This window comes from Streptomyces sp. NPDC056231 (genome assembly GCF_048270745.1).
GTDB lineage: Bacteria > Actinomycetota > Actinomycetes > Streptomycetales > Streptomycetaceae > Streptomyces.
In genome coordinates this window covers 57672-102680 of record NZ_JBLVKW010000025.1, presented here as the reverse complement: position 1 = coordinate 102680, position 45009 = coordinate 57672, and the positions used below count along the sequence as shown (strand labels likewise).

The 45009-nt window shown below is 68.7% G+C and carries 45 protein-coding genes (1 of these 45 cut by a window edge); 27 read left to right on the top strand and 18 right to left on the bottom strand.

Annotated elements, in window-relative coordinates; genetic code table 11:
• Nucleotides 1-162: 162 nt before the first annotated feature.
• The 3 genes from ACNPQM_RS20705 to trhA form a co-directional block, all read right to left on the bottom strand.
• Entirely contained in the window at nt 163-804 is a 642-nt protein-coding gene (locus ACNPQM_RS20705; RefSeq protein WP_418085191.1) for a TetR/AcrR family transcriptional regulator, read from the bottom strand.
• Nucleotides 805-806: 2 nt separating this feature from the next.
• On the bottom strand, nt 807-2324 hold the full coding sequence (locus tag ACNPQM_RS20700) for an MFS transporter (RefSeq protein WP_358857858.1): 1518 nt from the start codon (nt 2322-2324) through the stop codon (nt 807-809).
• A 145-nt stretch (nt 2325-2469) separates the two neighbouring features.
• On the bottom strand, nt 2470-3198 hold the full coding sequence (trhA, locus tag ACNPQM_RS20695; RefSeq protein ID WP_418085184.1) for a PAQR family membrane homeostasis protein TrhA: 729 nt from the start codon (nt 3196-3198) through the stop codon (nt 2470-2472).
• A gap of 196 nt (nt 3199-3394) precedes the next feature.
• On the opposite strand from trhA, the gene ACNPQM_RS20690 reads away from it, so the two are divergent.
• Nucleotides 3395-5230: a phosphoenolpyruvate carboxykinase (GTP) gene (locus ACNPQM_RS20690; RefSeq protein ID WP_358857860.1), complete on the top strand. Its 1836-nt coding sequence runs from the start codon at nt 3395-3397 to the stop codon at nt 5228-5230.
• Nucleotides 5231-5685: 455 nt separating this feature from the next.
• Here ACNPQM_RS20690 and ACNPQM_RS20685 read toward each other — a convergent pair whose 3' ends face one another.
• The 6 genes from ACNPQM_RS20685 to ACNPQM_RS20660 all read right to left on the bottom strand — a co-directional run bounded on the left by ACNPQM_RS20685 (nt 5686) and on the right by ACNPQM_RS20660 (nt 12432).
• Nucleotides 5686-6306 carry a hypothetical protein gene (locus tag ACNPQM_RS20685; protein WP_358857861.1) on the bottom strand — a complete coding sequence of 207 codons (621 nt, stop codon included), beginning with the start codon at nt 6304-6306 and terminating at the stop codon, nt 5686-5688.
• Entirely contained in the window at nt 6293-7909 is a 1617-nt protein-coding gene (locus ACNPQM_RS20680) for a substrate-binding and vWA domain-containing protein (RefSeq protein ID WP_418085183.1), read from the bottom strand. The genes ACNPQM_RS20685 and ACNPQM_RS20680 overlap by 14 nt, the downstream gene beginning before the upstream one ends.
• Nucleotides 7906-9123, bottom strand: coding sequence for a toxic anion resistance protein (locus ACNPQM_RS20675; RefSeq protein WP_418085182.1), 1218 nt, complete (start codon nt 9121-9123; stop codon nt 7906-7908). The genes ACNPQM_RS20680 and ACNPQM_RS20675 overlap by 4 nt, the downstream gene beginning before the upstream one ends.
• Nucleotides 9123-10232 (bottom strand): hypothetical protein, encoded by a 1110-nt coding sequence (locus ACNPQM_RS20670; RefSeq protein ID WP_418085181.1) that lies wholly within the window; start codon nt 10230-10232, stop codon nt 9123-9125. The genes ACNPQM_RS20675 and ACNPQM_RS20670 overlap by 1 nt, the downstream gene beginning before the upstream one ends.
• A gap of 194 nt (nt 10233-10426) precedes the next feature.
• Nucleotides 10427-11833, bottom strand: coding sequence for a hypothetical protein (locus tag ACNPQM_RS20665; RefSeq protein ID WP_418085180.1), 1407 nt, complete (start codon nt 11831-11833; stop codon nt 10427-10429).
• A 299-nt stretch (nt 11834-12132) separates the two neighbouring features.
• Complete coding sequence (locus ACNPQM_RS20660) at nt 12133-12432, bottom strand: hypothetical protein (protein WP_418085179.1); 300 nt, start codon at nt 12430-12432, stop codon at nt 12133-12135.
• Here ACNPQM_RS20660 and ACNPQM_RS20655 point away from each other — a divergent pair.
• From ACNPQM_RS20655 to ACNPQM_RS20645, 3 genes are all read left to right on the top strand, one after another.
• Nucleotides 12407-12865, top strand: a complete 459-nt coding sequence (locus tag ACNPQM_RS20655; RefSeq protein WP_418085178.1) for a peptidylprolyl isomerase — start codon at nt 12407-12409, stop codon at nt 12863-12865. The two genes, ACNPQM_RS20660 and ACNPQM_RS20655, sit on opposite strands and share 26 nt — an antisense overlap.
• Before the next feature lie 308 nt (nt 12866-13173).
• Entirely contained in the window at nt 13174-14466 is a 1293-nt protein-coding gene (locus ACNPQM_RS20650; protein WP_418085177.1) for a DUF2079 domain-containing protein, read from the top strand.
• A gap of 68 nt (nt 14467-14534) precedes the next feature.
• On the top strand, nt 14535-15626 hold the full coding sequence (locus tag ACNPQM_RS20645; RefSeq protein ID WP_358857869.1) for a tetratricopeptide repeat-containing glycosyltransferase: 1092 nt from the start codon (nt 14535-14537) through the stop codon (nt 15624-15626).
• Between the two features lie 152 nt (nt 15627-15778).
• On the opposite strand, the gene ACNPQM_RS20640 is transcribed toward ACNPQM_RS20645, so the two are convergent.
• The 4 genes from ACNPQM_RS20640 to ACNPQM_RS20625 all read right to left on the bottom strand — a co-directional run bounded on the left by ACNPQM_RS20640 (nt 15779) and on the right by ACNPQM_RS20625 (nt 19550).
• Nucleotides 15779-16165 (bottom strand): hypothetical protein, encoded by a 387-nt coding sequence (locus ACNPQM_RS20640; RefSeq protein ID WP_418085176.1) that lies wholly within the window; start codon nt 16163-16165, stop codon nt 15779-15781.
• Nucleotides 16166-16248: 83 nt separating this feature from the next.
• Nucleotides 16249-17460 (bottom strand): pyridoxal phosphate-dependent aminotransferase, encoded by a 1212-nt coding sequence (locus tag ACNPQM_RS20635; RefSeq protein ID WP_358857871.1) that lies wholly within the window; start codon nt 17458-17460, stop codon nt 16249-16251.
• A 214-nt stretch (nt 17461-17674) separates the two neighbouring features.
• On the bottom strand, nt 17675-18508 hold the full coding sequence (locus ACNPQM_RS20630) for an arylamine N-acetyltransferase family protein (RefSeq protein ID WP_418085175.1): 834 nt from the start codon (nt 18506-18508) through the stop codon (nt 17675-17677).
• A gap of 154 nt (nt 18509-18662) precedes the next feature.
• Nucleotides 18663-19550, bottom strand: a complete 888-nt coding sequence (locus tag ACNPQM_RS20625) for an NAD(P)-dependent oxidoreductase (RefSeq protein WP_358857873.1) — start codon at nt 19548-19550, stop codon at nt 18663-18665.
• A 96-nt stretch (nt 19551-19646) separates the two neighbouring features.
• Between ACNPQM_RS20625 and ACNPQM_RS20620 the strand changes: the two genes are divergently transcribed.
• A complete protein-coding gene (locus tag ACNPQM_RS20620) occupies nt 19647-20099 on the top strand; it encodes a winged helix-turn-helix transcriptional regulator (protein ID WP_418085174.1) in 453 nt (150 codons plus the stop codon).
• Nucleotides 20089-20970, top strand: coding sequence for a DUF3626 domain-containing protein (locus ACNPQM_RS20615; protein ID WP_418085173.1), 882 nt, complete (start codon nt 20089-20091; stop codon nt 20968-20970). Before ACNPQM_RS20620 ends, ACNPQM_RS20615 begins: the two co-directional genes overlap by 11 nt.
• Before the next feature lie 131 nt (nt 20971-21101).
• Here ACNPQM_RS20615 and ACNPQM_RS20610 read toward each other — a convergent pair whose 3' ends face one another.
• A complete protein-coding gene (locus ACNPQM_RS20610) occupies nt 21102-21467 on the bottom strand; it encodes an iron chaperone (protein ID WP_418085172.1) in 366 nt (121 codons plus the stop codon).
• A gap of 125 nt (nt 21468-21592) precedes the next feature.
• Between ACNPQM_RS20610 and ACNPQM_RS20605 the strand changes: the two genes are divergently transcribed.
• Entirely contained in the window at nt 21593-22459 is an 867-nt protein-coding gene (locus ACNPQM_RS20605) for a S1 family peptidase (RefSeq protein ID WP_418085171.1), read from the top strand.
• Between the two features lie 166 nt (nt 22460-22625).
• On the opposite strand, the gene ACNPQM_RS20600 is transcribed toward ACNPQM_RS20605, so the two are convergent.
• Entirely contained in the window at nt 22626-23444 is an 819-nt protein-coding gene (locus tag ACNPQM_RS20600) for a TetR/AcrR family transcriptional regulator C-terminal domain-containing protein (protein WP_418085170.1), read from the bottom strand.
• 83 nt (nt 23445-23527) lie between these two features.
• Between ACNPQM_RS20600 and ACNPQM_RS20595 the strand changes: the two genes are divergently transcribed.
• Complete coding sequence (locus ACNPQM_RS20595; RefSeq protein WP_418085169.1) at nt 23528-24361, top strand: siderophore-interacting protein; 834 nt, start codon at nt 23528-23530, stop codon at nt 24359-24361.
• 6 nt (nt 24362-24367) lie between these two features.
• Here the strand turns inward: ACNPQM_RS20595 and ACNPQM_RS20590 are convergent, their stop codons facing one another.
• Nucleotides 24368-26089 carry an N-acyl-D-amino-acid deacylase family protein gene (locus ACNPQM_RS20590; RefSeq protein WP_418085190.1) on the bottom strand — a complete coding sequence of 574 codons (1722 nt, stop codon included), beginning with the start codon at nt 26087-26089 and terminating at the stop codon, nt 24368-24370.
• Nucleotides 26090-26192: 103 nt separating this feature from the next.
• Nucleotides 26193-27503 (bottom strand): amino acid deaminase, encoded by a 1311-nt coding sequence (locus ACNPQM_RS20585; RefSeq protein WP_418085168.1) that lies wholly within the window; start codon nt 27501-27503, stop codon nt 26193-26195.
• Nucleotides 27504-27639: 136 nt separating this feature from the next.
• Here ACNPQM_RS20585 and ACNPQM_RS20580 point away from each other — a divergent pair, with 136 nt between their 5' ends.
• The 18 genes from ACNPQM_RS20580 (at nt 27640) to ACNPQM_RS20495 (ending at nt 43521) form a co-directional block, all read left to right on the top strand.
• On the top strand, nt 27640-28749 hold the full coding sequence (locus ACNPQM_RS20580; RefSeq protein WP_418085167.1) for a sugar kinase: 1110 nt from the start codon (nt 27640-27642) through the stop codon (nt 28747-28749).
• On the top strand, nt 28746-29504 hold the full coding sequence (locus ACNPQM_RS20575; protein WP_418085166.1) for an IclR family transcriptional regulator: 759 nt from the start codon (nt 28746-28748) through the stop codon (nt 29502-29504). The genes ACNPQM_RS20580 and ACNPQM_RS20575 overlap by 4 nt, the downstream gene beginning before the upstream one ends.
• A gap of 5 nt (nt 29505-29509) precedes the next feature.
• Entirely contained in the window at nt 29510-29920 is a 411-nt protein-coding gene (locus ACNPQM_RS20570) for a RidA family protein (protein WP_037688571.1), read from the top strand.
• Between the two features lie 645 nt (nt 29921-30565).
• Complete coding sequence (locus tag ACNPQM_RS20565; protein WP_418085165.1) at nt 30566-31450, top strand: hypothetical protein; 885 nt, start codon at nt 30566-30568, stop codon at nt 31448-31450.
• 223 nt (nt 31451-31673) lie between these two features.
• Complete coding sequence (gene cpaB / locus ACNPQM_RS20560) at nt 31674-32381, top strand: Flp pilus assembly protein CpaB (RefSeq protein ID WP_418085164.1); 708 nt, start codon at nt 31674-31676, stop codon at nt 32379-32381.
• Between the two features lie 7 nt (nt 32382-32388).
• On the top strand, nt 32389-33675 hold the full coding sequence (locus ACNPQM_RS20555) for an AAA family ATPase (protein ID WP_418085163.1): 1287 nt from the start codon (nt 32389-32391) through the stop codon (nt 33673-33675).
• Nucleotides 33676-33678: 3 nt separating this feature from the next.
• On the top strand, nt 33679-34146 hold the full coding sequence (locus ACNPQM_RS20550) for a TadE family protein (RefSeq protein WP_418085162.1): 468 nt from the start codon (nt 33679-33681) through the stop codon (nt 34144-34146).
• Between the two features lie 3 nt (nt 34147-34149).
• Nucleotides 34150-34545 carry a TadE/TadG family type IV pilus assembly protein gene (locus ACNPQM_RS20545; protein ID WP_418085161.1) on the top strand — a complete coding sequence of 132 codons (396 nt, stop codon included), beginning with the start codon at nt 34150-34152 and terminating at the stop codon, nt 34543-34545.
• A 69-nt stretch (nt 34546-34614) separates the two neighbouring features.
• Nucleotides 34615-35952 (top strand): CpaF family protein, encoded by a 1338-nt coding sequence (locus tag ACNPQM_RS20540; RefSeq protein WP_418085160.1) that lies wholly within the window; start codon nt 34615-34617, stop codon nt 35950-35952.
• A gap of 11 nt (nt 35953-35963) precedes the next feature.
• Nucleotides 35964-36902 carry a type II secretion system F family protein gene (locus ACNPQM_RS20535; RefSeq protein WP_358857888.1) on the top strand — a complete coding sequence of 313 codons (939 nt, stop codon included), beginning with the start codon at nt 35964-35966 and terminating at the stop codon, nt 36900-36902.
• Between the two features lie 14 nt (nt 36903-36916).
• Nucleotides 36917-37804 carry a DUF5936 domain-containing protein gene (locus tag ACNPQM_RS20530; protein ID WP_418085189.1) on the top strand — a complete coding sequence of 296 codons (888 nt, stop codon included), beginning with the start codon at nt 36917-36919 and terminating at the stop codon, nt 37802-37804.
• A gap of 50 nt (nt 37805-37854) precedes the next feature.
• Nucleotides 37855-39171, top strand: coding sequence for a sensor histidine kinase (locus tag ACNPQM_RS20525; protein WP_358857889.1), 1317 nt, complete (start codon nt 37855-37857; stop codon nt 39169-39171).
• A gap of 56 nt (nt 39172-39227) precedes the next feature.
• Entirely contained in the window at nt 39228-40319 is a 1092-nt protein-coding gene (locus tag ACNPQM_RS20520; protein WP_418085159.1) for a response regulator, read from the top strand.
• Nucleotides 40320-40540: 221 nt separating this feature from the next.
• Nucleotides 40541-40771, top strand: coding sequence for a hypothetical protein (locus tag ACNPQM_RS20515; protein WP_358857891.1), 231 nt, complete (start codon nt 40541-40543; stop codon nt 40769-40771).
• Nucleotides 40771-41376, top strand: a complete 606-nt coding sequence (locus ACNPQM_RS20510; protein WP_418085158.1) for a pilus assembly protein TadG-related protein — start codon at nt 40771-40773, stop codon at nt 41374-41376. The genes ACNPQM_RS20515 and ACNPQM_RS20510 overlap by 1 nt, the downstream gene beginning before the upstream one ends.
• A 31-nt stretch (nt 41377-41407) precedes the next feature.
• The gene (locus ACNPQM_RS20505) at nt 41408-42025 is read left to right on the top strand and encodes a hypothetical protein (protein ID WP_418085188.1); all 618 of its coding nucleotides are present in this window, start codon (nt 41408-41410) and stop codon (nt 42023-42025) included.
• A gap of 77 nt (nt 42026-42102) precedes the next feature.
• Complete coding sequence (locus ACNPQM_RS20500) at nt 42103-42681, top strand: OmpA family protein (protein WP_418085187.1); 579 nt, start codon at nt 42103-42105, stop codon at nt 42679-42681.
• A 264-nt stretch (nt 42682-42945) separates the two neighbouring features.
• A complete protein-coding gene (locus ACNPQM_RS20495) occupies nt 42946-43521 on the top strand; it encodes a hypothetical protein (protein WP_418085157.1) in 576 nt (191 codons plus the stop codon).
• A gap of 196 nt (nt 43522-43717) precedes the next feature.
• Here the strand turns inward: ACNPQM_RS20495 and ACNPQM_RS20490 are convergent, their stop codons facing one another.
• Nucleotides 43718-44176 (bottom strand): carboxymuconolactone decarboxylase family protein, encoded by a 459-nt coding sequence (locus ACNPQM_RS20490; RefSeq protein ID WP_418085156.1) that lies wholly within the window; start codon nt 44174-44176, stop codon nt 43718-43720.
• 86 nt (nt 44177-44262) lie between these two features.
• Between ACNPQM_RS20490 and ACNPQM_RS20485 the strand changes: the two genes are divergently transcribed.
• A protein-coding gene (locus ACNPQM_RS20485; RefSeq protein ID WP_418085155.1) for a sigma-70 family RNA polymerase sigma factor crosses the window boundary here: on the top strand, nt 44263-45009 show its 5' portion. It continues 129 nt past the right edge of the window; the window shows 747 of its 876 coding nt (coding positions 1-747); its start codon is at nt 44263-44265; the stop codon falls past the right edge of the window.

The window sequence follows — 45009 nt, the reverse complement described above, 5'->3', positions numbered from 1 at the left end:
GTCCGGCACGGCACCTCGCGGCGTTGCCGAAACGCCCGGATAGCTCCGCTATCAGGACGCTCCGGCGCCTTGCGATGCACCGCACCGGACGCCGCGACCTCTCCGACCCTGATCCGCCGGACACCCCCTAGCCTGGGGCGCACCCCTGGTGTCCCCGGGGCGTCAGAGCGTCAGGCCGCCCTCGAGCGTGTCCATGGCCCGGTTGATCATCGCGATCAGGTCGCCCTTCTGGTCGTGCTCGCCCCAGTACAACGTCACCTCGCGCAGCGCCCCCAGCACTGCGGCGATGAACACCCGGACCTCCAGGTCGGCGGCGCCGCGGCCGCTCCGGTCGGCGAGCACCTGGGCCAGGACCTTCGCCGTGTCCGACATGGTCTCCGACATCCGCGCCCGGATCGCGGGGACCTCCACCATCAGCCGGGTGCGCTGGCACAGTTCCTCCTCCTCGGTGGCGAGGAATGCCGTCAGCGCCTCCGTCACGACGAACCGCAGCGACTCCAGGGGCGGCTCGTCCGCGGGACGGTTCCGCAACTCCGCTTCCATGAGGAGGTCGTACTCGTCGGTGAGGACGATGTCCTCTTTGGCGGCGAAGTAACGGAACACCGTGCTCGGCGACACCTCCGCCGCCTCCGCGATCTGCTCGACCGTCGTCGCGTCGTACCCCTGCTCGGCGATCAGCCGGTAGGTGGCGCGGCGGATCGCCACCCGGGTCTTGAGCTTCTTGCGCTCGCGCAGCCCCAGCCGGGGCTGCGCCTCGACGGAGGTGGCGGAGGAGGTACGGGAGGTGGCGGCCATGGTCGTCATTCTCATGCATCGACGGGCTCCGCGACCACGTCGGCGTCCTCGGTCCGCGACGGGCCGGCGTCCGTCAGAAGCGCCCCCACCAGCAGCGCGGTCACCAGCGACGCGACGCCGATGACCAGCAGGACCACGCTCATGCCGTGCACGTACGCCACGTTCGCGGAGTCCGCGAGCCGTTGCACACCGAGTCGGTCGGCGACGACATGTGCGGCGACGACGGAGTCCCCGGCACGGTCCGCGGCGGCCGCCGGTACGTCCGTCGTGTCGAGCCTGCCGGCGTACACGCCGGCGAGCAGCGAGCCCAGCAGGGCGACACCGAGGGCGCTGCCCGTCTGCCGTACGGTCATCATGAGTCCGGATCCGCTGCCCGCACGGTCGGCGGGCAGCGTGCCGAGCGCCGTGTCCATGGCGGGGACGACCGAGAATCCGAAGCCGATGCCGGCCAGGGACAGCCACAGTGCGGTGAAGCCGTAGCCGCTGTCGATCGTCGTACGGCTGCCGAGGAACGAGGCGAAGGCCAGCACGACCAGGCCGGCGGCGATCGTGGCCCGCGCGCCGAACCGCGCGGTGACAGCGCCGCCGGTCTTCGCGGCGACGGTCAGGCCGCCCATCATCGGCAGCATCCGCACACCGGTGCCGAGCGCGTCGTGGCCGAGGACCGACTGCAGGTAAGCGGGCATGAGGAACATCAGTCCCGACATCACGAAGATGATCAGCGTCGCGGTCAGCGTGCTCAGCAGGAACGGGCGATGCCGCAGCAGGGTCATGTCGAGCATCGGGCGGGTCATCGTGCGTTCCCGCCCGACCAGCAGAGCCATCAGCGCAACACTGCCGGCCAGCATCGCCAGGATCAGCGGATCGCCCCAGCCGCGCCCGGGTGCCTCGATGATCGCGTAGATCAGGGCGCCGAGACCGGTCACGGTCAGGGCGGTGGAGAGCGCGTCGACCTTCGGGGCGGCCGGGTCGCGGGTCTCCGGGAGCAGGAACACGCAGGCAGCGATCCCGATCGCCACCATCGGGATATTGATCAGGAAGATCGAGCCCCACCAGAAGTGGTCCAGCAGCCAGCCGCCGATGATCGGGCCGAGCGGCAGCCCGAGTGCCGAGGCGGCCGAGACGATGCCGACCGCCTTGACCCGGTCCCTGGGTTCGCCGAAGAGCGAGGGCACCACGGCGAGGGCGAGGGGCATCACGAGCGCGCCGCCGATGCCCATGACGCAGCGGGCGGCCACGACGGCGGGCACGGTGCCGGCCAGCGCCCCGACGAGTGAGCCGATCAGGAAGACGCCGAGGCCGGTGATGAGGACCCGGCGGCGGCCGAACCGGTCGCCGAGCAGTCCCGCCGGGAGCATCAGTGCGGCGAAGACAACGATGTAGGCATCGGCCATCCACTGCTGTTCGCCGAGACTGGCGCCGAGCTGTTCGGCCATGGTCGGCAGCGCCACGTTGAGGATCGTCATGTCGAATCCGAGCACGAGCAGGCTCGCGACCAGCGCGCCCAGGGCCCACCAGCGTCGATTCATGGCCCACTCCTTCGAGGGTCGAAGTCAAGTGACAGTAACTCTCAAAAGGGTTTGGGTGTCAATGCGGCGGGCGGGTGACGATGCCTCGGCATGCGAAAGGGCCGCAGCTCGGAAGCTGCGGCCCTGGAAGGTGGGGAGGGGGTGCTCAGGCGTGGTTGTACGCCACGAGCGAGATGCCGACGTAATGCACGATGAAGGCGGCCAGGGTCAGTGAGTGGAAGACCTCGTGGAAGCCGAACCATCGCGGTGACGGGTTGGGTCGCTTGATCCCGTAGATGACGCCGCCCGCGCTGTAGAGCAGGCCGCCGACGACGACCAGGACCAGGACCGCGATCCCGCCGGTGCGCATGAAATCGGGCAGGAAGAAGACCGCCGCCCATCCCATCGCCAGGTAGCAGGGGGTGTACAGCCAGCGGGGGGCGCCGACCCAGAGCACCCGGAAGGCGATGCCGGCCGCCGCTGCCGCCCAGACCGCCCACAGCAGTGGACGCCCGGTCGACTCCGGGAGCAGCAGCAGGGTCAGCGGCGTGTACGTGCCCGCGATGATCAGGAAGATGTTGGCGTGGTCCAGTCGGCGCAGCACCGCCTCGCCGCGCGGACCCCACGTGCCGCGGTGGTAGACCGCACTCACGCCGAAGAGCAGGCATGCGGTCGCGATGTAGATGCCGCAGGCGATCCGGCCGCGGATACTGTCTGTGAGTGCAATCAGAACAATCCCCGCGATCAGCACCGCGGGGAACATTCCGGCATGCAGCCAGCCGCGCATGCGTGGTTTCACCGGGTCCGGCGCCACCTCGGCCGGGCCCGGCTCGGCTGGTTCGACCTCGGCTGGTTCGACCTCGGCTGGTTCGGGCGCGGCGGCGGCAGCAGTCATGACCGCATGCTACCTACGCCACCGTAGGTTGCGGACGCGAGTGGCGATGCTCACGTGGGCGCCCCCCTGGACATATGGGCGATTCGGTCGGATGATCAAATGAGTATGGTCGGCACCGGATGAGCGGCTACGAAGCATCCGGGTCGCAGCCCCCACGGGGCAACAGCCCAAAAGACACCCTCAACAAGGAGCGATCGTGGCGCGCGACATCGCGGCTCCCCTCACTGTTCCCACCCGTCACCAGGAGCTCGTCTCCTGGGTGAACGAGATCGCAGCCATCACCGAGCCGGACCGCGTGGTCTGGTGCGACGGTTCCGAAGCCGAGTACGAGCGCCTGTGCGGGGAGCTCGTGGCCAAGGGCACGTTCACCAAGCTCGACGAGATCAAGCGCCCGAACTCGTACTACGCCGCCTCCGACCCGAGCGATGTCGCCCGCGTCGAGGACCGCACCTTCATCTGCTCCGAGAAGGAGGAGGACGCGGGCCCGACGAACCACTGGAAGGCCCCCGCCGAGATGCGGGAGATCTTCACCGGTGAGAAGGGTGTCTTCCGCGGCTCCATGCGTGGTCGCACGATGTACGTCGTTCCGTTCTGCATGGGCCCCGTCGGCTCTCCGCTCTCCGCGATCGGCGTCGAGATCACCGACTCCGCGTACGTCGCCGTCTCGATGCGCACCATGACGCGCATGGGTCAGGCCGTCCTCGACGAGCTCGGCACCGACGGCTTCTTCGTCAAGGCGGTCCACACGCTGGGTGCGCCCCTGGAGGAGGGCCAGGAGGACGTTCCGTGGCCGTGCAACTCCACCAAGTACATCTCGCACTTCCCCGAGGACCGCGAGATCTGGTCGTACGGCTCCGGCTACGGCGGCAACGCCCTGCTCGGCAAGAAGTGCTACGCGCTCCGCATCGCCTCGGTCATGGCCCGCGACGAGGGCTGGCTCGCCGAGCACATGCTGATCCTCAAGCTCACGCCGCCGCAGGGTGAGGCGAAGTACGTCGCCGCTGCGTTCCCGAGCGCCTGCGGCAAGACCAACCTCGCCATGCTGGAGCCCACGATCTCCGGCTGGACCGTCGAGACCATCGGCGACGACATCGCCTGGATGCGGTTCGGCGAGGACGGCCGTCTCTACGCGATCAACCCCGAGGCCGGATTCTTCGGAGTCGCGCCCGGCACCGGCGAGCACACCAACGCCAACGCCATGAAGACCATGTGGGGCAACTCCGTCTTCACGAACGTCGCGCTCACCGACGACGGCGACGTGTGGTGGGAGGGCATGACCGAGGAGATCCCCGCGCACCTCACGGACTGGAAGGGCAACGACTGGACCCCCGAGTCCGGCACGCCCGCCGCCCACCCCAACGCCCGCTTCACCGTCCCGGCCGGCCAGTGCCCGATCATCGCGCCCGAGTGGGAGGACCCGAAGGGTGTGCCGATCTCGGCCATCCTCTTCGGCGGCCGTCGTGCTTCGGCCGTACCGCTGGTCACCGAGTCCTTCGACTGGCAGCACGGTGTCTTCCTCGGCGCCAACGTGGCCTCCGAGAAGACCGCCGCCGCCGAGGGCAAGGTCGGCGAGCTGCGCCGCGACCCGTTCGCCATGCTGCCGTTCTGCGGCTACAACATGGGCGACTACATGAACCACTGGGTCAAGATCGGCAGCGACGCCGCGCGGGGAGGAAACCAGGCGAAGCTCCCGAAGATCTACTACGTGAACTGGTTCCGCAAGAACGACGCGGGCAAGTTCGTGTGGCCGGGCTTCGGCGAGAACAGCCGTGTTCTGAAGTGGATCGTCGAGCGCCTGGACGGCAAGGCCGAGGGTGTCGAGACGCCGATCGGCATCCTGCCCGCCAAGGGCTCCCTGGACACCGATGGCCTGGACCTCTCCGAGTCCGACCTGGAGTTCCTGCTCACGGTCGACAAGGAGGTCTGGCGCGAGGAGGCGGCGCTGGTCCCCGAGCACCTCAACACCTTCGGTGACCACACGCCGAAGGAACTGTGGGACGAGTACCGCGCGCTGGTCCAGCGCCTGGGCTGACGCCCCTGGGGCGCACTCCTGAAGTGCGCCCCCGCGATCCCCGTGGCCGGGCCTTTCGACATCCGCCCTGACCTGTGGGGTCAACAGCCCGCCGCGGAACGGCCCCCGGAACCCCCTTACGGTTCCGGGGGCCGCCCTTTCCCGCCCCTTTTTATAGAGAACGTCCGCGCGTCGCCGTAAGCGTGCGCGCGGGACCTTCACATTGCCTCGATGATCCTTCACATGGCCTTCGGCCGAGCCGTCCGGAGGCCGGCTGAGGATGTGGGGGACTCCATGCCGGCGGTCGGGGCTCAGGTCCTGTCCTGCCGATCTTCGTGGGCCCGGGGTGCCTGGCGCGGCACCTCGCCGCGTTGTCGGACTCGCCCACGTACGTCCAGTACGAGGACGATCCTCCGCCTTGCGATGCGCCGCACCAGGCGCCCCGGGCTGATCCACGAAGATCGACAGGACAGGACCTAGTCGGACCGGCCCCGGTCCTCCAGGTACCGCGTGTGCGTCTGCTGCCGACGCGCCTCGGCCTCCCGCAACCCTGCGACCAGCGACTCCGCCTCCCGGTGGAGCAGCGACAGCTGCTGTTCGAGATGGCGCTCGGGCGGCTCGGTGCCCGGTGCGATCCGGGTCCACCACCGTGTCCGCAGATACGTGTCGACGGACTCCGGGATGTCCTGGTGCACGGCGCGCGACAGGGCGTGGATGCCTTCCGGATCGGTGGCGAAGGCCTCGGAGACCCAGCCGGGGTCGAGCAGCCCTGCCAGCAGCTCCGTCAGCTCGACGAGCCGCCCGGACGCGGCGGGCGGCAGCTCGACCTCGTCCAGATAGGCCCGCAGGGTCACGAAGTCGGCCCGCAACGAATCCAGTTGGGACGACGGGTCGGGGAAGTCCGGGGCGGGTGGCCGCTCCGGCGGGGCGATCAGCGCACCTGCGCCGTACAGTCCGACGATCACCACCGGCCAGTACGCGCCGGCGAGCCCGGTAAAGGTGAGGGCGAGCCCGGCGATCCCGCAGGCGCTCCCGGTGAGGTTCTTGCGCGACTCGATGTACGCCAGGAACCGGCCCGGCGCTCTACTGATAGCCACGGATCTCCTCGAAGGCACCGTCCAGGGAGCCCGGCCCCTGATCCTTCGTCGCGTCGAAGAGCCGGCCGCCGGTCAGGGAGGCGATCGCGTCCAGCTCCGCACGGTCCGAGTCGCCGAAGACGACCGGGAAGACGGGGGTGACGCGACGCGCAGCCGGGAGCGAACGGTAGAAGCGGGCGAAGTCGTCGGCCGAGTCGCCCGTCGTGTTCTCGCCGTCCGTCATCAGGACGATCGAGGTGAACGCGGACCCGGTGTCCGGACCCAGCCGGTCGTAGGCGGACTCCAGACTCGAAAAGATCGCCGTCTCGCCGCTCGCGGTCAGGGCGGCGGTGTCCGCCTTGATCGCCGCAAGTCCCGCCTGCGGATCGGTGGGATCGACCGTATGGGTACGTGCCCGCTTCACCGACGACCCGAACGGCAGCAGCGTGACCTCCTCGCGCTCCCGGAAGTCCCCGGTCAGCCCGGTCAGCGCCGCCTTCAGCTTCCGGAGCCGCTCGCCCTTCATCGACCCGGACGTGTCCAGGACGTACACGGTGCGCGAGGGCCGCCGGAGCTTGTTCTCGTAACGGTCGAGCAGCCCGTCCGCGACGGATCGCGAGCCGGGGAAAGGCAGTTCACGCCGCGCCTCGGCGGCCAGCGGCGCCGCGGGCCGCACGGACGTGACGACCGGGCGGCGGAACGTCTCCCGGGTCAGCTGCCGCTGCACGGCGGGGGAGCGGAGGTACGAGGTCAGGGCGCGCACCGAGTCCTTCGCTTCCGGCGAGGCGGCGGAGAGCAGGCTCAGCGGGTAGTCCGCCGTCACCACACCGTCGCGCGGGCGGATCACCGTCAGCCCGGTACGACTGTCCCGACTCAGGGAGAGCAGCACGGACTCGTAGTTGATCAGCGCGTCGACCGTGCCCCGCCGGGCGTACGCGGTGGCCAGCCAGCCGGACGATCCGGAGGTCAGCCGCTGCCCGCCGAAGAACTCCTCCATCTTTCCGCTCGCCTTGCGGACATCGGCGTCGGTCAGCGCGGACTGGGCGCCCGACAGCGCCGAAGCGACCGAAACGAGCGCGGCGAAACCGGAGTTGGAGCGCGCCGGATCCGTCATTCCGTACGTCAGCTCCCCGTCGGCCACCGCCCGGTGCACCTGCGACCAGGTGACGCGCGACGGGTCCCAGCCCAGCCGCTTCACCACTGCCGGCTTGACGCCGATGGCGACCGGCGACGCCATCAGCGGCGTCTCGGACGTGACCCGCTTCGCCGCCTCCGGGTGGAGCCGCAGATAGTCGTTGGACGACAGCCACACTGCGTCGTACGCCTCGTCCGCCTTCCCGGAGCCGAGCTGCTGGACGGCGTCGAGCGTCCCGGTCCAGGTGGGCCGCACAGTGATCCCGGTGGCCTTCCGCGCCTGCTCCAACAGCGGCTTCATATCGGCCAGTTCACTGGACGCCAGCACCCGCAGCGTGCCCGCCCGCGGAGCACCGTCGTCCTTCTTCCCGGACGCCGCGGGACCGTCCGCCGCGGAACACGCGGCGACCGGCACGAGCGCCGCGGCGGCCAGGAGCGCGGCGAGCCTGCGCGACACCCGACGGCGCAGCCTTCTGAGCCGGCCCTTCATCCGAGACCGCCGCCCTCAAGGGCCCCCGCCGTCCGGCTGCGCTCCAAGTGGGTGCCGGCCTGCTGGAGTTCGGCCGTCAACGACTCGACCGTCGCCGCCATGGACTCGGTCGCCTGCACCTTGTACGTGTCGATCGCGTCCAGCGTCCGGTAGATCTGCTGGAACGCAGTCCGCAGTGTCTCCGCGCCCACCGCCGGGTCCGCGGCGATCCGCTGGATCTCCCCGCTCTGGGTGGCGAGCATCTCCGCATTGCCGCGGATCAGATCCTCCGTCGTGGAGCGCAGCACCTGCACCTGCTCAGTCACCTTGCGCTGGCTCTCCAGCGCCGATGCCAGCATCACGGCGATCCGCAGCGCGGAGACGGTCGTGGTCGCTGCGCGGTCGACGCCCCTGATCAGCTCCTCGTTGTTGCGGCGCACGACATCCATCGCCAGGTACCCCTGCGCGCAGACCGCGAGCTGGGTCAGTAGATCCTGGTGCTTCTGCCGTACAGGGAACAGCACATCGGCCCGCAGGGCGTCCGCCTGCACCGGGTCGGCGGCCTCCGTCGCCCGGATGCGCTGCTCGACCGCGCCGTCCAGGGCCTCGGTCAGGACGACGTACTCCTGGAGCTTGCCCATCGTCTCCCAGAGCCGGGTGCGCTCGGTGTGCAGGGCGGCGTTGTCGCGGCGCAGTTCGTCCTGGCCGCCGCGGAGCGATCCCACGATCCTGTTGAGGGTGGACTGCGCGGAGGCGTACTTCGCGACATGATCGCGCAGCCTGTTGCCGCCGGGCAGCTTCGCCAGCAGCCGGCGGGCCCCGCGACCGGGGGTGTCACGCGGGTCGAGGTCCTCGACGGTGCGGCGCAGCTCGACGAGCGAGGCACCGACCCTCGACCGAGCGTCACCGTCCCCCGGCCCGGCCGAGAGCTCACGGACCGTACGGTCCAGCATCCGGTTGGACTGCTGGGCGGCGCTTCGGATGTCGCCCTGCCCGAGGGCGGCGATCTCCCCGATCCTGGTGGTGAACTCGGGCGAGCGGGCATCGAGCCCGGCGAGGCCGGCGACGTACTCGGCGGCCCGCCGCGTCATCTCCGTGCGGACGGAGTCGTCGACCGGGACGAGGCCGGCGGCCTGCTCGGTGCGGACGGGGGCGACGGGCTCGGGCGGGGTGAGGACGAGCGGCTGCGGCTCGGTTTCGGTCATGGGTGAGGTCTCCCGGAAGGCGTGTGTCATCAGCCACGGGTCCGGCGGGCCATCGCGCGCAGCACCGTTGCGGTGGGCACGGGCGCCTGGCGGATCCCGGTCAGCTGTTGGTCGATGTAGTCGGTGTGGTCACCGGTCGCGGCGGTGAACTCGGCTGCCGCGCCCTGAGGGCGGAAGCCGTGCCGCGCGGCCAGCCTGCGCAGCCCGGGGTCGGCGGAGAGCAGCTCGCCGAGCTGCCGGCCCGGGGCGGTCAGAGGTACGAGGGTGTGATCGCTGGAGACGGTGGTGTCCGGGTAGAGGACGACCAGGTCCCCGAGCTCCTGTTGCTGCTTCTGCATCAGCAGCGAGGCGACCTGCGACTCGTACACCAGGACCAGCGGATTGCCGACTCCGCTGATGAAGTCCCGGAACGGCGCGTCACTGCTGGTCTGCTGCGCGCCCTGCACCTGGATCAGCTTCTTCAGCAGCGGCGCAGTGCGGTCGATCGCGGCGTCGTCGGCGGCGACCCGGCCGCCGTCGGCGACGTACGAGGCGGCGGCGAGGTAGAGCGCGCCGGAGTTGGATGCGACAGGATCGGTGCTCGCGATGAACACTGTCCCGGTCAGCTCGGCGTGCTTATCCGTGCCCTTGAGCTGCTGCCAGGTCCGGTCCGCCTTCGCCGCCTTCAAATACGGGGCCATGCGCAGCTTCCCGCTGGACTTGCCGGTCAGTGTCGCCAGCCCGTTGTCCGCCAGCACCTGCGCGGCGCCGCGGTGCGCGACGACGACGAGCGGCGAGTAGAAGGGCCTGAGCGGGCCGCCCTTGACGGAGGACTTGCGCTGCAGCTCATCGGCCGGAGCCTTCGAGCCGGGGAAGGCGAAGTCGTACTCCTTCAGGGGCAGTCGGTCCATGGCCCAGGACCCGGACGTTTCCACCTTCACGGTGAATCCCTTGGCAGCAAGGGCCTTCACCACATCGGGATCGGCGAAGAACTCCGCCTTCTCCGACCCGATCACTCCACGCACGGTCTTCGTTGCCGTGCTCGTGTCCTTGCTGTCGCGGCCTGCTACGACGGCTACTGCCACTCCGCCGATCAGCAGCACCGCCAGGACGATTCCCACGATGCGTCTCACGGATGCAGACTGCTCGCGGAAACCCACATTCCAGGCCGAGTTGAGTGGACGGCAGGTGAAGTGCGCATCCCAGTACGCAACGGGAGCGGCCGATTCTCTCCGGCAACCCGGTCACAGGTGGGAACTTGGGCTGCGCCGCGCGGCGCACGCACGTGTGCCGTGCCCGGACGATCCCGGGCACGGCACACTTCAGAGGGATCCCAACGAGGTCGGGACCGTTTCTAGTTCTTCGAGAGTCCCTTCTCGACTGCGTCCATGCCCGGCCCCATCGCCCCGTTGGCGGCGAGGCTTTCCATCAGCTGGTCCATCAGGCTGGACTGCTCGCTCGGGTTCAGTGGTTCGCCCTTCTCGAACGGCTCGCTGGGGCCGAAAGTCGGCGCGTTCGGCAGAGTCGTTACTTCCCTCCACTGCGAACCTTCGGCGGGGCACACGAGGGTTTGCCCGTTGGCGGCGCAGTGCAGGGTGTAGACGTCACCATCCGTGGTGATGATCTTGTAGAAGGCGTCACTTCCGTTGGCGTCGACCGAGATGCCGCAGACGGGGGAGTCCGTGGGGAAGCCCGTGATTGTGCTCAGGTTTCCCCAGCCTGCGGTGTTCGCCGACCCGAAGGTGATGTTCTGATTCTCCGGGCCCCCGCCGTCTACGAGGTGGCGCCTACCGTAGAACGCTTGCCCGTTGAAGAGTGCGCCGAGGAATTGCTCGTTGCCGTTGGGCTGCGTCGAGGTGACATTGATGCACGGCCCGGTCCCACCCGTGGCACCCGTGGCTCCCGTGGCGCCCGTGGCTCCGGTGGCGCCCGTGGCTCCGGTACGTCCCGTGGCTCCGGTGGCGCCCGTGGCTCCGGTACGTCCCGTGGCTCCGGTGGCTCCGGTGGCTCCGGTGCGTCCGGTGGCTCCGGTGGGTCCGGTCGGTCCCGTGCGTCCGGTGGCTCCGGTGGCTCCGGTGGCTCCGGTGGCTCCGGTGGCTCCGGTCGGTCCCGTAGGTCCGGTCGGTCCCGTGGGTCCGGTCGGTCCCGTGGCTCCCGTGACTCCGGTGGCTCCGGTGGCTCCGTTCTGACCCGTGGCTCCGGTCGGTCCCGTGGCTCCGGTCGGCCCCGTGGCTCCAGTGGCTCCGGTGCGTCCCGTGGCTCCGGTGGCTCCGGTGCGTCCCGTGGCTCCGGTGCGTCCGGTGGCTCCGGTGGCTCCGGTGCGTCCCGTGGCTCCGGTGCGTCCGGTGGCTCCCGTGGGTCCGGTGGGTCCGGTCGGTCCCGTGGCTCCGGTGGCTCCGTTCTCACCCGTGGGTCCGGTCGGTCCCGTGGCGCCGCGGGGACCCGTCGGCCCGGTGGGCCCGGTGGGCCCGCGCTTGCCCTTCTCCTTCTCCTTGCACTTGTCCCTGTCGTGCTTGTTCTTGTGGTGGTCGCAGCACTTGTCCCTGTCGTGCTTGTTCTTCTCGCGCTCGCACTTGTCACCGCCCATAAGCGCAGGACGGCTCATCTCGCCCGGAGAGAAGGCACTCTGGGCGGCCGCCATCGCAGGGCTGGAGAAGCCCAGCACGACAAGGCTCAGCGTTGCCATCGTGCCGCCGGCCAGCCACTTGCGACCTCGGGGCACCGGGCCCAGACGTGCGGGGGTCCTGTTCTCAGGACTCATGAATTTGCTCCTTGTGGAACCGAATGGAGTGGTCTCGAGAGGCACGCAGAGCCTCTGACGCAACATTCGAGGGCGTATGCAAGAAAATGGGCGAGACACACCAGACGTTCAGGCGATCGGCAGAGCGATGCAGGGGCTGAAAGGGGATAGCACGTCGAAGAGTTGGGCCACGCGGCCCAGTAGTGGTTTCAATCCCGAGTGTGTGTCGGTGCGGCCGACACACACTCGGATGGATACGCTCTGGATGCTTCATCAGCCCCCACTCGCCAAATCGAGGCTCGAATGTCCGTCAGAGATTTTCAAGGAAAGATGAATTTCCGCACCAGGGTCAGAAAGCGTGTGGTCAGGGTGGCGACGGTCGCACTCGCCGTGACCACGACGTGTTCAGGACTGACATGGGCAGCGGTCTCCCTGACGAGAGACAGCGTCGATGCGAAACCGCCGGCCACGTGCTCATACAAACTCACCAGTGGTGCAAAGGCTGTGGGAATTCCCACCTTCGACGCCTCCGCCGCAGCCAGGCCGTACAGGGCAGAACTCGTGACAAACCGGGGAACCATCACCTTGGAGGCCTTGACCGGCAAGGCGCCCTGCGCCACCAACTCCTTCTCCTTCTTGGCGCGGAAGGGGTACTACGACGGCAGCAAGTGTCACCGTGTCACGACCCGAGGGATTTTCGTATTGGATTGCGGTGACCCCAAAGGAGAAGGCGCAGCCGATCCTGGCTATTTCTTCGATGACGAGAATCTGGACGGAGCCGAATATTCGGCCGGCGTCGTGGCGATGTCAAAGGTGGTTCCCGGTAGGAACGGCAGTCAGTTCTTCATCAGTTATGCCGATCCTGCCGTTCCCATGTCGCCCGCGTGGACTCCCTTTGCGAAAGTCGTGAGCGGATTGGACGTACTGAAGGCGATCGCCAGGGACGGGACGCAGGACGGATCCTCCGACGGAAAGCCGAGGAAGGCTGTCGTCATCAAGTCGGTAACGGTGCGGCAGGCATCGGCCGATGCCCCTCGCGAGAAGCGCGGGTGACTCCACCACACCCCAGGTGTGCCGCTGTTCGGAGTATTTTGCGCGCGCACGTGGCGGCTCAGAGCCAAGCCGCGAAGGCTGCTGGCATCTTGAGGCCCTCAGGGTCAGCTTTCCGGAAGGAATAAGTCATGCAAGCCCCACCCACCGACAGTGCCACGCTCCCGGTGCAACAAAAATCAACTGTGGCTGAAGGGCCGGCAGTCGAACCGTCTCGCGGGAGCCGCTCCGACATCCCGTGGTGGATCTGGGCCCTGGCGGGAACGCTGTTCTTCACGTACGCGACGTTGTCCTTGCGTATCCATCAGCGCATGCTCTCCCACAGCTTCGACCTGGGAATCTTCGAGCAGGTCGTCCGCTCCTACGCGCATGGGCACCTGCCCGTCTCCGAAATCAAGGGTCCGGACTTTCCCATCCTGGGGGACCACTTCTCTCCCATTCTGGCCCTGGTGGCACCCGTCTACCGGCTGTGGCCTTCGGCGATGGCCCTGCTCGTGGTGCAGGCGGCGCTGATCGCCGCGAGCGTTGTGCCCCTGACTCTGTGGGCACGCCGAGCGCTGGGCTCCCCCGCCGCCGCGGTCATCGGGGTCTGCTACGGCCTCTCCTGGGGTCTCGCGAGCGGGGTCGGCTCCGACTTCCATGAGTGGGCCTTCGCCGTTCCTCTTCTCGCATGCTCACTCACCGCTCTCGCGACGGGCCGGATGCGTGCCGCGGTCTGCTGGGCTCTGCCTCTGCTGCTGGTGAAGGAGGACCTCGGGCTCACCGTGGTCGTGATCGGCCTCGTCATCGCCCGGCGCGGCGACCGCAAGCTCGGGATCATCACCGCCGCAGTCGGTCTGGCCGGGGCGCTGCTGGCGACGATGGTCATTCTGCCGGCCTTCAGCCCGAACGGGTCCTACGACTACTGGCACTGGCTGAATGGCCCGGAAGGCAGTGGGGGTGGGCTGACGGATCTGCTGTACAAGAACACGATCGGTCTCATCACCCCCGAGACCAAGGTCTCGACGCTCCTGCTCGTGCTGGCCCCGACCCTGTTCCTGGCCCTGCGGTCCCCGTTGATGTGGATCGCAGTGCCGACCCTGTTGTGGCGGGCTGCCTCAGAGCTCAGCACCCACTGGGGCACCGCCTACCACTATTCGCTCGTGCTGATGCCGATCGTCTTCGCGGCCTTCATCGACGCCTTGATCCGACGGAAGCCGAGCAGGAGCAGCCTGCGACGATACCTCGCCGGGTCCGCTGCGATCACATTCCTGGTCCTTCCGCAGTATCCGTTCTGGCAGCTTGTCCAGCCGGCCACCTGGCGGGACGATCCCCGCATCGCTGTCGCCCACCGTCTGATGGACCGGATCCCTGACGGCGCCACGGTCCAGGCATCCAATCTGCTCGTGCCCCAGCTCACGAACCGTACGAGTGTCAGCCTCTACGGCTGGGCCGACAGTCGCCCCGATCCTCAGTGGATCATGGTCGACACCTGGGTGCCGTTCAATCAGCGGTGGCCGCAGAACGTCCTCGAGGAACAGCAGGCCCTGGGCAATGCCCAGGCACAGGGATATGTCGCCGTGGCCAGGGAACAGGGCTTCGTCCTGCTCAAGCGCCCGAGCTGATGTCGTGACGTAGGTCTTCTGCCTCACCGAGTTGGAGGTGACCCGTGAAATCAACGGTCTGCCTGAACATGATTGTCAAGAACGAGGCCCCGGTCATCAGACGCTGCCTCGAGTCCGTGCGCCCTTTGATCGACACGTGGGTCATCCTGGACACCGGCTCGACCGACGGCACTCAGGACGTCATCCGTGATGTTTTCAGTGACCTGCCGGGCGCCCTGCACGAAAGTCCCTGGAAGGGGTACGACGGGAGCCGCAGCGAGGCGATCGACCTGGCGCGTGCCGAAGCGGACTATCTGCTGTTCATCGACGCCGACGACGAGATGGAGGTGGAGCCCGGCTTTCGCATGCCGGAGCTGACCCACGACGCCTACCACGTCGCACTGCACGACGGACCCCTCATCCACTGGCGCCCCGCTCTGGTCTCAACCCGGCTGCCCTGGCGCTACGTCGGCGTCCTGCACGAGTACATCGACTGCGGAACGCCGTACACCCTCGGGACGTTCGAAGGCGCCAACATCCTCTCGGTGGGTGGTGGCGCACGCCTGAGGGGAGAAGGGCAGCGGAAGAAGTACCTGCGTGACGCCAAGGTCCTTCAGCAAGGCCTGATCAAGGAACCCGACAACTCCCGCTACGTCTTCTATCTCGCCCAGAGCTGGCGCGATGCCGGAGAGCCGAAGAAGTCACTCGCCGCCTACGACCGCCGGGCCGGCATGGGCGGATTCGCCGAGGAAGTCTTCTGTGCCCACCTCTATGCCGCACGGATCGCGGTAGAGCTCGGCCGGCGGCCGGCCGAGGTGATCGACCGCTACCTCCGCGCGCACGAAAGCCGTCCCTCGCGCGCCGAAGCAATCGGTGAACTCGCACGCTACTGCCGCCTGAACGGCCAGCGTTGGCCACTTGCGTACATGTTTGCGCAGCAAGCAGCGCAGATCCCGTACCCGGAAGACATTCTGTTCGTCGAGTTCGAGTGGTACGACTGGTGCTCGCTCGACGAACTCGCCGTATCCGCTTACTGGACCGGGAATTATGAGGAGTCGGAGCGCTGCAACCAACGCCTCCTCGAGAGCGGCAAGGTGCCCCCCGAGCACCACGACCGGGTGGTCGGCAACCTCGAATTCGCCCGGCAGAAGCTGGGCTCGAGGGAACTCGTGAACGCCTGACCGGGGGCCGGCGGGGCCGCGGTGGCCCGGCCGGGGAGTCTTCGCGGCACAGGCCGGTGCCCGCGGAGGGACAGCCGACAGCCCGGGCGGCCGGGCACGGCACATGAAGGGCACCCGGTCCGCGCGCCTCCCCGGCCCGCGGACCGGGGCCGTCAGGGGGCGCCGATCAGCTCGGCGTCATGCAGGGCGGCGGTGTGTGCGTCCATGCGCTCGGCGGCGAGAATCGCAGCGGCGGTGTCCGCGCGGGACGCGGCGACGACGAGCGCGCGGCCGGCAAGGGTGAGCGCCCGGTGGTGCAATGCGGCGGGGTCGGCCCGGGTCAGCGCGGCATGCCGCGCCGGGGGCGCCCCGCGCAGCCGGGCCACCTGCTCGGCAATGCGGTCGCCCGGCCGGCCGAGCCCCAGCTCGTCGGTGACGGCGAGCAGGGCGGCCAGATGCCCGGCGAGCTGGATGTCCAGCTCCTCCTCGCGGGTGCGGTGGGGGTACTGCGCTGCGCCGGCCATCGAGTGGACCGACTTGGTGCGGATCGGCTCGTACATGGGGATGGCCTCCTGCTCACGGTCAGGAGACCATCCTACATTGGATTCAGTCTAAAGTTGAGCGGTGTCGGGATCCGGTTGTCTCACGGCTGCCCGTACCCGTCCAGGAACGCGCCGATCCTGGTCACCGCGTCCGCCAGATCCTTGGCCGACGGCAGCGTCACGATCCGGAAGTGATCGGGTTCCGGCCAGTTGAACCCCGTACCCTGCACGACCATGATCTTCTCGGCCCGCAGCAGGTCGAGGACCATCTGCCGGTCGTCCTTGATCTTGTAGACCGCGGGGTCGAGCCGCGGGAAGAGGTACAGCGCCCCCTTCGGCTTCACGCAGGTGACGCCCGGGATCTGCGTCAGCAGGTCGTATGCGACGTCCCGCTGCTCCAGGATCCGCCCGCCCGGCAGCACCAGGTCGTCGATCGACTGCCGCCCGCCGAGCGCCGCGGCCACCGCGTGCTGCGACGGCATATTGGCGCACAGCCGCATGTTGGCGAGGATCGTCAGCCCTTCGATGTACGAGGCGGCGTGCCCCTTCGGGCCGCAGACGGCCAGCCACCCGGACCGGTAACCCGCCACCCGGTAGTTCTTGGAGAGCCCGTTGAACGTGAGCACCAGCAGATCGGGCGCGATGGCCGCCGTCGGGGTGTGTGTCGCTCCGTCGTACAGGATCCGGTCGTAGATCTCGTCGGAGCAGACCACCAGGTTGTGGCGGCGGGCGATCTCCGTCAGCCCGCGCAGCATCTCGTCGTCGTAGACCGCACCGGTCGGATTGTTCGGGTTGATGATCACGATCGCCTTGGTGCGGTCCGTGATCTTCCGCTCGATGTCCGCGAGGTCCGGCATCCAGTCGGCCTGCTCGTCGCACCGGTAGTGCACGGCCGTACCGCCGGCCAGCGACACGGAGGCGGTCCACAGCGGATAGTCCGGCGCGGGTACGAGCACCTCGTCGCCGTCGTCGAGCAGCGCCTGCATCGACATCTGGATCAGCTCGGAGACGCCGTTGCCCAGGTAGATGTCCTCGACGTCGAGGGGGATCCCCTTGGTCTGGTAGTGCTGCATCACCCCGCGGCGCGCGGACAGCAGCCCCTTCGCATCGCCGTAACCGTGCGCCCCGGAGAGGTTGCGCAGTATGTCTTCGAGGATCTCGGGCGGGCACTCGAACCCGAACGCCGCGGGGTTGCCGGTGTTCAGCTTGAGGATGCGGTGACCAGCTGTTTCCAGCCGCATCGCCTCCTCGAGCACGGGGCCCCGGATCTCGTAACAGACATTGGCGAGCTTCGTCGACTGGATGACCTGCATGCCAGCGAGGATACGGTGGTGTTTCGCAGGGTGCGCGGGGTTTGCCCGCAGGTTGACCCGCCCGGGGAACCCGGTTCGCCCGCCCGGTCTTCCATCGCCATGTACCCGCCGTCCCCGGCCGTGGGAACCCTGGCCGGGGACCGTGACGCGGCTTGGAATGGGTGTGTGACGGGCCGGGGCGGGTGAGATGCGCCACGCGAATGGGTCGCCGCCCTCACTCGGGCAGGCGCGTGCCCTCCGGGAGGCGGATGCCGAAGTCGTCCGCCAGGACCCGCAGTAGTTCGTCGCCGTCCGCCAGCTCCCGTTCCTTCTGCGTGCCGTCGGACGCCGTCTCCGTGAGCTTCCGGCCGGACAGTGCCATGTGGCGGTCCGCAGTGGTGCGCTGGACGTACACCAGGTGCTGGAACGGGGAGCGCGGATTGGTCGCGATGTGCCAGTTGATGACCTCGTAGTCCGGTGCCTCGAACGGCTCCAGCGTGAACGCGTACTGGTCCTCCCACTCCCCGCCCGCCGACAGCGTCTGCAGCTTCCACAGCGGCAGCGGGCCGTCGTGCGGTGCGTGGACGAGCCGGTGACGGCGCGGTGCGTCGTGCAGCTCCGCGTCCGCCACCAGTGCGATCGGCTCCAGCAGCGAGCTGCTCGCGCCGAAGCCGACATCGGCGAGATACGGGGTCGGCTCGCCCGGCACGTCGACCAGCATCAGCATGTGGGTGCGCGGCCGTACGTCCCCCGGCGCGGCCCCCAGCACCACGCGCGCGCAGAGCAGCCTCACCGTGAATCCGAGCTCGGCCAGCACGGCGGCGAAGAGGGTGTTGTGCTCGTAGCAGTACCCGCCGCGCTCACTGCGTACGAGCTTCGCCTGGAGGTCCGCGAGCGCCAGTGAGGGCGCACTGCCGAGCACGGGGTCCAGATTCTCGAACGGGATGCCCAGCGCATGGGCGCGGTGCACGGAACGCAGCACCTCCACGGTGGGGAGGCGCTCCCCGGCCCAGCCGATACGGGCGAAGTACGCGTCGAGGTCGAGAGTGCGGTCGTGGTCGGTCGTCATGGTCCGACCGTACGCAACCGGGGCGGCGTAGGCCTCCGACCAGGGGCGGATCCGCCTGGTACGCGGGCCCTGGTCCCCACCGCGGCGGCCGCCGATCGGCGGACCCGCGTGACCGGTAGGGCACGGACACCCGGGACCGCACTGTCGGCGGCGCTCAGCGCACCAGCAGGTCGATGACGCCCGTGGTGCCCTCCTCGCCGCCCCGCTCCGCTTCCATGAGGCGCCGCTCCATCAGCGCCAGGTAGGGGGTCAGCAGTTCGGCGCTGACCCCCTGCTCCTCGGCCGTGCGCAGCAGCGTCGCACTGGCCGCGACCTGCATGGCGAGGTTGGAGGCCACGCCCGCGCGGTAGTCGCCGCTTTCCAGCTGAGCGGCAGTCGCGTGCACCGCGGGCGCCATGGCGGTGAGCCAGTCGGCCAGCAGCGGGGCGAACGCCCGAGGGTCGATGTTCTCCTTGCGGATCAGCGCGAAGGCGTGTGCGACCCCCGCGAACATCCCCGTCATCGCGCTCAGCAGCGCCACGTCGTGCAGGCCGGCGAAGCCGGGATCCTCGCCGGTATAGGTGGTGCCGGCCGGCACGGCGAGCGTCTCCCCGTGCGCGTCGAACAGGGGGCGGGACCCGCTGTAAAAGATGTAGCCGCCGGAGCCCGCGACGCCGATCATCGGCGGCACCGCCATGATCCCGCCGTCCAGGAAGCGGGCGCCGCGCTCCTGGGCCCACGCGGCGAGTGCGCGCGCCTGGCCCGGAGTGGAAGTGGTGAGGTTGACCAGGTCCTTGCCGGCGAGGTCGGCGCCGGCCAAGGTCTGCCCGACGGAGGCGTCGTCCAGCAGGCAGAGGACGACGAGCCGGTTCGCGGCCACCGCCTCCGCGGCCGTCCCGGCCGCGCTCGCCCCCTCGGTGGCCAGCGCCTCGGCACGGGCGGGGCTGCGGTTCCAGACGGTCAGCGGATGCCCGGCGGCGAGCCAGGTCCGGGCGAGCGCGGTGCCCATGGCACCGAGCCCGAGGAGGGTGAGCGGCTGCTTCTCAGGGGTGTTGTCAGTCATGGAGATTAGGCTGGTCGCAGGCCTCGGAGTGATCAAGTACCCACTTTTGAGTGGGTGGTTACCGCGGGGTGAGTGACCAGGTGGGAGGGGTGGGGCATGGGGACCGTGCGGAGGCCGGGGGCGTTCGTCTGCGGGATCGACGCGGCGATGGATGTCATCGGCGGCAAGTGGAAGGTGCTGATCCTCTGGGCGCTGAACGAGCAGACGTGCCGCTTCGGCGAGCTGCGCAGACTGGTGCCGGGGATCACCGAGAAGGTGCTCACCTCGCATCTGCGGGAACTGGAGGACGACGGCATCGTGCACCGGAAGGTGCATGCCGAGGTGCCGCCCCGCGTCGAGTACTCGCTGACCCCGCTCGGGTTCGCGCTCAACGAGGCGCTCGGGCCGCTCGGCGCGTGGGGACGGGAGCATGTGCTCGGTCAGGGCGCCCCCGAAGGTGTTCCGGGCATCCCCGATGGCGCCCGGGGCGACTCCGAGGGCGTGCCGGACACGCGCAATCCACATGCGACGGCGGACCGCGTTCCGGCAGACTGCGCCGGTGACAGCTGATCCCTCATCCGCCTCCGCCTCGGCGCGCGCCCTGAGACATGTCGCTTCTCTCTCCTCGGGGCAGCCACTGGACCGGGCCGTGGCGCTCACGCTGAACTTCCACCCCGACCGGATGGCGGGCGACCGCCCGATCCTGGCCAAGCTGGCCGAGGACGGCGTCTACCACTCGCAATTCGTCACCGGTACCAGCAACGGCGGGCTGACCGCGCACCCCGGCGGCGACCGGTGGCGCTGGGAGAGCCGGATCTTCGGCGGTGCGTACGACGGTGTGCCCGGTGAACAGCGGCCGGTGTACGGGGCGTTGAACTTCCGGTGCAAGGAGGTCGGGGCGGCGCCACGCTTCGGCTCGGCGCACTTCCGGCTGACCGCCGAGGCGCTTTCGCGCGCCACCTTCTGCTACCCGGACAGTGCCGCCGAACCCACGGACTTCGGCGTGGCCGACCGTATGCGGCTCATCGAACTGGCCGAGGCCGACAGTCAGGACGCGCTCAACGACTACATCGAGGCGCAGGTGCACGGCCCGGTGGTGCTCGACCGTCATATGGAGGCTCTGGTTCTCGACCCGAGCCACCGCGGCACCGCCGTGGAGGAAGCCGCCCGCCGACTGCCGTGTCCCACGGAATGGCACGGCGGAGTCAGGCTGTTCGTCGACGAGTTGCACCAACACGCGGACTACCGAGGGCAGGAGTTCGTGGACCTCGGCGCGGAGATCGCGGAGGGCGGCGTGCTCGATCCGCGGATCATCGGGGACGCGGCGCGGACGGGCCGTTACGAGACGCAGTCGCTGAAGATGGTCTGGCACTGCCTGGCCCGCTTCGGCGCACCGGCCGAGCCGCGGGTACCGGCGCAGGCATCCCCGTCGGCCCGCTGAGAGGTGGCGGACTACCGGCGGCCGGTACCTCTTCGTTCCTGTCGTCGGCCGGCGGGGGACGGCCCCGCGGCGTGTTGTCGGGGCCGCACGGCGGTGGAGCCCGAACCGCACGCGGCTGACCGGCCACCCCGTCAGCAGACTGTTCCCGGCCGGGCCGCAGTGGCCCTCAACAGGTCGCGCACCAGGTCGAAGTCGATGTTCTCCGGTTTGCGGAAGCGCAGGCAGCCCTTGCCCATGTCCTGTCCGGCCAGCCGCTCCTCGAATGCCGCGCGGACATCGGTGCGCAGCAGGTAGAAGGAGACGTAGTTCTTCTGGCTCGCGAAGGCGATCTCGACGACGCCGTCCCGTTCGTAGGCGGGCATTCCGTAGGCCATGATCTCGCCGAAGCCCTTGAGCTCCTGGCGGCACATCAACCGCAGTCCGACCAGGGCGTCCCGGCGCTCCTCCGGCACCTCGGACAGGTATCCGTCGACGTCCTCCGCCTTGCTCTGCACCATGCGTACAGCCTAACGAGGGTCCCGAGGCCGGAAGGCGGTCTTGCCCCGGACACGCGCACCCCTAACAATGCGCATGACAAAACCGAAGGAACTTCGGTCACAGAGGTCATAGAGGGGACCCCCACATGAAGAAGCCTCTCCTCGGCGCGCTTTTCGCCGTTCTCCTCCTCGGAGTGGGAACGGCACCCGCTGTCGCGGCCACAAGCCACGACGCGGCCGCGCCGCAGAAGACGACGCAGGTTCAGCAGGTCACGGCCAAGGCGGTCGACTTCGCCGGTACGGTCGCGCTCAGCAACTGTTCCGGCTCCGTGGTCCGCACGGCCGCCTCGCTCCCGAGCGACCCGGCGCTCGTGCTCTCCAACGGGCACTGCCTGGAGACCGGCTTCCCCGGTCCGGGTGAGGTCGTCCTCGGCCGGAAGTCCACCCGCAGCTTCACCCTGCTGAACTCCGCGGGCAGCGGAGTCGGCACCCTGCGCGCCAGCAAGATCGCGTACGGGACGATGACCGACACCGACATATCGCTGTATCAACTCACCCGTACCTACGCCCAGATCGAGAGCACCTACGGCATCAAGGCGCTGGAGCTCAACGCCGCGCACCCGGTCCAGGGCACCGCGATCACGGTCGTCTCCGGCTACTGGAAGCGCACGTACAGCTGCAACATCGACGGCTTCGTCTACCGCATGAAGGAGGGCTCGTGGACATGGAAGGACTCGGTCCGCTACACCTCCGCCTGCCAGACCATCGGCGGCACGTCCGGCTCCCCGGTGATCGACAACGCGACCGGCAAGGTCGTCGCCGTCAACAACACCGGTAACGAGGACGGGCAGCAGTGCACGGTCAACAATCCGTGTGAGGTTGACGAGAGCGGCAATGTGACGGTCCGCCAGGGCATCAACTACGCCCAGGAGACGTACGGCATCGTGCCGTGCATCGGCGCCGGCAGTCAGATCGACCTCAACCGGACCGGGTGCACCCTGCCCAAGCCGTAGCCGGAAAACGTCCGCGCGCGTCGCCCGGCCCGCCCCCGGTGACGCGCGCGGGGCGTGGTCCCGCAGAGTGCGAGCGGCGGGGCGTCAGGTCCTGCGCCACCGGCCGTTGGCGCAGACGCCCGACCGTCGTGCACCTGTTCCCGCGCGCCGTGAGACCCCGCAGGTCTCACGGCGCGCCCGTGCGTCGCACCGCCGCCTCGATTCCGTCCAGCAGCACGCCCAGCCCGGCGGTGAACGTCTCGCGCGCCTGACGCTCCAGGTAGGGCACCGGGTCGTCGGCCGGTGGCGGCTCGGGTGTGCTCTCGCTCTCCAGGCGGCCGACGTCCGGGAAGCGGTCCGCGAAGTCGGGGGCCACCTCGCCGAGCAGCGCCGAGCGGGCGAACCACCACTCCTCGTCGGACTGGCCGGTCACCGCAGCGGCCAGCCGGGACTCGGCGACCGTCTGCGCCGAGCCGCGGACGAAGTGGAACAGTGTGCCGATCAGCCGCCGCAGGAGATGCGCGTCGAGCCCGGTCCCGTACAGAAGACGTACGAGGGTGTTGAGGGCGGCGTACTCGTGCGGGCCCAGCACCGGTCGGGCCTGGGAGACCTGGAGCACCCACGGGTGGCGGAGATGGAAGGCGAGGGTGTCCTCCGCCCAGCGCGTGAGGGAAGCACGCCAGTTGTCCGTGTCCGGGTAGTCGGACGGGAGTTCGGCATGCACCGCGTCGTACATCAGGTCCAGGAGCTCGCTCCTTCCGGGGACGTACGTGTAGAGGGCCATGGCCGTCCGGCCGAGCCGCTCGCCCACGGCGCGCATCGAGAGCGCCGCCATGCCGTCCTCGTCGGCGACGGCGACGGCGGCGCTCACGATCGCGTCCACGGTCAGTCCGGGCTTGGGTCCCGACCGGGCCGGTCCCGTTCCGCCCGGTGCCGGAGCGCTCTCCGTGCGCCACAGCAGGGCCATCGAACGGCGGGCGTCGCCCTGTCCCGCATAGACCACCACTTGCGACTCCTTACGCCATAAAGTAACTTCGCAGCGACTCTTTACGGCATAAGGTATCAGGGAGAAAGTAGGTGGCCGATCCGATGAGTCAGTCGCTTCCGGTGTCGTACGTCCAGGTGGTGGGCGTGGAACGGATCACGCCGCGGACGGCGCGCGTCACCTTTACCGGAGATGTGCTGGCCGGTCTGATCGAGGACCGGCCGGATCAGCAGATGAAGCTCTGCTTCCCGAAGGGGCAGGGCGCGCCCGTCCTGCCGGAGCAGGACCCCGACGACACGTACGGGATGCGGTGGTACGAGGCGTACCTCGCGATCCCGGAGGCCGACCGGCCGTGGATGCGGAGCTTCACCGTCCGGGCGTACGACCGTGAGCGCAACGAGATGACCGTCGACTTCGTGCTCCACGGCGACACCGGACCCGCTTCCCGCTGGGGACGGACCGCGCAGCCCGGGGACGTACTCGGCATGGTCGGCCCGTCCTCGGCGTACGCCCGGCCGCTGCCCGCCTCCGACTGGCTGCTGCTGGCCGGGGACGCGACAGCGCTCCCCGCGATCGGCACGCTGCTCGAAGCGCTGCCGGCCGGCATGCGCGCGGCGGCGTACGTGGCGGTTGCCGACGCGGGGGAGGAGCAGCGGCTCTCGTCCGCCGCCGAGGTGACCGTGCGCTGGGTGCACGCGGGGGAGGAGCTGACGGACGTGGTCCGCGCGGCGGAGCTGCCGGGCGAGGCGGGGGCGGGGGCCGCATGGCTCGCGGGGGAGGCGGGGACCGTACGGACGCTCCGTCGCCACCTGGTCGAGGAGCGCGGGATGCCCAGGCAGGCGGTGGAGTTCAGTGGCTACTGGCGGCGCAGGCTGACCCAGGACGACGCCCCGACCGAGGAGGACCTGGCCTGGGCGAAGGAGCGGGCGGAGGGGTGAGGAGGGTCACCGTGAGCCGCGCACCGGCCGGGACGGCCGGACCGCCCGTCCTGCCAGCACCGGGGTCCGCCTGCCGTCCTCGATGACGAAGCGGCCGTCGATCAGGACGTGCGGGATGCCCACCGGCAGCGTGCGCGGCGCCTCGAAGGTCGAGCCCGCCGCCACCGTCGCCGGATCGAAGAGGACCAGGTCGGCGCGGTAGCCCTCGCGGACGTACCCCCGGTCGGGCAGCCGCAGCCGGGCCGCCGGGCGGGAGGTGAGGTGGGCGATGCACTCCTCCAGCGAAAGGATGCCCAACTCCCTTACATACCGGCCGAGATACTGAGGGAACGTGCCGTACGCGCGCGGGTGGGGCTTGTCGCCCTGAAGGATGCCGTCGCTGCCGCCGGTGTGGACGCGGTGGCGCATGATCTGCCGGACGTTCTCCTCGTGGCCGACATGCTGCAGGATCGTCGAACCGAGCCGGTCGTCGAGGAGCAGCCGCCGGGCGGTCACCCAGGGGGCCTCGCCCCGCAGCCGCGCGGACTCGGCCACCGTACGGCCGACATGGTCGGCGAGGGCGGGCACGCTCACACCGGAGATCTCGATGGTGTCCCACTCGATCGGCACGCCGTGGCAGCCGTCCGAGCCGAGGACCTCCAGGTGGTGGCGGACGGTTTCCGCCGTCGCGTCGTCCGCGAGCCGTGCCAGGACGGCCTCCGGGCCGCCCTCGCTCGCCCAACTGGGCAGCATGGCGACGAGCGTGGTGCAGCCGGGGGTGTACGGATACGTGTCGAGGGAGATGTCCGCACCCGCGGCGAGCGCGTCGTCGAGGAGGGCCAGCAGGTCCGGCGCCCTGCCCTTGTTCACCCCGAAGTTCATGGTGGCGTGGGCGAGATGGAGGGCGCAGCCCGCGAATGGGGCCTCCCCTGCTCCCTTTGGAGCTCGGGGACGGGTGAGCCGGACCATCTCCTCGTACGCGCCGAGCGCACCCGCCCCGTACGAACGGTGGTGCGGGCAGTAGTAGCCGTCGTACCGGGCCACCACCCGGCACAGCTCGGTGAGTTCGGCGTCGTCGGCATACATGCCGGGGGTGTATGTCAGCCCGGACGACATGCCGACCGCACCGTCCGCCATCCCCTGCGCGACGAGCTCCTTCATCCGGGTCAGCTCGGCGTCGGTGGCGGGGCGGTCGTCCCAGCCGACGGCGTACATCCGAACGGTGCCCTGCGGGATGAGGTACGCGGCGTTGACCGCGATGCCCTCGCCGCCGAAGTTGCGGTCGAGGCGGTCCAGGTACTCGCCGACCGTGCGCCAGTCGAAGTCGATGTCATCGCCGTCGCCGTTCCAGCCGGTGATCGCCTTCCGCACCTCGGCGAGGGTGCGGGTGTCGACCGGGGCGTACGACAGCCCGTCCTGGCCGAGCACTTCGAGGGTGACGCCCTGGGCGGCCTTCGCGCTGTGATCCGGATCGCGGAGAAGCGCGAGGTCGCTGTGGGCGTGCATGTCGACGAAGCCGGGGGAGAGGGCGAGGCCGCCGGCGTCGAGGGTGCGGCGGGCGGTCGGGCGGGGGCCGTGCCCCTCGCTCTCCTTGCGGATCTCCGAGATCCGGCCGTCGGTGATGCCGATGTCGGCGCGGTAGGAGGGGGTGCCGGTGCCGTCGATGACGGCGGCGTCGCGGATGACGAGATCCATGGTGTGCGGCCTTTCCGTGCCGGTGTTCTTTCCCCTCCCCGCCCCTTCCCGCAGCGGGGGTGCTGCCCCCGGACCCCCGCTCCTCAATCGCCGGAGGGGCTGGAGGGGAAAACGCCGGAGGGGCTGGAGCGGAAATCGAGGACAACGCCCGCAGGGGTCAGAAGAACGTGCGGATGTAGTCCGTGACCGTGCCGTCCGCCTCGACAAGCGGAATCAACTGCCACTTGTCGAACGACGTGCACGGGTGCGACAGCCCCATGCCGACCCAGTCCCCGACCTCCAGCTCCGCCCCGGCCTCGGTGCGCAGCCACGCGTGCTGGTCGGACAGCTTGGTGACGGTGATGCCGGTGGCGGCGCGCACCGAGCCGTCCCGCCCGGACCGTACGACCTGCGCCTGCGGAAGATCGAGGTCGTACGCCGCGTCCCGCTTCCCCGCGTTCACGAACGCCTGCTCGTCGGACGGCCGCGAGACGACCTGGGCCCAGAGGCGGAACGCGGGCTGCAGGGCGCCCTCCTCCGGGACCCGTTTGAACGGGGTGATGCGCAGGTAGTGCCCGTCGTCGTGTGAGACGTACGCCCCCGAACGCAGCAACTTGCATACCGAACGCGTGAGTTCGGGGATCTCCGCGAAGACGTCCGCGACCGTGTCGAACCAGGCGCTGCCGCCCGCGCTGATCACGATCCGGTCGTCGGCAGCCAGTGCGGCGAACCGGCCCGCCTTGTCGAAGTCGGCGGCCACCCGGACGAGCCGGTGCAGCCAGTCCCGGACCCGCTCCGTGGACGCGTCCGGCACCTCGCCCTCGTAACCGGCGACCCCGACCAGGCGCAGCGTCCCCACCGCGGCCACCGCGTCGGCGACCGCCGCGCAGTCGGCCTCGGTGCGGGCACCTGTGCGGGCCCCTTCGCCGGCGCCGAGTTCCACTACCACGTCGACCGGACGTACCGCACCCGCGGCGCGCAGCGCTTCGTCCATCAGCTCGACGCCGCGCACCGAGTCGACGTAACAGATGAAGTGGAAGCCGGGGTCGGAGTCCAGCTCGCCGGCGAGCCAGCGCAGTGCGACCGCGTCCACGAGCTCGTTGGCGAGGAAGATCCGCTCGATGCCGTACGCGCGGTACACCCGGACCTGGTGCGGAACGGCGGCTGTGATGCCCCACGCGCCGTGCTCCAGCTGCCGGGCGAAGAGCTGCGGCGCCATGGACGTCTTGCCGTGCGGCGCGAACGCGAGGCCGTGACGGTCGGCGTACGTCTCCAGCAGCGCAAGGTTGTGCGCGACGGACTCGGCGGAGAGGGCGAGGACGGGCGTCGTGAAGCCGCCGGTGAAGAGGTTGCGGCGCTCGGCGGCGAGGGCGCCGACCGTGAGCCCGTCGGCGTCGGGCGGGAGCGACTTGAAGCGGTGGTCGACGCGCTCGGCGGCGAGTTCACCAAGCGTGTAGGGAGCTTTCGCGACGTTCTCGTCGGCGGCCATGGACCCTCCTCGAAATCTGTTCGTTGCACCATATGCAACACACATTGCGCATATCGCTTGACGCTGTCTAGCATCCGAGCCGATGCCGGGTCAAAGACGAGAGCCGGTGCGGAGCGCTGACCACCGAGGAGCCCGAGTGTCCGGACCCGCAGCCGCGAAACGTGGAGCCACCACCGCCGATGTCGTCTGCCTCGGTGAGTCCATGGTGACGTTCCTGCCCTCGCAGCCCGGCCGCCTCGCCGACGTCCCGTCCTTCGGGCGCGCGATCGGGGGCGCCGAGTCCAACGTCGCCTGCGCGCTCGCGACGGCCGGACACCGCGCGAAGTGGGTCGGCCGGGTCGGTGCGGACGGGTTCGGTGACCATCTCGTCGACGCGATCGCGGCCTACGGGGTCGACACCTCGGCAGTCCGGCGCGATCCCGACCGCCCCACCGGCATCTACTTCCGTACGGCGGCGGACCGGGCGGCGAGTACCCATGAGGTCGCGTACTACCGGGCCGGTTCGGCGGCCTCCGCGATGTCCCCCGCGAACGTTCCGTACGAGGACCTGCTCGACGCGCGCATCCTGCACCTGACCGGTATCACGGCGGCCCTCTCCGCCGACTGCCTGTCCCTGCTCCGCTCCCTCACCGAGCCCCGCCCGGGCCGCCCGCTGATCTCCTTCGACGTGAACCACCGCCCGAACCTGTGGCGTACCGGCGACGAGGGACCGGGCGTGCTGCTCGACCTGGCGCGCCGCGCCGATCTCGTCTTCGTCGGTGAGGACGAGGCGGAGGAGGCGTGGGGACTGCGGGGCGCCGACGCCATCCGTGAGGCGCTGCCGGAGCCGACGATGCTCGTGGTCAAGCGGGGGCCGGAGGGGGCGACGGTCTTCTCGGGGCGCCGCCCCGATCCCCGCTCCTCGATCACCGGGCGGGCTGATTCTTCCGTCACCACCGTCCCCGCCCTTCACGTGGACGTCGTCGCCGCCGTCGGCGCGGGCGACGCCTTCGCCGCCGGTTTCCTCTCCGCCACTCTCCGCGAGCTCCCCGTCCGCGACCGCGTCCGCCACGGCCACCTCATGGCCGCCGCCGTCCTCACCGTCCCCGGCGACCTCACCGACCCGCCGGTCCGCTCCCACGCCGACGAACTCGTCGCTCTCGACGACGCCGCCTGGGAGAGACTTCGTCTCGGTCCCGGCTGGACGGCAGCCGGCCACGCCGGCATCGACCGGAGCCCGGCCCCGCAGGAGGTACACCCGACATGAGCCAGACCGTCGACCGCGCACTGAGCATCCTCCCGCTCCTCGCCGAGGGCCCAGCCGACCTCGGCCAGGTCGCCGACCGCCTCGGCGTCCACAAGTCGACCGCGCTCCGCCTGCTCCGTACGCTGCACGAACACGGTCTCGTCTACCGCCAGCAGGACCAGCGCTACCGCCTCGGAGCCCGTCTCATCGCCCTCGCGCAGGAGGCCGTCGAGAACCTCGACGTACGCGAGATCGCCCACCCCCACCTCGTCGAGCTCAACGCGCAGTGCGGGCACACCGTCCATCTCGCGGTGTACGAGGAGGGGGAAGTCCTCTACATCGACAAGGTGGAGAGCCGCTACCCGGTCCGGATGTACTCGCGGATCGGCAAGCCCGTCGCGATCACCGTCGCCGCCGTCGCCAAGCTGCTGCTCGCGGATCTGTCCGAGCCCGAGCGGCGGGCGGTCGCCGAGAAGCTCGACTACCCCAAGTACACGTCCCGTTCGGTCCCGGACGCCGGCGCCTTCCTCAAGGAGCTCGCCATCGTCCGCGAACAGGGCTGGGCCACCGACCTCGGCGGCCACGAGGAGTCCATCAACTGCATCGGAGCCCCGATCCGCGGCGCGGACGGCCGTGTCGTCGCCGCCCTGTCGGTCTCCGCACCCAATGTGGTGGTCACGGCCGAGGAACTCCTCACCCTGCTCCCGCTGGTGCGCCGCACCGCCGACACCATCAGCCGGGAGTACTCCGGCACCAACCGACCCGAGAAAGCCTGAACGCGATGACCGAGAAGACCGCCCTCACCCCCAGCACCCACACCACGCCGCCCGCCAAGTTCTCGCACGGCGTGAAGAAGGGGAACATCCTCCAGGTCGCCGGCCAGGTCGGCTTCCTGCCCGCCGTTGAGGGCCAGGCCCCCACCCCGGCCGGCCCGACGCTGCGCGAGCAGACCCTCCAGACGTTCGCCAACGTCAAGGCGATCCTGGAGGAGGGCGGCGCGAGCTGGGACGACGTGATGATGATGCGCGTCTACCTCACGGACGTGGACCACTTCGCGGAGATGAACGAGATCTACAACACGTACTTCGGCGAGCAGAACCTCAAGGAGGCCCCTGCCGCCCGCACGACGGTGTACGTCGGCCTTCCCAAGGGCCTGCTGATCGAGATCGACGCGCTCGCCGTCCTCGGCTGAACGATCCCCGGCCGGCCCGCCTGCCTCACCGCACCACCACGCCGCACGGCACGGCGCCCCCGGCATCGACGGGGGCGCCGTGCCGAGCCCCACCGGTCGCGGACGCGCTCGCCGGCACGTTGCCAAGACCTCTGACGGCAGCAGCTGTGATCGGCGGGCTCGGCGGCCGTGGTGGGCGCGACGGAATCGCGAGCTCCAGTGATCCGGTCCACTGTCGTCCGAAGTCGCCCGGAGGCAACCTCCGTTGACACTTTTCGGTGATCTTTTCGCGCGCGTTCGAACCCTCTCGCATCTGTGCGGCCGAGATCGCCGGACAGTGACCGAGCCCCTCCTCCGGAGCCTGCCGTCGATCCGTGGAGATCCATTCTGACGTGCGCAAACGAATTCTGAGCAGGGGGAATCGGAACGGAGTCCGGTAACCCTCCGCAGTGGTACGGAAATTAACCAGTATCGGTTTCGTCCGATTTCGCACCAGCGGGATCCGTGCGAATCGCCCCCGCGCCGCGCACACCTTGTCGTACTGGCCTCCGAAAGATGTTCACTGGCCGGTAGGACGTGGATAAAGTGTTGACGCAGAAGCACGGAGCAGGAGCGATTGCGGCCGTTGTCGTCACGACAACGGCCGGAGCCGAACGGGGAACCAGCGTGCCGACCGCAATAACAGTGACCAGTGCTGATCTCGTGCTGCCGCCGACCGACCAGCAGACACCGACAGCCGCTTTACTCCGGGCTCCGGAAGACCAGACCATGGACCAGGCGATCGGTGACATGCATGTGCTGCTGGAACAGCACGGGTATGTCGTCGCCATCTATGCGGCCAACCTGCCGATCGCCCATGAGCGCAGGATGCACGCCGTCAGATCGGTCCTGGAAAGTGACCGGATCGCCCTGCTCAAGGTGGATCTGCCACCCTTGGGCATTGCCGTACTGGTGCGTCAGTTGCGTCAGTTGTCGATCTGCGACTTCAGCCCGGGGGTGGTGGCCTCCGCCGCCCGGCTGCTGCCCCACTACATCCACGCCGGCGCCCTGCTGAACTCCGTCACCAAACTGGACCGGGTTCCGGTCAGCCTGAAGACGCACGCCAAGTCCTGGGTCCCGGGCTCCCAGTTCGCCGTCCTCGCGGGCCCGAACCCGCAGCTCATCAAGGTCGGTCCGACCGCCAAACCCCTGGACGGCCCGGAATTCGCCACGGATCTGCTGGTCGCCAAGGGGCAGTCGCAGTCCGAATGGGTGCAGCAGACCTTGGCCCCTGCATGGAAGGTCCAGGCCATTCACGAGGCCGCCCTGCCTTCCGATTCCCCCGGCTGGTGGGGAACCGGAAAGCTGGTGGAATTTGCCGCTTACCTTCCGGACATCTCCGTGCTGTACCAACTCGTCGCATCGGTAAGGCGGGAGATCTGCCACTGGTGCGGAATGGAGCTCATCGGGGATCGTTGCGGTTTCTGTACGTCACCGCTTCACGTTCCCGAGAACCGAATGTCTTCCAACGGTGTCCTCAGTCAGGGGGCGCCTGCACCACCCGGCTCCTAGTGCCCCGGATTCCTCCACGGTCGCACATATATGCACGTACCTTTCCCCGACCACCGCTCCTGCGCCCCGCTCCCTGTCATATGCCGTCCCCTTCAAGCGGAACACAAGGCCCATAGACAGGTCTACGCGCAGATACAGACGCAGATTCGGACATAAACCGAGTCACCGCACATCCTTCTGTCCGTTGCCCCACGCATCCGATTCGAACGAGGTTGTCCGGCCCATGAACTCCCGCCAGCGCCGCGGCGTGATACTCCTGCTCCTTTCGGTCCTGTGCGCCTTCGGCGCCTTCGCCGGGGTGCTCTCGGTGATCAGCGACGTCAACTCGAAGGTCGGACCCGAGGTCTCCGCCTACCAGGTGAAGTCCAACGTCGCCCCCTACACGGCGCTGTCCTCCGGGCAGTTCGAAAAGATCAAGATGCCGAAGCGCTGGCTCTCGACCAACGCCGTGACCGACCTCGCCGAGATCAACGGCAAGATAGCCATCACCCAGCTCCGCGAGGGCTCGCTGCTCCAGTCGGACATGATGCAGAAGCGTCCCGAACTGCAGCCCGGCGAGCAGGAGATCGCCATCATGATCGACGCCGCGACCGGTGTCGCCGGCAAGATCACCCCCGGTGCGACGGTCAACGTCTATGCCACCTTCGCCGGGGAACGGGACGGCGCGCAGTCCCAGTCGAAGGTCATCGTCTCCAACGCCAAGGTCCTGGAAGTCGGCAAGCTGACCGCCCTGGATCCGGGCCGGGACGCCAAGTCGAACATGGGCACCGAGGCCGTCCCGATCACCTTCGCGCTCAACACGCTCGACACCCAGCGCATCGCCTATGCCGAGTCCTTCGCGGAGCACGTACGCCTGGCGCTCGTCGCTTCCGGCAGCGACAGCACCATCCGCCCGGGCGACCGCACCTACACGCTCGACAAGGACAAGTGAGGATCGAATGACCACGAGGATCCTCCCGGCAGTCGGCGACCCCGACGCGGCCAGATCCGTCACCACCCTGCTCAGCCAGCTTCCTGACGCCGAGCCAGGGGCTCCCGTCGGAGACTCGACACAGCTGATCGACACCCTCGCCCGGCTCGCGGGCGAGTCGATCGACGAACTGCCCGAGGTCGTGCTGGTCCATGAGCGGATCGGCCCGGTGCCGGCTCTGGAACTGATCCGGGAGGTCTCGCTGCGCTTCCCCGCCATCGGGGTCGTGCTGATCACCGCCGACGCCAGTCCCGGCCTGCTCGCCGCGGCAATGGAATCCGGCGCCCGTGGCCTGGTCACCCTGCCGCTGAGTTACGAGGAGCTGGTCAACCGGGTCCAGTCCGCCGCCCAGTGGTCGGTCGGAGTGCGCCGCCACCTGGGCACCGGAGGCGATGTCTTCACCGGTCCCGGCGGCACGGTCGTCACGGTAAGCGGCGCCAAGGGCGGTGTGGGCGCCACCGTCACCGCGGTCCAGCTCGCCCTGGCCTCGCAGGCGTCGGGCCGCACGGTCGCCCTCGTCGACATGGACCTCCAGGCCGGTGACATCGCCTCGTACCTCGATGTGCAGTTCCGGCGCTCCGTCGTCGACCTGGCGGCGATCACCGACATCTCTCCCCGCGTCCTGTCCGACGCCGTGTTCAGCCACAGCTCCGGCCTCGCCCTGCTGCTGGCGCCCGGCGAGGGCGAACGCGGCGAGGAGGTCAGCGACCGGTCGGCCCGCCAGATCGTCAGCGCCCTGCGGTCGCGGTACGAGGTCGTGGTCATCGACTGCGGCAGCCAGCTCCAGGGCGCGAGCGCGGCGGCCATCGAAATGGCGGACACGGCGCTGCTGGTCACCACCCCGGACGTGATCGCGGTGCGCGGCGCGAAGCGCACCGTACGGATGTGGGACCGGCTGCAGATCCGCAAGGCGGAGGAGACGCTCACCCTCGTCAACCGGTTCATCCGCAACACGGAGATCCAGCCCCCGCTGATCGAGAAGATCACGGGGACCCGGATGGCGAACACGGCCGTCCCCGCGAATTTCAAGGAGCTCCAGGGCGCCGTCGACGCGGGGCGGATGCATGAACTCGATGCCAAGAGCACGGTGAAGCAGGCGCTGTGGGGCCTGGCCGGAGAGCTGGGGATCGTCAAGGTCCCCGAAAACGCGGACAAGCGCGGCAAGTTCAAGAACGACCGAGGCTCGATCGGACGCCCGCGCAGATGGCGCGACGGTGACACCGGGGGCCGTGCGACGACCGAGGAGGCACGTTGAGCCATGACGACCACCGATATGAACGGCCCCGGAATACGGGAGACGCGAGAGGTACGGGGAGGGCGTTACGGCGCACCTGTCCGCGAGGGGATCAGCGGGAGGCGCAGGCGTGATCGTGGCCAGACCGCGATCGAGTTCCTGGGCGTGACGCCGCTGATCATCCTGCTGATGCTCGTGCTGTGGCAGTGCGCGCTGATCGGCTACACCTTCTCCCTGGCGGGGAACGCGGCGGACGAGGCGGCCCACAAGGGGGCCATCGCGGAGTTCCGTGCCAACCCGGCCTGCCAGCGTGCGGCGCTGGATCACCTGCCTCGCGCCTGGCGGAAGTCGGCGAAGCCGAAGTGCACAGCCGATGTCTCGTCCGGCATGTACAGAGCCGAGGTCAAGCTGAAGGTGCCGGTCCTGGTGCCCGGCCTCCTCAACTGGAAGTACGCGGTCACCGGCAATGCCGCGTCGCCGCTGGAGGGCTGAGCGATGATCATGCGTACCGACACGCCGGTCCGGACACCGAACGCCACCCGCCGTGACCGGGGCCAGGTCGCCATCGAGTACCTGGGCTTCCTCCCGCTGCTGCTCCTGGTCGCTCTCCTGGCGATCCAGCTGGGCCTGGCCGCGTATGCCGCCAACCAGGCGGGCACCGGCGCCCGCGCGGGAGCCCGTATGGCCAGCATGTCGCGGAGCGGCGGCTGCGACGAGCAGGCAGCCAAGGAAGCGATGAGCGACTGGACCGCCCGCCGGGCGCACATCACGGATCGGTTTTCCTCCTCCGGTGAGGTCACCTGCACCGCTCGTGTCAAAGTGCCCCGCGTCATTCCGGGCGTCGACATCTGGGGCTGGGCCGAACGAAGCTCCACGATGCCCCGCACCTGACCCCGCGGCGCACCGCACCGCTGCCTCACCAGCGGCACAACAAGTACGTCAGAGCGAGGAGTTACGGACATGAGTCTGCGGGCACGCGTCACCGCCCCGGAGAAGCACAGCGGGGCGCGGGAGGACGGCCACATGGTCGCCACCTACCGCGCCAAGCTGCTCGAAGAGATCGACCTGGCGGAGATGTCCTCGCTCGCCGCGGCCGACCGGCGGGCTCGGCTGGAGCGCGTCCTCAGTCACATCATCAGCCGTGAGGGGCCGGTCCTTTCGACCGTCGAACGCACCCAGCTCATCCGCCGGGTCGTCGACGAGGCTCTCGGTCTCGGCATCCTGGAACCGCTCCTCGAAGACGCATCCATCACGGAAATCATGGTGAACGGCCCTGACCAGATCTTCGTCGAGCGCAGCGGCAAGGTCGAGCAGCTCCCGATGCGCTTCGGTTCGCACGAGCAGCTGATGCAGACCATCGAGCGCATCGTGTCGACCGTCAACCGCCGGGTGGACGAGTCGAATCCGATGGTCGACGCACGTCTGCCCAGTGGTGAGCGTGTCAACGTGATCATTCCTCCGCTCTCGTTGACGGGTGCGACGCTCACCATCCGACGCTTCCCGAGGGCGTTCACGCTCCAGGAGATGATCAACGGCGGCTCGCTCGACGAGCAGATGCTGATCCTGCTCTCCGGGCTCGTCCAGGCCAAGCTCAACGTCATCGTCTCCGGGGCCACCGGTACCGGAAAGACGACGCTGCTCAATGCGCTCTCCGGGCTCATCCCGAACAGCGAGCGCATCGTCACCATCGAGGACTCCGCCGAGCTCCAGCTCCAGCAGAGCCATGTGATCCGGCTGGAGTCCCGTCCGGCGAACGTCGAGGGGAAGGGCCAGATCACCATTCGTGACCTGGTCCGCAACTCCCTGCGTATGCGCCCCGACCGGATCGTCGTCGGTGAGGTCCGTGGCGGCGAATCGCTCGACATGCTCCAGGCGATGTCGACCGGTCACGACGGTTCGCTCGCCACGGTCCACGCCAACAACGCCGAGGACGCGCTCATGCGTCTGCAGACCCTGGCGTCGATGTCCGAGATCAAGATCCCGTTCGAGGCCCTGCACGACCAGATCAACAGCGCCGTCGATGTCATCGTCCAGCTCACCCGGCACGCCGACGGCTCCCGCAAGGTCACCGAGATCGCCGTCCTCGACTCGCACGGCCGCGACCCGTACCGCATCGTGACGGTCGCCCGGTTCAACGCCCAGCCGATGGCCGCCGACGGGCGGATCTACGGCGAGTTCCAGTACCTCCCGATCCCGCGCAAGATCGCCGACCGTCTCTACATGGCCAGCCAGCCCATCCCGCAGGCCTTCGGAGTCGCCGCGTCCGCCGAACAGCTCGCCACCCGAGAGGCCAACTAGGTACCTGTGCCATGACAAATCTTCCTCTTCTCACGATCGGCGTCACGCTGCTCTGCGGCGTGACGGGCGTCATGGGCCTGCACGCCTACTCCGGCGGGAAGGCCGACCAGGAAGCACTGGTCGACCGGCTGTCGCACACCGGGCAGATCCCCGAGGGTGGGCGTCACCGCCGCTTCCGGGGTGTCGACCGAAGGCTGCGCAAGACCGGTCTGGGCCGCAAGCTCGAACTGAAACTGGCGGCCACCGGACTCGAGATCACGCCCGGCGAATTCTTCGTCTACGCGCTCGCCGCGATGGCCGCGCTGTGGATGATCGCCTCGTCGATCCTCGCCAGCTTCTTCGGCCCGGTCGCGGCACTCATCGGGCTCTGGGGCACCAACGCCTTCCTGAACTGGCAGCGGACCAAGCGCACCGAGCGCTTCATCAACCAGCTCCCCGAACTCGCCCGCATCCTCGCCAACGCCACCCAGGCAGGGCTGGCGCTCCGCACCTCCATCGGCATGGCGGCGGACGAGATGGAGGACCCGGCGGGCGAGGAACTGGCCCGGGTCGCCCGCCGCCTGGCCGTCGGTGAATCCCTCGACGATGCGCTGAGCGAACTGACCGACCGGCTGCCGTCGCGCGAACTCGTCGTTCTCGTGACGACCCTTGTGCTGTCCAACCGGGCCGGCGGTACGGTCGTCAGCTCCCTGCGCAACCTCACCGAGACGCTGGAGGAGCGCAAGGAGACCCGGCGCGAGGTCAAGACCCAGCTCTCCCAGGTCACTGTCACCGCCTACGCCGTCCCCATCTTCGGACTCGGCGCCATGCTCCTGATGAATGCGGTGATGCCCGGTGCACTCGACCGCATGACCGGAGCCTTCATCGGCCAGGTCGCAGTGGTTGTCTCCATCGCCCTGTACGCGATCGGATTCATCGTGATCCGCCGCCTGTCCCGGATCGACGTCTGATGGGCGGGGGGAACATGGACCTGCTCCTCGCAGGCATCGTTGGGCTCGCGGTGTTCGGAGCCATTGCCGGTATCCGCATGTACCGGGCCGACGCCAAACTCCCCGGTGACCTCGCGATCGCCCTGGAGGTAGGCGCCACCCGCACCAACGCGATGGGTTCCGGCATCGACCGGATGGGCATGCGCTGGGCCCCCATGGTGCTGCGGATGATGGGCCCCAAGGCGGTCAACAAGAAGCGCCGCCAGATCGACATGGCGGGCAACCCGGGCGGTCTGACCATCGACCGCTACGCCGCCCGCCGCTTCGTCTACGGCGCCCTCGGCGCGTTCGGCGCGCTCACGATGCTGATGCGCGGCCAACTCTTCCTCGCCATTGTGCTGATCGCCTTCGGCCTGTTCTGGTCCGAGGTCGGCATCCTGGCGGCGGTCCGCGTCCGCAGGGACCACATCGACCGGACGCTCCCCGACTTCCTCGACGTCCTCGCCGTCGTCGTCTCCGCCGGCCTCGGCTTCCGCCAGGCGCTCGGCCGCGTCGCGGAGAAGTACGAGGGTCCCTGGGCCGACGAACTCCGCATCACCCTGCGCCAGATGGACATGGGTGTCAGCCGCCGCGAGGCGTTCGATCAGCTGCGCAAGCGCAACGACTCGGAACAGGTCGCGATGTTCGTGACCACGCTCCAGCAGGGTGAGGAGCTCGGTGCGCCGATCGTCGAGACGCTGATCCAGATCGCCAACGACATGCGACGTACGGACGCCCAGAACGCCCGCAGGAAGGCGGCCAGGGCCGTACCCAAGGCGACCTTCGCGGTCACCACGTTCCTGCTCCCCGGGACGCTCGTGCTGCTGACGGTCGGTTTCGTCTACGGAGCCAACGTCGACTTCAGCTTCCTCTCGGGCGGATGACATGGGCGGCGGAGTCGATGACCACGATCCACGGAGGAGGTGACAGGCACATGTCGTTCCCACTCGGCAGCGCGCAGACAGGACTGGCGTCGGACGTACGCCAGGCGATCGCCGACCCCGGGCCGCGCCCGGCGTTCGCGATCCAGCTCAACGCGCTGCAGGCGATGTGCCGGCAGGTCTTCGGGTTCCGGCTCGCCATGATCGGTATGGCAACCCCGTTCGCAATCGCGCACACCGCACCGGGACCGGCCACCTGGCTGATCGGCTCGGCGATCCTCGTCACCTTCATGGGCTCGTACGTCCTCTTCCGCGACTGGGAGCGCTTCGGCCCCGTCCTGCTCCGCCACCCCTGGCTGCTCGGTATAGACGCACTGTTCGGCGCCCTGCTGCTGATCACCGCCACGCCCGAGTCCACCCTCGCGTACGTCACCGTCTGCACCCCGCTGCTGGCCGGACTCGTCTACGGCTGGCGGGGCGCAGCGGTCTTCGCGGCGCTCCAGACGCTGATCGTCTTCGGCGTGTACGGCACCGATCCGAAACTGGAGCCCGCCGACGCCACGGCGTTTCTCCTTCCAGGCTTCTGTGTGATCGCGGGCGCCGTCGGGGTCACTCTGCGCAATCTGCTCCTGCGCTTCGGCACCGCCAGCCAGGCGCTCACCGAGACCAGGGCACGGCTCGCGGTGAACGAGGCGGTGGAGGGCGAGCGCACCCGGCTCGCCCGGGAGATGCACGACTCGGTGGCCAAGACCCTGCACGGTCTGGCGCTGGCCGCAGACGGTCTGGCCAGCTCCTCCGACCGGATGGATCCGCTCACCGTCAAGCACCAGGCCGAACTGGTCGCCCGGTCCGCCCGCCGGGCGGCGGCGGAATCGAGGGAACTCCTCTCAGACCTGCGCCGCGAGTCCGGACTCGACGGGGGAGTGGACGTCGTCAGCGAGCTCCGCGCCCGCGCGGATGACTTCACCCGCCGCCACGGACTCACGGCCACGTTCCGGATGCTCAACGAGACCCCGGTCCCGTCCGTGCCGCAGGTGGTCGCCCGCCAGCTGCTCACGGTCGCCTCCGAAGCGATGGAGAACGCTCATCGCCATGCCCACCCCACCTATCTCGTCGTGCTCGCCGGCGTGAAGGGCGATGTCCTGCGTGTCAGCGTGTACGACGACGGACGCGGCCTGCCCCCGGGCACGACGCTCGACGACCTCAGGCGCGCCGGTCACTTCGGTCTCGTCGGCATGGTCGAACGCGCCGCTTCGATCGGCGCCCGTATCCGCATCGGCAGGGGCAAGGCGGCCAAGGGCACCGAAGTACGCCTCGAACTCCCGGTGGCCGCGCTCGTCGCCGTCCCGGAAGCACAGCAAGTGAACTGACCCGTTCCACCCACCCTCACCCCCACCCCCCATAGATCCTGAGAGGAGGTCGCAGAATGCCGGACGATGTCTCCCGCGCGTCGGGCCAGAACTGGGCGGCACAGAACCACACCTCCCAGCACACGTCCTCGCACGTCACCCCGCTCAACTCGGAGCTCAGCTCTTCCGGGTTCGTCCCCCAGCAGCCCGCGGCATCCGAGGTCACACCTCCCTTCCCCGCAGCCCCGCCCATGGCTCTCCCCAGCCCCCTGCGGGTCGTCGTCGCCGACGACAACCCCGTGGTCCGGGCCGGCCTGGGCGTCCTGCTCTCCGGCCGCGAGGACATCGAAGTCGTGGCGGAGGCCACGGACGGCCGCCAGGCCTACGACATGGCCGTGCAGCACCGCCCGGACGTCGTCCTGCTCGACGTCCGCATGCCGGGTGTCGACGGCATCTCGGCCCTGCCCCACCTCGTACGGGTGGCCCCCGTCATGATGCTGACCTACAGCCGCGAGAGTGAGATCGTCCACGAGGCGCTGCGGCTGGGCGCGGGTGGCTATCTGGTGCACGGCGAGTTCACTGCGGACCAACTGGTGCAGGCGGTCCGGGACACCAAGAGCGGCCGCGCCCACTTCACCGCGACTGCGGCGAACGCGCTCCTGGCCCATATGCGGCAGGGATCGGGACCACCGGGGCAACCCCTCCCGGAGGGGCTGGGAACGGCACTGACCACGGGCGTTCCCCACCCCGGGCCCGGATACGACGGACACCCCGCGGGCGCGGTGCAGCAGGACGGTGCGCATGCACACGGCGCCGGTCCGGAAATGGTTCCACCTGCGCCACAACCGGTCCGATCCGCTCAGGGTCTTTCGCATCTGCAATCAGTTATGGCACAGTCTTCACTGACCGGGACGCCGGGAACGGCGCCCAACAGGCAGCAGTACGGACTGAGTTCGCGGGAGGTGGAGGTCATGGAGCTGATCGCGTCCGGCATGAGCAATCAGCAGATCGCCGCCACCTGCTTCATCAGCGAGAAGACGGTCAAGAACCACATCAACCGCATCTTCACCAAGCTCCACAGCGGCAGCCGCAGCGAGGCGATCGCCCGCTGGCTCGGCACGGCCCCGACGGGTGGGCCCGGCGCGCGGGGGACTGGTGGCCGTGGCTGAGGCGAAGGTTCGGACACCGGGCAGCAGCGCGGGACGCGGGACCCAACTCCCCCTTTGGGCCCGGGAATGGGCCCTGGGACCCTCTGGCGGGCAGGGTGTGCCGCCGTATGTTTCTCATGTCGCCAGCGGGACCGGCCAGGAGGAAGCCGGTACCGCGGGTGGCACCAGAGAAACGTGCGAGTCGGCCGGCTGTCGGTCGGCCGAACCCGGAGGGGAACACCATGTCGAACATCACCCTGAAGACCGCCGTCCGCGTCAACGGCTGGGCCAACACCGCCGTCAGCAAGATCCAGAAGCGTTACGAGGCCAAGGACCGCGGCCAGACGGCGTTCGAGTACCTGGGCATCATCCTCGTGGTCGTGGCGATCATCGGTGCGATCGTGGCTACGGGTATCGGTGGTGCGATCTCCACACGCATCAGTGGCCTGGTGAACTCCATCACCGCGGGCTGATGATCGGTCGTCGACGCCGCGACTCAGGGCAGGCCTTCCCCATCTATGTAGTGATGGTGGCGGGCCTGCTCTTTCTCGCTGTGGCGTTCTTTGCTGTCGGCAAGGCTGCGGCTTTGCGTAATGGGGCTCAGGGTGCGGCGGATGCCGCCGCACTGGCTGCCGCCGAGAAGGCTCGTGAGGAGTTCGAGGCGCCGTTCCTCGCCTCGCTTCCCGAAGACATGTTGGACCTGTTCCTCCGGGCCCACGCGGTTCCGGGGTGTTCCGCGGCTCAGGGATTCGCCTCAGCGAATCAGGCGGATGTCAACTACTGCCTGCCCATACCTGGCGGCTATCGAGACCGGATCAAGGTTGAGGTCCAGGGCCGTAAACCGGTGGACTCGTCGGTGATTCCGGGTACGGAGAAGAAGGTCGCGAAGGCTCACGCCACCGCCATAGTTGAGTTCCAGTGCCCCGGATGGAGGTCCGTGGACCTCAACCATGACAGCATCCGGGACGTGTACTTCTTCACGTGTCCCGGCGGGATGGTTGAAATCAGGCCCAGCAGTCCGCCGGACTGGTCCCGGGTGAGCAAACTCCTTTTCGACGTGCATCTGATTGACGACTGACAGCGAACGACGACTAAAGGAATCAGAACCCATGAGCATTCGGCGCACCACCAAGTCCCGAAGGGTTGTGGCAGCTGTCTCGCTGACAGCGGCATTGGCCCTGGCCGTCACCGGGTGCGGTGCTGACGACGGCGGCGGAAAGACGAAGGACTCGGGTTCTGAGTCGTCATCCGTGCCTTCTAAGTCCTCCGATGGGGACAAGGGGGCGAAGCAGGAGGACACCGCTGCTGAGGACAATGTGGACCCGAATGTGAAACTCGCCGAGGTGAGGGGGCAGAACGGCGTCACGCTCATCATCAATCAGGTGAAGCGCGACTCGGGTGGATTTGTCACCGTGCAAGGTGAGATCAAGAATGGGAGCAATACGAACCAGCCCAGTGGCGGCTGGGCTGGTTCGGAGGCAGGAATCGTTCCGCAGAACCCCAACTCGGTTGCTGGCGCTGCGCTGATCGACAAGGTCGGTAAGAAGCGGTACTACGTTCTCCGGGACACCGAGAACCGCTGCCTGTGCACGACAGGAATCCTGCCACTTCAGCCAGGTAAGTCGACCGCCGTGTTCATGCAGTTCCCCGCACCGCCCAGCACTACGACCGAGGTCGACTTCATGCTCCCGACCTTCGCCACCACCTCGCTGAAGATCTCCGGGTGATGGCCGACATGACCCACACCCGTATCCGCCGCAGGCCACCACGTCTCGCGGGACACGTCATTGCAACCACACTGCTGATGGCCAGTGTCACTGTCCTGGGTGCCTCGCAGGCGGTGGCCGACGACCCCAGCGTGCCGCCCGGCACCGAGGCGTCATCGGTGCCACCCGTCAAGGTGGACGGCAACGACCCCGACCTCAAGATGGCCGAGGGCGCCACGCTCGCCCCCGCCAAAGTCCTCGACATCATCCAGGTCGTCGAGGACGAGGGCGGCGAGGAGCGCCGCGAGGACAGCAACGCCAGCATCAAGTTCGCGCTCCAGGCCGAGGTTCTCTTCGGCAAGGACAGCGCGAAGCTGAGCGCCGCAGCCAAGTCCCGTATCGCAGCCGTTGCAGCCGAGATCAAGAAGCAGAACGCCACGAAGGTGCGCGTCTTCGGCTTCACCGACAATCTCGGGTCGTCCGCGCATGGCGACGTGCTGTCCAAGCAGCGCGCCGATGCGGTGCACGGCGTGCTGGTCCAGTCGCTCGGATCGACGATCACCTTTGAGATCCGTGGTTACGGCGAGCAGTACCCGATCGCCGACAACAGCACGGAAGAGGGCCGGAAGAAGAACCGGCGCGTGGAGGTCTCCTTCCCGCGCGGCAGCGCTTCCTGACCCACGGCTCACCCGCAGGGTTGTAGGGTCTCAGATTTCGTGTCCTCATCTCAGCTCGGATGTCCGAGCGAGGTCCTATAGGACGCGAAATCTGAGACCTGCAGTTCAGGGCCTTCAAAGCCGAGCGCGGCCAACCCATGAAGCCGACCCCTGAGTTCTCGGCAGAGCATCATCCGGAAACCGATTGACGACAGTCGCAGAATCTATGTCATGGGAACTGATATCAGCGGCTATGTCGAACGGCGAGCAGGGCGTCGCAGCGAGTTGGACGACAGCTCGGCGTGGCATGCCGCCTTCGACCTTTACTCCCTTGGCGTCGACAGGAACTATGACGCGTTCGGCTGTCTCTTCGGAGTCCGCAACTACGTCAACTTCCGACCGCTGGCTCCGAACCGCGGCATCCCGATCGATGCGTCCGAGACCGTTCGTGCTGAGCTCGACCGGCTTCCGTGGCCGGACCAGGCACACAGCTGCACCTGGATCACCTGGGCCGAACTGAAGGCCGTCGACTGGGACGAGATGGCAGAGAGGCCCGATAGCCGAATCCACGAATACCGCGATACACCGCACGGGCTGAGGCTGGTGGGGAAGGCGTCCTGGAGCCCTCGGTTCGCCCGCGCGGTCGGCATCCCTGAGCCAGTAGCGGGCGGCTACGGTCAGGAATGGCCGGAGGGGAGCGAATGGCTCATCGATGACGTGCTTTTCAGATCCGTGAAGCTCTGCCGTCGAGACGCCGTCACGGATACCGGCGAGTGGCAGCCGGTCTGGAACGCCATGAAGGCGCTCGCAGAGCAGCACGGTGATGAAAACGTCCGACTTGTCGTCTGGTTCGATGACTGAAACCGGGCGAGGAACTCCACGATGTGGCGTGGGACGTCGAGCGCGGCAGCACAGGTGACCAACGTGAAGCCTCTGGCACGAGCGGACATGATCTTGGTGGACCAGTCCTGCCAGGGACTTCACGCCTGCCCGGCCCCCTGGCCCACCGAAGATCAATTCGCTGGCGAAGCCTCAGTGGGTAAGAGCCATGCTGGGCTCAGCCCCAGGTCTTGCCGGCCGGTTCCTTGATGGTGCGGTTGATCCGGTTGAAGAAGTTGGTCAGTGCGATCTCCAGGTTGATCGCGCCGATCTGCTCCTCGGTGAAATGGGCGTTGACCTCTTCCCAGATCTCGTCGGTGACGCCCTGCGCACCATCCTGCAACCGGGTGGCGGCCTCGGCCAGCGCCAGTGCCGCGCGCTCCGCATCCGTGTAGAACGGTGCCTCGCGCCACGCCGCTACGTTGTGCAGCCGTTCGTCGGTGTCACCGGCCTTCTTCCCCCCAGCGACACCGGCGTAGACGCACGCCGAGCAGCTATTGACCTGGCTGACGCGCAGGTGGACCAGCGCGAGCAGCTTCGGGTCGACGCCCCCGGCAGCGATCGCCTTCTGGAGGTGCTGGATCGCGGTCCACACATCGGCGTTGTTCGTGTTCTTGTTCTTGAGCCGGTTTTCCATGTGACAGTGCTCTCCTTCATCGGGTTACGTTGCGGCGCCTGTGCGCGTCATCCCTATGACGGAGCGGCTTCCAGGGAGGTAACAACATGGCCGGCACCCAGCCCGCGGACCCGATCGCCGATGCCTTCGAGTCCCACCGTGACCGGCTCCGCGCCGTCGCCTACCGCATGCTCGGATCACATGCCGATGCGGAAGACGTGGTCCAAGAGGCGTGGCTGCGTCTCTCCCGCCAGGACACCGACACCATCAACAACCTCGGCGGCTGGCTGACGACCGTGGTCGGCCGCATCAGCCTCGATGTCCTGCGCTCAGGCCGGACACGCCCAGAAGTCTCCTTCGACGACCGGCTACCCGAATTCACCGTGACGCTCGACGATGCTCCTGCTCCGGAAGACCTCGTGGCACTCGGGGACTCCGTCGGCCTCGCGCTTCTCACAGTCCTTGACTCGCTGCGTCCTGACGAACGACTGGCGTTCGTGCTGCACGACGTGTTCGCCGTGCCCTTCGCGGAGATCGGCACCATTCTCGGCAAGTCCGCCGACGCGACCAAAATGCTCGCCAGCCGTGCCCGCAGGAAAGTGCAAGCCGCCCAGCAGCCTGTAAGCGCCGGACGACAACAACATGAGGTGGTCCAAGCCTTCCTGACTGCGGCCCGCGACGGTCAGTTCCAGCAGCTGCTGCAGGTTCTCCACCCCGAAGTGAAGTTCACCGTCCACACCCCGAACGGCACGTTCGTCACGCTTGGGGCCACCGAAGTCGCCACACGCGCGCGAGTGGCCGGCAGCGCGGCACGAGGACATGCGGCGACCGTCAACGGCCGCCCCGGCGTCATC

Bases quoted from the DNA above. Each gene is read 5' to 3' on its own strand.
- ACNPQM_RS20705 (WP_418085191.1), bottom strand. From the start codon at position 804: ATGACGACCATGGCCGCCACCTCCCGTACCTCCTCCGCCACCTCCGTC.
- ACNPQM_RS20700 (WP_358857858.1), bottom strand. From the start codon at position 2,324: ATGAATCGACGCTGGTGGGCCCTGGGCGCGCTGGTCGCGAGCCTGCTC.
- trhA (WP_418085184.1), bottom strand. From the start codon at position 3,198: ATGACTGCTGCCGCCGCCGCGCCCGAACCAGCCGAGGTCGAACCAGCC.
- ACNPQM_RS20680 (WP_418085183.1), bottom strand. From the start codon at position 7,909: ATGAAGGGCCGGCTCAGAAGGCTGCGCCGTCGGGTGTCGCGCAGGCTC.
- ACNPQM_RS20675 (WP_418085182.1), bottom strand. From the start codon at position 9,123: ATGACACACGCCTTCCGGGAGACCTCACCCATGACCGAAACCGAGCCG.
- ACNPQM_RS20665 (WP_418085180.1), bottom strand. From the start codon at position 11,833: ATGAGTCCTGAGAACAGGACCCCCGCACGTCTGGGCCCGGTGCCCCGA.
- ACNPQM_RS20650 (WP_418085177.1), top strand. From the start codon at position 13,174: ATGCTCTCCCACAGCTTCGACCTGGGAATCTTCGAGCAGGTCGTCCGC.
- ACNPQM_RS20645 (WP_358857869.1), top strand. From the start codon at position 14,535: ATGATTGTCAAGAACGAGGCCCCGGTCATCAGACGCTGCCTCGAGTCC.
- ACNPQM_RS20640 (WP_418085176.1), bottom strand. From the start codon at position 16,165: ATGTACGAGCCGATCCGCACCAAGTCGGTCCACTCGATGGCCGGCGCA.
- ACNPQM_RS20635 (WP_358857871.1), bottom strand. From the start codon at position 17,460: ATGCAGGTCATCCAGTCGACGAAGCTCGCCAATGTCTGTTACGAGATC.
- ACNPQM_RS20630 (WP_418085175.1), bottom strand. From the start codon at position 18,508: ATGACGACCGACCACGACCGCACTCTCGACCTCGACGCGTACTTCGCC.
- ACNPQM_RS20625 (WP_358857873.1), bottom strand. From the start codon at position 19,550: ATGACTGACAACACCCCTGAGAAGCAGCCGCTCACCCTCCTCGGGCTC.
- ACNPQM_RS20620 (WP_418085174.1), top strand. From the start codon at position 19,647: ATGGGGACCGTGCGGAGGCCGGGGGCGTTCGTCTGCGGGATCGACGCG.
- ACNPQM_RS20610 (WP_418085172.1), bottom strand. From the start codon at position 21,467: ATGGTGCAGAGCAAGGCGGAGGACGTCGACGGATACCTGTCCGAGGTG.
- ACNPQM_RS20605 (WP_418085171.1), top strand. From the start codon at position 21,593: ATGAAGAAGCCTCTCCTCGGCGCGCTTTTCGCCGTTCTCCTCCTCGGA.
- ACNPQM_RS20595 (WP_418085169.1), top strand. From the start codon at position 23,528: ATGAGTCAGTCGCTTCCGGTGTCGTACGTCCAGGTGGTGGGCGTGGAA.
- ACNPQM_RS20585 (WP_418085168.1), bottom strand. From the start codon at position 27,503: ATGGCCGCCGACGAGAACGTCGCGAAAGCTCCCTACACGCTTGGTGAA.
- ACNPQM_RS20575 (WP_418085166.1), top strand. From the start codon at position 28,746: ATGAGCCAGACCGTCGACCGCGCACTGAGCATCCTCCCGCTCCTCGCC.
- ACNPQM_RS20570 (WP_037688571.1), top strand. From the start codon at position 29,510: ATGACCGAGAAGACCGCCCTCACCCCCAGCACCCACACCACGCCGCCC.
- cpaB (WP_418085164.1), top strand. From the start codon at position 31,674: ATGAACTCCCGCCAGCGCCGCGGCGTGATACTCCTGCTCCTTTCGGTC.
- ACNPQM_RS20555 (WP_418085163.1), top strand. From the start codon at position 32,389: ATGACCACGAGGATCCTCCCGGCAGTCGGCGACCCCGACGCGGCCAGA.
- ACNPQM_RS20550 (WP_418085162.1), top strand. From the start codon at position 33,679: ATGACGACCACCGATATGAACGGCCCCGGAATACGGGAGACGCGAGAG.
- ACNPQM_RS20545 (WP_418085161.1), top strand. From the start codon at position 34,150: ATGATCATGCGTACCGACACGCCGGTCCGGACACCGAACGCCACCCGC.
- ACNPQM_RS20540 (WP_418085160.1), top strand. From the start codon at position 34,615: ATGAGTCTGCGGGCACGCGTCACCGCCCCGGAGAAGCACAGCGGGGCG.
- ACNPQM_RS20535 (WP_358857888.1), top strand. From the start codon at position 35,964: ATGACAAATCTTCCTCTTCTCACGATCGGCGTCACGCTGCTCTGCGGC.
- ACNPQM_RS20530 (WP_418085189.1), top strand. From the start codon at position 36,917: ATGGACCTGCTCCTCGCAGGCATCGTTGGGCTCGCGGTGTTCGGAGCC.
- ACNPQM_RS20525 (WP_358857889.1), top strand. From the start codon at position 37,855: ATGTCGTTCCCACTCGGCAGCGCGCAGACAGGACTGGCGTCGGACGTA.
- ACNPQM_RS20520 (WP_418085159.1), top strand. From the start codon at position 39,228: ATGCCGGACGATGTCTCCCGCGCGTCGGGCCAGAACTGGGCGGCACAG.
- ACNPQM_RS20515 (WP_358857891.1), top strand. From the start codon at position 40,541: ATGTCGAACATCACCCTGAAGACCGCCGTCCGCGTCAACGGCTGGGCC.
- ACNPQM_RS20510 (WP_418085158.1), top strand. From the start codon at position 40,771: ATGATCGGTCGTCGACGCCGCGACTCAGGGCAGGCCTTCCCCATCTAT.
- ACNPQM_RS20505 (WP_418085188.1), top strand. From the start codon at position 41,408: ATGAGCATTCGGCGCACCACCAAGTCCCGAAGGGTTGTGGCAGCTGTC.
- ACNPQM_RS20500 (WP_418085187.1), top strand. From the start codon at position 42,103: ATGGCCAGTGTCACTGTCCTGGGTGCCTCGCAGGCGGTGGCCGACGAC.
- ACNPQM_RS20490 (WP_418085156.1), bottom strand. From the start codon at position 44,176: ATGGAAAACCGGCTCAAGAACAAGAACACGAACAACGCCGATGTGTGG.